We start from the raw sequence: 57,671 nt of genomic DNA, 5'->3' as shown, positions 1-57,671 counted from the left end.
TGCTCAGGAAGGTATCAGCCTGTTGAAAAACGATAATGCCTTGCTACCGCTTAATTCTAATATACATTCCGTGGCGGTAATTGGTCCGCTGGCGGCCAGTACTTACCTGGGCGGTTACGCCAATAACGATGGTAAAGGCGTAGCTATACTGGAAGCCCTGAAGCAGAAAGCCGGCAGTGATATGAAAATTGAGTATGAAGCTGGTTATTCTACCAAGGATACCTCAGCAGTAAAGCAAAGTGAAGAATTACAAAAGGCTGTCGACCTGGTGAACAACTCCAATGTAGCCGTGGTTGTATTGGGCGAAGATATTGGTGAAGTTGGCGAAGGAAAAGATAGATCAAATCTTGATCTTAACGCCAGGCAAACCCGCTTGATAGAGGCCCTTCAAAAAACCGGTAAACCTATTGCTGTGGTGCTTTTTAATGGGCGACCGTTGTGCATCAACTTTGTGGCTAAAAAAATACCGGCCATTGTAGAGTCATGGTTCCTGGGCGAAGCCGGGGGATCGGCCATTGCCGATGTACTGCTTGGAAAAATCAATCCATCAGGTAAATTACCAATGACCTTCCCGCGGTCGACCGGGCAGATACCTTATTATTATAACCATAAACCTACCTCAAGGCACGTATATGTAGATCAGGATACTTTGGCCTTGTTCTCCTTTGGGCATGGTTTGAGCTATACCACATTCGCGTATTCAGACTTAAATGTTAGCCAGAAAAGTATACCGGTTAATGGTTCGGTGAATATCAATGTCACTGTAAAGAATACCGGGAAGGTAGCGGGTACAGAAGTGGTGCAATTGTATATCCGGGATGTAATTTCAAGCGTTACCACGCCAGTAAAATCATTAAAAGGCTTCAGTCGCATCAGCCTGAAACCGGGCGAAAGCGGCAAGGTTCAGTTTAAATTAAGTACAGAAGAATTAAAAGTTTGGAACCGCCAGATGAAACATATTGTGGAGCCCGGCGAGTTTAAGATTATGATAGGCTCATCGTCCGAAGATATCAGGCTGCGGGACAGCTTTTGGGTAAAATAGGCTTATTGATGTGCAGATTTCAGATGTGTAGATCGGTTGAAAAATATTCTGGAGTAAGTTGTTAGATATGCGGATTTCAGATATGCAGATGATTTGAAAAATATTCTGGAGTAAGTTGTTAGATGTGCGGATGTGCAAATTTCAGATGTGCAGATGAGTTGAAAAGTATTCTGGAGTAAGTAAATATATCCGGGATTTAGTTGATGTTACCAGTATTATGGTGACGGGTATGCCCGGGGTGAGAGCCGGGCATATTTTGTTTGGATGTTGGGAGACGCAAATATGCGTCTCTACATGGTTGCTTTTGTAGAGACACATATTTGTGTCTCCCTTTATATACAACAAAGCCCAGCTGTATTAACAGCAGGGGCTCTTATTGAAAGGTTAATATGAGCTTAAGGCTTAGGTACAGTCGGCCTTACCGTGGTCAAAGCTATCTGTCCTTTGAACATTTTAGCGCCGTCACCGGTTAGTCTCAGGTAATAATCGGAAGAGCAGGGCGTGCCATCTTCATCCAATGATTTAAAACCTGATCCTGCGGGTACAAAAGCCTGGCTTTCGGCAGTCTTGGCAATTTGGTTACTTTCATTATATTCATCAAACATGGAAATGTAAATACCCTGTGCGCCGGCCCTTTTCATATTGTAAAACTGTCGCCACATGAAATCGCCGTGGGCCCGTTGTTGCGCGCTTAAATCGCCGGGTAAAACACAAGGCTGGTAATCAATGCCGTTAGTCTTGCAATAAGCCTCGTCAGGTACATTAATGGTATTGTAAAAATTGTCTGATTCAATAACATTGCTGATACGGCCCACCATCCAGGGAGACAACATATCAAATGCCTTGTAAGTAGCCAGGAAGCCAGGGCGGGAGTCGCTTTCCTCTTTACGCCAATGCGTTGGTACACCGCCAATAACATAGCAGCCTTTGCTCTTAAACCAGTTAATCACAGCCAGGCAGGATGCAGCTGAGAAATTATGATTATCATCATTAAAGCCAAAGCCCCAGATACACACCACGGGCTTGCCATTTTGTTTGGCATAAGCTGGCGAGGATGTATAGACCGACATTTTATTGGTCCAATCGGTCTCCATTTCTGTAGCCATATTTGTCCAGCCGCTTACATCGTACATAATGTAAAATTTAACGTCATTTTTTTCGGCAGCGGTTTTTACTTTGGCCGCCATGGCATCACGTACAGGGCCTTCTAAACCGCTGGGGTTAAAACGTTGCAAGGCTGCTCCGTCGATGCCGTAATCTTTCATCCATTTAAACTGTACATCCACAGTTTGATCGGTATAGGACGAAAATACACGCGCTTCGCTGCCATTGTTTAAATTAGCAAAGTCGGTTTTAAACGTGGTTGTGTAATCATGCACATCGGGCCAGGCATATATGGCCTTATTGGTTGGTGAAGGTGGTTTGGCCCAATCGTTCGACCAATGCCAGAACATGTTGATGGGCGATCCATCACCTATCGCGGCAAACCAGCCCTGGTAACCCACCACAACTTTACCCACCACATCACCAACAGGCGAGGGAGTAACGTCAACAGGGGTAGTTGGCGGAGGAATCACTACCGGAGGTGGCGGAGTGCTGTTATCGGTTGTTTTTTTAGAGCAGCTGCTCATGGAGCAAGTGCTGATTGCGGCCAATAAGACTATTAAACTTAAAGTGCCGGATTTATGCTTTCTCATCATTTGGGGTTTAATTGGGGTAGAATGATAGGGTTGGATTAACAGGTTACTTTTTTATGCCTTCGGTCGGGATCACTTTTTTTATAGTACCAACGGCGTTATAATAAAGCTTATCTACACAAACAGATCTTTCCCAGTCCTGGTGCGAGATAGCGCTGGTATGGTAAAACGAATACCACTGGCCTTTGTATTGAACAATGGAACCATGATTGGTATAACTATCGGTCGGGTCCATATAAATGCCCTGTGATTTCCATGGGCCGAGCGGACTGTTACTGGTGGCATAACGCATTTGGTTGTGCTTACCAGCTACGTCGTGGTTGTCTGAGTAGGACAGATAATAAATACCGTTGCGTTTATGTACCCAGCTGGCTTCATGAAAATCTTCCAGCCCTTCCATCGGTTTCATTTCGCCTTCTATCTCCATCATGTTGCTTTTTAGCTTACCCCCTTCGCATTTGCCGCCGCCGCCGTAGTAAAAGTACGCCTGGCCGTCATCGTCAACAAAAACGCAGGGATCTATCATAGATTTTAAACCCTTGATATAACCTTGCACGGTAAAGCCGCTTGCCGGACTTTTGCTGGTGGCTACACCAATTTTCCAGCTGTCGTTCCATTTAGAATCGCTGGGATGGGGGAAATAGAAGTAATAAGTTCCGTTTTTATAAGCACAATCCGGAGCCCACATAAATCCACCTTCGGGTCTGCCCCAGGATATCTGGCTGGCACGCAATATTTCGCCATGGTCTTTCCAGTGTACCATATCGTCGGTCGAAAAAACATGGTACTGATCCATCAGATCGCAGCCACGTGATGGCGAAATATCATGCGAAGCATAAACATACAAACGGCCATCTTTCCAGACATGGGCAGATGGATCAGCCGTATACATTGATCTGATGAAGGGGTTACCTAAAGCGGTATCGGCTTTGTTTTGGGCTAAAACCGGTGTTACGGATAACACACCTAAACCAATGGCCCACACCAATGATCGGAGTCTGCTTTTTCGCGTTGAGTTATTTATTATATTCTTTATAATCATGGTTATACAGGTTCTTTTTTTAGAAGACAGGAAGATTTTTTCTTCCTGTCTTACTTAGTTTAAAAATTAAGGTATAGGTTGTTTTAAGTTTATTTTTTTGCCTGGAACCGCAAGTAATCTATACCAGTAACCAATTCCGGGTGATCTTTACTGGTGGTAGAAAAGAAGATACGGAAGTGGTTGATGGCAGAATAATCGGCCCCACCATCGCCTGTTTTAATAGATTTATTAAAGTCGAGCACTACATCGTTCCAGCCGCTTTTTAAGGTAGCAGCTAATGGTGCTACATCCCAGGCCGACTCATGATCGTCAGATTTGCCTGAACTGGTAATCTCAATAGAGCCATCTTTGATAATAGTAGGATCTGATATAAAGAACCAAAATCTGAACTGGCCATTAGCCTCGGTCAGTTTGGTATCAACCGGTGTCGATGTATCCTTGATGAACTGCATGAAGTCTGAACCATTGGCAATGGAATTTTTGATATAGCCTGCACCCTCTTTTTGGCCCGTTGTTGTAATGTTAACGCTGCCTACAGTTTGCCATCCATCAGCTTTATCGGTATTGTCAAATACCACTAATGATGGGTCTGGAGGAGGTACTGTTGTTGTGTCAACGGGAGGCGGTTTAAGACCTGACGTATCCCGCGAGGTATATTTTTCTTTTTTACAACCGGCAATTAGGCCTATGATAAGGATGGAGCATACCATCGTTGTTTTTATGAATTTCATTTCCTGTTTGTTTAGGTTAAATTATTTAGGAACATCTATCTGCACTATTTCCGAAAAATTGGAGCTGTTGAAGCTGTCGCTCAGGCGAACCCCTACCCGTACAAAAAATGTACGACCAGGCAACATATTGGGTACGGTTAAGGTTATCGATTTTTCGGCATCGCTCAGATCAGTAAAGTTTTTGTTGATGGTTACTGCGTTTACATCTGAAAAGTCCCTGATAGAAGCCCCTGCACCCACCAGCTTGGTGGTGTTAACGTAAGGCTGCGTATCCTTAATAGTTGGCATACCCGCAGCAATAGGCGCGGTAATATCATACTTGATGGTTAAGGTTGTACCACTTAAGCTGGTAGTCAAGTTTTTGATAACGATATAAGGGGTAACCGTAAAATCATGCTTGGTGCCTTTATCAATATTTACCACTATAGTATCGGTTACCGGCCAGAAAGCGCCATTGGTGGGTACCACTTTATAGGCGCTTTTAAACAGCTTGGTGTCTTCAAACGTACCATCAAATTTACTGGGGATGGTTTGCGGGGTTGTCCAGCCGATCTGCTGCAGTTTGATCTGGGTACTGCCGCCCGATGTTTGTAGGTTACCGCCTGCGGATGAAAGTATATTGCCCTGAAATGAGGCGTTAGGCCCATCATAGTTATCTGTTTTTGTACAGGCAGAGATGGTAAGAATAGCCGCGACCACTAAAAAATTGCTGATTAGCTTTTTCATATTTAAATTTTTAATGCTTAATAGTTAGGATTATTAGGAAGCAGGTTGGGGTTTTTGCCAATCTCGCCGCCGGGGATCCCTTCATAATAAAATTGTTTCTGGAAGGTGTATTCGCGGTTAAACAGCTCGGGTTCGGCCAGGAAAATGTATTTGTTTTCGTTGAAAACATAATAGGGCATCAGGCCTTTAAAGTGCGTGCGGTCAAGCACCACATCGGCAGTACGCCATCTTTTCAGGTCCCAGTAGTATTGGTTTTCGAAAGCAAGTTCCATACGGCGCTCGTTACGCACCTTAGTCAGGTCGATTGATGAATAAAGTGTAGCGCCAGCGCGTGTCCGGAGTTGGTTTATGGAGCTTAGCGCATCAGAAGCATTGCCTAATTCTATGGCGGCTTCTGCGCGGTTCAACAATATTTCGCCATAGCGCAGGTCAATCCAGGGTTGTTCGCTTCTGTTAAGGTCAACCGCTGCTTGTGGTTTATTGTAATCCACATACTTACGCACATAAAAGCCGGTGCGGGTTAACTCATCACCGCCGGTCCAGGGGCCGGTAAAGCCAATTATCTGTCTGCCCTGGTAAAGGGTTTTAGTATCGCCTGCAAGTACGTATGAGCGAGAGTTGGGCTGCTTGGCCACTTCTGCCGCAGCTGTTCCGCTAAAAGATGGATATATACCTCTTTGCATATCAAAGGTAAGTCCTCTTAAGGTAGCACCCGGGAAATAAACAGTAGCTATTAAACGGGGTTCGAGCCCTTGCATCAGGTCGGCACGATTGGTGAAACGTTTGGGTGTACCATCGTCATTGGTTACCGGGAGGCCTCCCCAAAGTTGTACCAGATCAAGGGTTGGATATGAACGGGATAGCGCGTTTGCGGTCATATAACGGGGCGACATGGTTGCATCCCAGCTATGAGCGGTATGGTTGGCAATAGAGTACTGTTTGATGAAGATATTCTCCGGGCTCCCGCTTTTCAGGAAGAGGTCAACATAGTTCTGTACTTTGTCTGAATTGGCATTATAAAGCGAATAGTGACCTTCTAATGCTTTGGCGGCATCATAGGCAGCCTGAAAATATTTGTTTGCCTGATCCGCCGGTATCCCAACCAATCCAGCTGCACGGGCGGGGCCATCAACAAAATTTACAGAACCGTATTTGGCAATGCACGCAGCATAAAGCATCGCCCTTGATTTTAGGGCGATCGCCGCATATTTGTTAGCCCTGCCTGCATCGCTGGCTTCGGGCATCATCTGGAAGCCCAGATCAAGTTCCGACCCAATAAAATCCCAGGTTTCCTGTTCCTTATTACGATGTACCTGGAGGGTTGATAATGGCGCCGCGGGATCCTGTGGTTCCTTGATAAGCGGCACCCCTCCATAACGTTTAGCGAGGCCAAAATAATAGTAGGCCCTTAAAAAATGAGCCTCACCTAAAAGCGCGTTTACCGTTGGCTGAGTTAAGGTAGCAACGTGTTTGGGTAGTTCCGCTATCAGGATGTTTACATTCCGGATATCGCCATAGGGCCAGTACCCGAAACCGCCGGCAATGTCTACACCGCTCCAGGGTCCAACTTCTTCGCCTGTTACCCCTGCTGTGTTATAAAAATTCTCCCAATCATTACCTCCGGTTTTAAATCCCTGATCTGGCCGGTATTTGAAATCCTCGATAGGTAAATTTTGATATATGGTCGCTAAAAACGACTTAACACCTGCTTCACTGCTATATATTACATCGGGCGTAAATATATTGGTTGGCGGGATATTCAACTTCTGACAGGAAGTTACCGATGCCCCAACGGTGATAGAGAAGGCTATGATTAATTTGTTTATACTTTTCATGTGTCAATGGTTATTCGTTAATAATTTGCTTTTAAAGGCACTCATGAGGTGCTTCGCAGTTTAAAAGGAAACGTTAGCACCCAGATTAAAGGTCCTGTTCATGGGGTAGGTATATCCTCCCAGGGCTACACCAAAATCTCCATTGTCTCTTGGGTTTGGCCCCTGGTGCTCCGGATCGTAGTTCTTTAAGCCGGTAAAGGTTAACAGGTTATAGCTGTTTACGTATACCCTGAGTTTCTTAACACCAATACTCTTTAAAAGAGTTGGAGATAGCGAATACCCAAATTCCAATGATTTTACACGCAGGTAACTGGCGTTTTGTATCGCCTTTGTCCCCTGGGCATCTGGCGAGCCCATTGCCGGATAAAATCCCGGAACCCACACGGTATTGGGGTCAAAAACATTGGCGTATGGATCTGCCGTATGCCAGCTGTTGAGGAAACGGGTAAGGGCGCTTCGGCCATACATGAGTGGTGATGCAAATTGCTCACCGTATTGAACATAAACACCGGCAGCACCCTGTAAAAGCATATTCATATCAAAGCCTTTATAACTCAAGCCTATAGTAAGACCATAGTTATACAGCGGGATATCAGTGGTTGCAATCGGGTGACTGTCTTTATCATCTATCACCCCATCATTGTTCCAGTCTTTGTAATAATAATCACCCGGAACAACGTTATTATTGCCTCCGCCGGTGTTTACACCATAATTGTATATCTGGTTATAGTTGGTGAATTGTCCGGCATATTCAGGACCCCACCAAACATTCTGGTATCTGTTGGTTTGGTTTTCTTTCCAGTTTAAGTACTCGTTGCCCGATTTACCGCGAAGAACATTTAATGCTTTTAAACGGGTGGTGCCTATGTTACCGGCGAGGTTTAAACCAACCTGACCAAATGTGGTACGGTACGCCAGGTTAAAGTCGAGACCCTGTACCCGGTCGCTGTTATAATTGATCTGTGGCACAGCCGCGCCTACTGTCCCTGGTAAGGCTACAGAAGGTTGAGCTGGTAATCCGGTCCTGTCGTTTCTGAATACCTCAATGGTGCCATCTATCTTACCGCCAAACAGGCTGAAATCCATCGCGATGTTTTTGATGGTATTCACTGACCAGGTTAAGCCGGGGTTGCCTAATTTAGGTGCGGAGCCGTTTACAGCGCTGGGGCCGAAGATATAGGTGTTTACCGGGTAAGTGTATCCATTAATATAATTGAATGCAGGTGCATTAGCCTCGTCGCCGGTTTGGCCGTAAGAGGCTCTCAGCTTTAAATTGGTCAGGATATGTTCAGGAATCAGATTCCGGAAGAAGTTTTCCCTGGTTAAAACCCAGCCTACTGATCCGCCCGGGAAAAATCCCCATTGGTCTGACCCTGGCTGATACAGATTATTACCATCGCGGCGAAAGCTGAACTCGGCCAGGTACTTGCCTTTGTAATCATAATTAAAGCGGCCTATAATACTTTTATGTGCCCGGTCCTGCAACGCGCCGGCATCCATGCCGCCAGACATATTGGAGTTTTGCAAACCTCCAAACAAATAATCAACAGGGACCTCGATATCGCGGTAAGCATTAAAGTTATCGGCAGTTTCATGGCTTTGCTCATAAGTAGCCATAGCTGTTACATGGTGATCTGTAAAAAAGGTACGGGTATAGTTTAGTGTTACCTGGGCCAGGGTATTAAAGTGCGTATAATATGCCCGGGTTATACCCGCCGGTGAATTAACTACACTGGGTATATAGGTATCATTGGCAGCGCTGTAAGTATATAAAGAAAATGAACGTTTAATCTGGTTATTGTCGGCAGTGCCATAATCTATGTTGAATAGAGCTTTGGCGCTTAAGCCCTCTATGCCAGGTATATCATAAGTTAAATTTAACTGGCTGGTAATGTTTTTGTTCCTGAACCGTTTTGAACCCACTTTATCGGCATCGGTAATGATGGATGGGTTCATATTATCATCCATTACTGCGGGGTATAAGGGATTATCATTGGCATATATCTGGTGTGTGGGTATCTGGTTCCAGGTATATTTGTAAACAGTCCATTCATCGGTATAAGGCTGGTTTTTTTCATCCATCCAGGCCGATGTTAACACCTGGGCTTTTAATCCTTTGGTGATGCTGGCAGTAACGTTTGAGCGAAAGTTATACTTGTTATAATTCAGATCGCCCGTTTTAAAAACACCGTCTTGTTTTTGATACCCAAAATTGAAGAAGTAGCTTATTTTATCGCTTCCGCCATCAATATTTAAATTGTGCTGTATCTGGTTGGCCGTTTTCTTGAAAACCAGGCTTGACCAGTCGGCCGATTTGCGTGTACCGTTTAAATACGGCTGGATATCGGCATAAGAAAATTGCGGCGTAACATTGGATATAAAATTATTAGCAAAATCGCGCTTAACTTTTTCATTGGTCAGCATCATGTAATCCACCGCACCAACTCCTTCGGGCATGCCCAAGAATGTTTGTATCGCGTCGTTAACAGAATAGTTAATATTGATCTTTCCGTTTTTCGAACCTTTTTTAGTAGTGATTAAAATAGCGCCACCGGCCGCCCGCATACCATATATAGATGCTGCCGCATCTTTCAGCACAGAAATACTCTCAATTTCGTTAGGATCCATTCTGCCTATAGTTGATTGGTCGCCTCCAATGATACCATCAATTACAATTAATGGCACGGTTTGATAACCCCTGATATTTAAATTGTTGGCATATGAACCAGGCTCTGCGGTTTTTTGAACAATGCGTACACCGGGAATCTTACCGGTTAACATATTGATCACACTCTCGTTTTTAGTTGTGACGATCTCTTTGCTTTGCAGTGTAGCTATGGAGCCGGTTATGGTAGCCCTTTTCTGTACACCGTAGCCCACAACCACTACCTCATCAAGACTCTTACTGGTGGTTTTTAAAGCTATAGTGCCGCCTTTAATATCTTTAACCGCCAGTTCTTGTGTTACATAACCCAGAAATGATAGCTGTAAAATGGCATCGGTGCTGGAAACGTTAAGCTGGAATTTTCCGCCCACATCGGTAATAACGCCTATGGTTGTCCCTTTGATTTTTACACTCACCCCCGGAAGTGCCGACCCATCGGTTAAGTCAATTACTTTTCCGCTGATGGGAGTCTGCTGGGCTAACAAACTAAGCGGGAAAAGAAAAAATAGAATAAGTGAGTATTTAAGTTTTTTCATACTGTTTCTCGTTAATGATTAAGTTTAAATTATTGGGTTACCTGGTTAAGGTAGTAGGTATAATGCGGCGGCATACCTACGGCGGGTATGGTTGATAGTGATTCATGGCTATATTGGTTAATGAGGTACACTAACTCGTTGCCGGTGGGTAGGCTAAAGCAGTGTGCAACTGGTTTATAATTGCATACAAAACAATAGCCGGCGATTAATAAAAGATAAATAATTGATTAATATGATGCCCATTTTGAATTTTTCCGCAATCGATTGTAGTTTTTTAATGAGCGCTCAAGTTTTTATTACCTGCTGATTAATGAGTGTTACTGATATTAATAGGTGGGTGTTCAATTTAATTGATGAGATAATTATAACTGTAAATATTTGCCGGGGAAGCGTCAAAAAAGTTTGGCTAAAAGCTCCGCTGGGAGTAATCACCCATAAAAAGACTTTATTCAAAAGTGGGTTACATGTTAACCCACTTTTCTGGAGACTCCGAGGCGACAAGAGGTGAATTTGACAAAGTATTTCGGCAAAACATCGCTGAAGAGTATTTTATATTAACACAATGATTATCTTAAACTAATGTTCAATTGATGCTAACGGTGTTTTTTTGCGGGGAAGTTTTAACAAACATAAAACCCGCTATCTCCATTATGAAAAGCAACTCGCGCTATTTAAAAATCGGTGCATTATTAATTCCGGCCATTAGCATTGTGGCAATAAGCGCGGCCTTTATCAGCTGCAAAAATAAAAGCAATCCTGCTCCGGCTATCGACAAGGTAGGCCATGTGGTAGTTATTTATTTAGAGAATCATAGCTTTGATAACCTGTACGGCCAGTTTTCGGGCGCTAACGGATTATCGGCAGCAGCAACTGCTAATGTTACCCAGGTTGATGCCAACGGAAACGCTTACACTTATTTGCCGCCGATATCCGGCACCAGCGCTTTCCCTACTAACTTACCAAATACCTATTTTAATATCGATCAATATATTCCTTCTGATCAGGAAACACCGGATGTATTGCACCGTTATTACCAGGAGCAAATGCAGATAGATGGTGGTAAAATGGACAAATTTGCCTTGTACAATACAACTGCCGGTTTGGCCATGGGTTTTTACAAAACCAGTTTATTGCCTTTGGTAGGTATGGCTCAAAAATATACTTTATGCGATAACTTTTTTCACAGCGCTTTCGGAGGTTCATTTCTGAATCACCAGTGGCTTATTGCCGCGGCAAGCCCGGTATTTCCAAATGCACCGGCCAGCATGGTTGCTAAATTGGACGGCTCTGGTAATGTAATTACCGATGGTGCAGTTACACCTGATGGGTATGTGGTAAACACAAGCTATACAGTTAACGCGCCACACCCGGCAAGCGCTAAGCCCGAAACCCTGGTTCCTAATCAAACTATGCCAACCATTGGCGATAGGCTAAGTGACAAAAATATTTCATGGGCATGGTATTCAGGCGGCTGGGATAATGCTTTGGCAGGTAAACCTGACGCTACTTTCCAGTTCCATCATCAGCCATTTGCTTATTTTGCTAAGTATGCTGATGGTACACAAGCCAAAAAAGATCATCTGAAAGATGAAACAGCCTTTATTGACGCGGCCAAAAACGGCACCCTGCCAAGTGTTTCATTTGTAAAACCATTGGGTATCAATAATGAACATCCTGGTTATTCTGATGTGCAGAACGGCGAAAGCCATACTGTTGAACTGATCAACGATGTGCTAAACGGTCCCAATGGAAAAGACGCGGTAATTATTATTACCTATGACGAAAATGGTGGTTTCTGGGATCATGTGGCTCCGCCGGTAATTGATAAAAAGTGGGGACCAGGTACACGTGTGCCTACGTTGATCATTTCGCCTTTTGCTAAAAAAGGATATGTAGATCACACACAATATGAAACGGTAAGTATCTTATCATTCATCGAAAAAAGATGGAACTTACAGCCATTGACCGACCGTGACAAAAACGCAAACCCGATGCTTAACGCGTTTGAGTTTTAGCATCCGGTTAAGTACAGCGATCCATAGAATAATATTAATCAGGGACAGTTCGACGGAACTGCCCCTGTACTTTTTTATCAAAACCTGGTTTTGAAGGTAGTTTGCCATAGCCGTTATTATACATGAAGAAAGTTGTTTTTATAGGAGTGATACTCATGGCAATAATAGGTTATGCGCTTTTTTCAAAAGGCGAAGAGAAACCAACCCCGGCTAAAGTAATAGCACAGGTATTATTGACCCAGGTAGATGATCTTTCATCTTTTTTGAAAAATAAATTCCAGGCAGTCGCTGAAAGTGATTCGCCTAATGAAAAGCAATTACAGCAATTATTTTTACAGGCCCGGCTCCGGTATAAAAAAATAGAATGGGCAGCCGAGTATTTTGATGCTGCCACCACCAGATCGGTAAACGGAGCGCCTGTACCAGAAGTGGAAATGAGCAGCGGACAGGTGTTTCAACCTGCGGGATTGCAGGTAATTGAAAGCTACTTATTTCCCCGGTATAACGCCACTAAACAAAAGGAGTTGATAAAGCAACTTAAAACCTTGCAGTATGGCTGTAATAAATACAAAACTTATTTTAGTAATATTGATATTCTGGATGGGCAAGTGTTTGATGCTGCCCGATTGGAAGTGTTCCGGATATTAACATTGGGTATAGCCGGGTTTGATGATCCGCTAACCCAAAAAAGCATGGCCGAAAGCGCCGTAAGCCTGGAAAGCCTTAAAAACGTGCTGAATTATTATGCAGGTAATGATGAAGCTTCTAAAAAGCTGGCATCGCAAATTTCGACAGCTATTATATACCTGGAATCGCACACAGATTTTGATAGTTTTAACCGGGCCGAATTTATAACGCGATATGGTAATCCTATCAGCCGTAGTATTGCAAACGTTGAACGCCTCCTAAACATTCATGTGATCAGGTACAATCGCCTGTTGCGCCAGGATGCCCAAACCCTTTTTGACGTCAATGCTTTCGATGTAAACGCTTATGCCCCCAATGCCGATGCGGCATCAACCGCGCAAAAGATAATGTTGGGAAAAATGCTGTTTTCTGATCCGGTATTATCGGGTACCGGAACAAGAAGCTGCCGCTCATGCCATCAACCCGAAAAAGCTTTTACCGACGGACTGATCAGGAACACCATACTTGGTAGTAAACAGCCGTTGAAAAGGAACACACCCACCTTATTAAACGCGGGCCTGCAACCAGCGCAGTTTTATGATCTGCGTGCCACCACGCTGGAAGATCAGGTGAGCAATGTTGTGCATAACCCCGATGAAATGCATGGTTCAATGGTCATGGCTGCCAAGCGGTTGTGGCAAAATAAAACCTACAAACAGCTTTTTATCAAGGCCTATCCTATGCAGAAACGTACGGTAATAGATACCCTGGAGATGATGAATGCCATTGGGTCTTATGTACGCAGCCTTACGATGTTGAACAGTCGTTTTGATGCCTATATGCGCGGCGATAATACTGCTATGAGCAAAGACGAACTGCATGGCTTTAACTTGTTTATGGGTAAGGCCAAGTGTGGTACCTGCCATTATATGCCCTTGTTTAACGGCAATCTCCCACCACGATTCATAAAAATGGAAAGCGAGGTGATCGGCGTGCCACAGTCAGCAACTGCGCATGTGATTGATGCCGACCTGGGCAGGTTTAATATAATGCAAACACCGTCATTTAAACATGCTTTTAAGGTAACTACGGTACGCAATGCATCACGTACGGCACCATATATGCATAACGGTGTATTCAAAACTCTTAATCAGGTGATGGATTTTTATAACAAAGGCGGCGGTACCGGCCTGGGTATAAAAATTGATAATCAAACCCTGCCCTTTGATAAACTGAACCTCAGCGCTAAAGAGAGTAGGGATATTATTGCGTTTATCAAGAGTTTGGATAGCAGGTATTAGACTTGTTCTGCTGTTTGTTCGGTATCAGGAGCTATTATTTCCTGTTTTATTTTTATCCGTTTTTTTCTGGGCGGTTTTGGTGCTGCTATAAAAAAATACAAGATATAACCCATAATCAATCCTGATATTAATCCACCAATATGTGCCGCGTTATCTGCATTGCCAAGCAGGCCGAACAGTAAATTAATCCCAACAAAAAAGAGGAAGCTAAGCAGAACACCCTTTTTATTTCCTTCACCAGTTTTATTCGTAGTTAGCAAGGCGATAGCAACTCCATACAATCCAAATATAGCTCCTGACGCGCCAATACTTACAATAGCCGGATGCCACCATATGCTTGCGAGGCTTGCCAGTAGGCCACATATAAAATAAGCTACGCCCATTTTAAAATTGCCCAGCACCGACTTTAAAAAAGCAGCCACCAATATTAAGCCAAACATATTCATTAACAGGTGCATTAGTCCGTCATGTAAAAACATGCAGGTAATAAGCCGCCACCATTCACCACTTTTTACAGCCGGACCGTAGCTGGCCCCCCATTTATACAGATCGGCTGTATCAAAAGATATAACACCCAGACCGGCGAAAACCATGATAATAAAGATGAGGACATTTACCCCGATTAATATGGTAATAATGCCGGTATCGGCCCATTTCATGCCTGCAAATGGTCTGAAAAATGCAGTTATGTCCGCCTGCCAGCTACGGGGCGCATATTTCTTTAGTTCGGTGCGATTGAGCTTGGGAATAGCTATCATGATGAGCCAAATACCAGCCCCTATTCCAAATGAGTAAAATATCCATTGCAATTTATCTCCGTTCCGGTCTTCAAAAGATGTTGTTTTAGCCTCCATAATAACCGGAGTATCCCCATTGTACATATTTGAGGCCTTAATGCCAGCTATGAATCCTCGTTGTTTACTGGTATAGCCAACACGATCAAGGTAGGTGAAGTAATTAAGATTTTTATTTTTAAATTCCTCATTAGCATCCTGAGCAAACTCTTTAGAATAGTTTTTCTTCTCTTCGACATTTAAGTTATTGCTGATGGTTTTGCTGTATTCTGTACCGAGCCAGGCCACAGGTATGCTGTTTTTACTAATGGAATCACTTAATATAGGGCAGGCAACGTCAATGAAAAAAGTAAGATGCTCGCTGCTTCTTCCACTCACCTCGGTTCGGTAATGAACGGCGATATGTTGTTTATCTATAAAATGGTTTTTTAGATGATAGTACTTGGTTAGGTGTGCTGTGTTGAGCTGACTAATATTTTGTAATGACGTTAATTCACCTGTTGCTGTGAGTAAGTACTCCTGGGTAGTTATAGTTGATACGAAGATGGCGCCAGCCGCCACAAAATAATACAAAAATGGAAGATTATCCTTTTTGGTTTTCAGGGAAAGCAGTTTAACGCGAGGACGTAACCATATCGCCACGGATAAAATGCTGAATCCGATAGGTAACCAAAAATTAATAAGCTCCTGGTTAAGTGGTAGCTGCTCTTTTATGATCAACAGCCAGTTTAAAAACGAATAAATACTGATGACAAGCAGGGCGATAATTAAAAATGGCAGATAAATGAGTTTTAGTTTCGTTAAAAAATTAGCCATAGCTTAATTGTGAAAACTGGTTTTTGTTATTCTGAGGATTTGCTCGGCGCCTCCTATTTCAATTTCGCGATCATATCAAAATGATCAACCGTTTTTATGCCCGATGGCGACTCGTTGAATGCGGAGTATAATACATATTTTTTATCCTGATCAATGCCAGGTAAGGTTTGGCCGATCATTTTTTTGATATTCTCGTTCTCCTGCTTAATAGCCGTAGTATCCTTTAGTTTGATGGATGATACATAATAGATCATTGGGAAAACACCCTCGGGCGTGGTTTGGTTCATTATCCGGATAATGCGCGGGTGGGTGGATACCTGCTTAATAGCTACCGGGAATTTATACTGGCCATAAGCTTCTCTTAAAACCTTGTTGTAGAAATTGCTCATATCCTCTTCGCTATTATATTTCCACAAATCGCTGGGGCGAGAGCAGTCTATCGCGGATGAGGAGATATTTAAGGCATCTATCAAAAAGCCTTTGTTATAGCATTCCCTGGCCTGATCACACAGCTCGGGAGCCGTTTTGCTATTAACTTTATAGCGGCTCACATCCAGCTGGCTTAATTTCCAGCCATAGTTATACTTGCAATAAACAGCCGCTATCATATCCTGGTTGGGGATGGTTTTATCCTTTGGCACAAAAAAGGCAAAGTACATTTCGTGTGTTGCGCCCTGGTAAGTTAGTGAGTAGCCAGCAGGTCCTTTGACGCCCGAACTGATGGTATCGCCGCTTATATAACGGTTCACTACATAGTATTCGTCAAGCAGGATATAATCATTTACTTTTACGCGGTTGCTCACCAGTTCTATGTGCCTGTTTTTATATAATGTATTAATAAAATCATTCGACATAATGTTCTCCAGCTGCTTTTCGTCGTTCACTTTCAGCTGTTTAAGCAATTCATCGTTAAGCTTGTGAAATTTATCAGGATTGCTGATCTGTTCATTTTTCCAGCTGCCGGGTTGTGTGGGCTCACAGCTTTGCAGGGTAGCCAGGACCAGCAAAAAGCCAAGTACCCGCGATAAGGATGGTTTAGATTTCATCTTTAATGTTAAAATAATTAGGAGGTACTATTTTAATCATTTGCGGTCACATTGTCAAATACGCTGTGCGGATATCTCAAACGTTAAAAGTTCCTTCAAAACTTTTTAAACTGTAAATTTTAACATTTTTCTGCACGAAACGAGCTAAAACAGACTCAAAAACCGTTGAAAAAAACAAAGTTTAACACTTTTTAACAAATTTTAACACGGTTTTGAGCAGTTTTTGAAACTTTAAAAAGTAAATAATTAATTGTCAAATAATGCCTAAAAGAGGTTGTCATCCTGAACTCGGTGGAAGGGCAGAACTCGGGGTTTGGCCCACCATGTTTGGACAGCGCATGACTGCCTTTTTTAGAAATATCTACTCATAGGCTATTAGCCTTGAAAGAGATCATGATTTATCTATCCCCGGTAAATCCGCAAATATTTTATTCCTTTCATAAATAAAATAATATTTTCTTCGTAAAATCCTTGCAATGAGTAAGTTTTATGCTTAAATTTATACAACCAATAGTTCTAAAACCTTAATTTCAGGAGGATTCGTCATGAAGAAAAAAGCTACGATAGTTCCTCAGCCTGATAAGACTGAAGCTACTCACTCAGAATTGCTCACCAACCACCCCAACAACCCTAAAATGTACCGCGATCATAAAGTATGTGATCACTATACCCATGGCAGGGTTAACAAGTTTCCGTTTGGCAGCAGCCACGGGCCAGCCTGTTTTTAAAGGCCACCCTTTTATAAACTTACTATTGTGCAGGTACGGTCAGGTACCTGACTTGTTTCTTCTGCCTATATCTATGATATTTTTATTGTTAAGCTATGCTCCAGGAGGCAAAAGGCTGGTAGCATCTCTATTAACCTTTTATAGTCCGCTACCCACTGCCTGATACAAAAAGCCGAGATTTGTGGCAGAGTTACCACCACCAACATAAACGTAGCCGTTATTAATAAAAGCGTATCCTCTTTCTATACCCCAGCTACAAACATTACATCCTACATAGTCATTTAAATGTGCCCAGGTATCTGCTGTGGGGTCATATTTAAAGCAATCATGTGCCGGCGTACCTGCAAGCGGTTCGCCGGTAGCGATAAAACCCTTGTTACCAAAGGAAAAACCGGTTGTGTACGACCGGGCTTCCGGAAAATCATGTATTTGTGTCCAGGCGTTGTTAGCCGCCGAATAGGAAAAAAAGTTGTACATGCCGGTATTTGTAGCCCCGCATCCTACATAAGCTATATTATTTATAACAAAAGCGGATGCCAGGTTTCGCCAACCGTAATATTGTTTATCAGGATAGTCAGCAACCTTGCGCCAAGCATTTGTACTGCTGTTATATTCGTAAAAAGAGTTGTCGGCCCCATCTACTCCCGCAGTTTGAGATGTGCCCAAACCGGTATAAATTTTATTGTTTATAGCAAACATGGTACCGCCGTATCTTACAGGATACCGGATAATCGGCCTTTTGCGTCCATGTGTTTGAAGATGGGTCAAATTCATAAAAGTTATGAGTTGAAGATAAAATATACATATACGCTTTGCTGCCGGTTGCGGTAACCATGGCGTTTGTTACTTTGAACGGTATGCTGATTTGTTGCCACGAATAATCAGCCGTATTAAATTTCCAGAGATAAAGCTGGCCGTCTGAAAAAGCCAGGGTAGAGGCAATAACATATGATGAGTTATTAATTGTAAATGCACCAGGAACTGCATAGTCATTAAAAGGTATCTTCCCAACAATTATCCATCTATCTTTAACGGCTATATCAACAGTACTGGTAACCGTATAATCCAGCATTTTTAGCGTCACCTTAGCCTTTCGCCTTGGATATGGGCCATTAGGCATATCATAAGTTAACTGCGTAGTATTTCCGTTTTTTAATTCGGTTAAATTGCTTTCGCTATAAACAACATTGCTTGATACAAGCGGATGAAAATATTGTCCTTTGATAGTTACTTGATCATTTACATTCACTGCAGATGGGGTAACAGCTGTTATAACCGGTTCCCTGATCTGGAACTGGGTAGCAGATGTTATGGTTTGAGCTTGTGCTTTAATGGTAATATTATTAAAGCTATGCGGAACATTATCTGGCACCATAACCTTTAAACGTTTGCGGGTACTGCTCACAACTGTGGCCATTGCGGTACCTATGTTTACCTGGTTTAAAGAATTTTGATACCCGAAATGATCGCCAGTGATAATTAAAGAATCTCTGAAGGTGGCAAGTGAGGTGAAATTTGTGATCACCGGTGTATTCAATGAGAAACCGGTAGTAATAATATCTGCAGTGCCATTATATTTTAAAGCAATGGAAGACGTGGCCTGGCTGAGATTTATTGGTACAAGACATTTTAAAATAGTATCGTTTATGGATATGATACTGGTTGAAATATCACCGAAAGCAATGTTTAAATATTGACCTGAAAAGTATTTACCTTTTATGATGATTGTATCGCCCAGGTCGGCTTTTAAGGGTAAAACTGAACTGACCATTGGTTTTTTTGAGCCGGATGAATTAAAGTAAACCACGTTATAGCGGCTGTACCCGGTAGTACTGCTTGTTGCATAGGTGGCAACAAAATACTTGGTGTTTTTTTGGAGCCCAGTAGGTATATCAATTTTAAATGCGCCTTTAACAGCAGGTGCAGCTACTTTAAATCTTTGCGGATAGGTAAAAAGGCTATCGCCTGATAGTAAAAATCCATACTCTGTTATTCCCCCAGGTACTTCATTGATCTGTCCGTTTAATGTAACTCCTCCATCCGGGTAAACAGTAACTGTGTTCGTAACTATTTTAGGGTTATCAGGAGGAATGGTCGCATGATCTTTTTTGCAATTGCTCAATAAGGTTGCGAGTAAAATAATGATGCAGAATGAGAAATAGTAGGCTAATTTCATGATAAAGTTAAGTATCCAAATATATACTTATCCGGTGATATATCCATGACGCAGCCTGAACCAGGCCCTTAATAAAGAAGCACAAGCAACCATATCTTTGAGGCAGATAAATTTAAAATTCAAATTTTTTTAAAACATTTTTCAACTGCGCAAATACACGGCCATGAGCCTCCCAACCTTTGTATCAACAAACAAAAAAAAGAGGGAGGTTCCCAAAAGCCGTAAGTGGGTGTTACTTTCTTTGGCTAAAGCCGTGAAAGCGGTCTGGGTTTTAGTTCTTCCCTGCAACCTATTACTCTTTTTCTTTTATATATCTCTTCAAAGTAACGATACTGTTACCACTTCCATAAAAAACAATTACCTTGAATAACTAAATTTGAATGTATAGCCTTCAAAACCAAAACATATGGACCAGATCAATAAAGAAGATATCAAACAGGAAGTATTTGACCTGTATGACGATTACGCGCACAACCGCCTTAACCGCCGTGCATTTGTTGAAAAACTCTCCATTTATGCCGTGGGTGGCTTAACCGTACCTGCGCTGATGAGTTTCCTGATGCCCAACTATCAAACTACTGCGGAGATTAAGGTCGATGATCCACGCTTGAAATCAGAATACATCAACTATACATCTCCAAAGGGTGGCGGCACAATTAAGGCCCTGTTATCAATGCCGGCGGATGCAAAAGGCAAATTGGGAGGTATAGTGGTGGTGCATGAAAACCGCGGGCTGAACCCCTATATTGAAGATGTAGCCCAAAGGGCTGCCCTGGCCGGATTTATTACCCTTGCGCCCGATGCCCTGACACCGCTGGGCGGTTACCCGGGCAATGATGACGATGGCCGTGCCATGCAGAGCAAACGCGACAAAAGTGAAATGGAAGAAGATTTTATAGATGCGTTCCATTATCTCAAAAACCATAAAGATTGCAATGGCAAAGTAGGTGTTGTAGGCTTTTGCTACGGCGGCGGCATTGCCAATATGATGGCTGTGCGCATTCCGGAACTGGCAGCGGCTGTTCCATTTTATGGCAGCCAGCCCGCTATTGCCGATGTGCCTAAGATCAAAGCGCCATTGTTACTGCACTACGCTGCACTGGATACACGTATTACCGAAGGCTGGCCGCCATACGAAGCCGCCTTAAAAGAGCATGGCAAAAAGTACCAGGCTTTTATTTATGAAAATGCCAACCATGGCTTTCATAACAACACCACACCCCGTTATGACAAGACTGCGGCAGACCTCGCCTGGAAAAGAACCATTGATTTTTTTACTGAAAATTTGAAAAGCTAATAGTCGTGCATTGGAACAAGATTAAACGCGATGCCGACTCACCCCGACATCGCTGCGCTTGTCACCCCTCTCTCCGCTTCGCGCATAGAGGGGATTTTTAATTCTTTTTTTCTTTACCCTCTTTGCGGCAAAGCCGCAGAGAGGGTGGTCCAGCGAAGCGTAGACGGGGTGAGTTTGCTCTGCGATTTGGCTCATTGAGTCCTGTTGCCATGTTTTATTTCACCGTTCAATGCGCATCAGGTACCACTACTTTCACAGCTTTCGCTCCCTTCCTCTTTTTAATGGTGATGATCACCAATGGGATACAGCAGGCATTTAAGATAGCCAGCAATAAAAACGCATCCATATAACTGAGTAAAAAAGTTTGCCTTACCACGATGTTTTCCAGCGCGCCGATGGATTGCTGCAGAGCATGGAGGTAATTGGAGCCATGCGCCATAAAATTATGAATGAGGGATTGTTGCCGGTCAATGGTTTGCGGATCCGAGGCCGTTACATGCGTAATTAAGGCAGTGCGGTTTGCCGCCTCGCGGTGCGCTATATAGGTGTTAATTAAAGCAATGCCGAATGAACCGCCCATCTGTCGCATCATGTTGTTGAGCGCGGCACCCTGCGGGATCTCTGCCGGTTTCAATTCGGATACAGCCAGGGCTGTTAATGGCACAATCAACAATTCCGCACATCAGCAGAAGGCAAGTGCAGGTCAATCTCTACCATAGTAGCAGGCTCCCAAATACGCACTTCCAGCACCCGTCCGGTTTGGAGCAGTTGTGGTCCGAGGTATTTTTCCGCCTTGTTTTTTATTTGTTGTAAAATAGATGTTTCCATGTAACATATTTTTGATGATACAAAGAAACCTGCTTTTTAAGTATAAATAAATGGCGGCTTTGGTGTAATGATAGGACTATTTTCGGTATTGTTCGCGAAAGGCGATTGCCGATGTACCTGTTACTTTACGAAACAGGCGGGAGAAATAGGAATGATCGGTATAACCTAAACTATGAGCGATCTCCTTAACCGTGAGCTGGCTATAGTATAACAAACGCTTAGCCTCCATGGTTACTTCCTGCTGTATCCAGTAACTTACCGGGAAGCCGGTGATCTTCTTTAACGCTTCGCTCAGGTACGCTTCGGAAACGTTTAACATGGCTGCATAATCCGCCGGACTTTTATTGGATCGTAACCCGGTTACCAGCAGACTTTTGAACTGGCTGGTGAGTTGGGCCGGGCGGGATACTTTTAAATTGGTACCGGCATATCCGTTATAACAGCCAGCAGCAATAGTTAAAAAAGATTTGAGCAAGGCATGGATGGTTGTTGCGTAAAAGGGATCGGTATTATCCTCGATATATTTTTCATGAAGTAACAGCAACAGGTTTTGGTATTGCCTGAGCTGAGTGTTATTAAGCAGATAAGGTTGCTGAAGGAATAGCTGCCCCTCAAATACATTGCGGCATTGAGGCGGAATCAACGAGGTATCAACCCCAATAAACCAGCCATCTGTATGTTCGTTACGGATGCGTTGATGTACCTGGGTGGGCAGTATATAGTACAGCATACCACCGGATAACTGAACTTCGTTGAAATCGATCATCAAAGAACCGGAACCCTCCTCTATCAGAAAAAAAATATAATGATCATCCCGGTGCGCCTCCAGTACGCGTGGGTCCATCTCTATAGGATCACCTTTTTTAAAATGCTTCAGGTGCAAGCCAAAGTCGGTCCGGTCCTTTAATAAATGAATGGGGATGTTGCTCATTGTTCAAAAGTAATCATTTGAATTAGGGTTGTACGTTTTAGGTTATACGTTGTATGTTAAAAAAACGTATAACCTAAAACGTATTACGTATAACCCAAATCGGCTCCTGCCCTGTAACATTCCGCATTTCCCTTAGTCACAATCCTCAGATGTAACCTAACATATTTGTTATAATGTTTAGGATGCACGGATTAAAAAAGCGTCTATATTAGACTAATATTTAAAATATCAATTCACGAATAAAACAAACTGAGCGCCCGCAATATTATACGGGGGCGCAAGTTTTTAATAAAATACTTTTAACATGGCTATCAACTTACAAAAGGGACAAAAAATAGATCTCGGTTTATCAAAAATGACAGTTGGTTTGGGCTGGAACCCAAATGAAGGTACAGGTTACGACTTTGACCTGGATGTATCGGCAATTATGATAGATGAGAACCGCTTTGTTCCGCAGGATGAATTTTTTGTTTTTTATAATAATGTGGATTCTCCCGACTCAGCCGTTCACCATACCGGAGATGATCCATCTGGCGGTAACAGCGATGGCGGCGATGACGAATCCATCAACGTAGACTTAACCAAGGTAGATCCCAAGATACAGGAGATATTATTTGTAGTGACCATACATGAGGCGCAGCCCCGCAGGCAAAACTTTGGCCAGGTACGCGATTCCTATATCCGCATTATTGACGACCTTACCGGCAGCGAAGTATGTAAATATGAACTGGGTGAAGATTTTTCGATTGAAACGGCTATTGAATTTGGCAGGTTATACCGTCGTGGCGGTGCCTGGAAATTTGAAGCATCGGGCGTGGGCTATAAAGAAGATCTGGCCTTTTTTTTAAGTAAATATTTTAAAGGACAGATCATTAAATAAAAACCCCTCCCGTCCCCTAAAGGGGATGCTTTAAAAGTTAAATTTTTAGAACCCTCTCCTTTGGAGAGGGCAGGGTGAGGCTATTAAATTATACAACTATGGCAATTAATTTAGTAAAAGGTCAAACAATTGACCTGCGTAAAAATGATAAAGGCGAGAGTTTTGATCTGTCGGCGGTTACTATTGGCTTAGGCTGGGATGTAAAACAAAGCGGCAGTGGTGGCTTTTTGGGCAAGCTGTTTGGTGGCGGCGAAGAAGCCGAGTACGACCTGGATGCCATCGCTTTCCTGTTAGATAAAAATGGGTTAGTGGCCAACAGGGGCCGCACCTTTGAAAAGCCAAATGGCAACAAAGTAAGTTTGTACGAAGGAGACGTGATTTATTTCAATTCCATGCGTCACCCGTCGGGCCATATCTGGCTTACCGGCGATAACCGCACCGGCGCGGGCGATGGCGACGATGAGCAGATCATCGTTAAGCTGGATTCCCTCGACCCAAAGTTCGACCGGATCCTTTTTATAGTAGCCATTTACCAGGGACGCAAAAACAACCAGCATTTTGGCATGGTTGATAACGCTTTTATCCGTGCGGTGGATAATCACGGCAAGGAGATAGCCAAGTTTAGCCTGTCAGGTGATTCCACCTACAACGGTATGTGCTCCATGACCTTTGCCGAAGTTTACCGCAAAGATGGCACCTGGAAATTCCGTGCCATCGGCGAACCTCACACTACCGATAATTTTTTAGAAATACTTAAACAATATTAGAGAAGAGAATCAAGATATAAGAATCAAGAAACAAGAATTAAAACCCCATTTGTCATGCTGAACGCAGTGAAGCATCTATTAGCCGATAGGTATAGTTTACTAACAGATCCTTCGCTATCGCTCAGGATGACAAATTATTTTTTATTTTTCCCATCTTGATTCTTGACTCTAATCTCTTGCATCTTTCCCCCAAAAACCTATGCCTTATTACCAGCACTATTCCTTTGATCTTTGGCTTACATTGATCCGTTCCAATCCTGATTATAAAATTGAGCGTACTAAAATATACCACCGTGATTATAACCCATCCGGCAAAAGCATCGATGAGGTGGCTAAGGCTTTCCGCACGGTCGACCTGATGTGTAATGCCGTTAATGAATGCACCGGTAAAAATATTGATGCTGAGGAGATGTTCCTGATGGTGATCAGCCTGATCAATGATAACCGGTTGAATTTGAATGATATTGATACCCCAAAGCTTTATGCCGATATGGAAGCATTGGTGTTTAAGCACCTGCCAACGGTTTATGAGCCTGTAACAATTGATGTGCTGGACAATCTAAAACAAAAAAGCGGTGCCTCGTTTAGCTTGCTAAGCAACACCGGTTTCATAAAAGGAGCAACATTAAAAAAGGTACTGGCCGGGTTAAAGCTGGATAAATACTTTGATTTTCAGCTGTACTCAGATGAGGTGGGAATGTCGAAACCAAATCTGGAATTTTTTAACCTGATGTTGCAAAATATTAAACAGATCAATAAAGAAAAAAATATAACTTTAGCAGGCATCATTCACATCGGCGATAACCCTAAGGCCGATATTGAAGGTGCTACAGCGGCCGGTATAAAAAGTTTGCTGGTCAATTCAAACAACACATCCATTTCTTCATTATTAACTTATTATAGATAAAAGATTTTTGGAACAAGGAACAAAGATTTTTGGAGTAAGGATTTTTGGACTTATAGCGTAAAAAATCACTAATTCACTAAATCATTAATTCAATAATTATTTAATGAACACTACCTATTCATTACATCATATTAGCAATGCGCAGGCATTTGGGTTTAACCCCGATGATTACAGCCGTTTTAAGTTTGGCGATGATGCGGTGGCCAAATATTTTGGCGCTCACCTGGCCGATGGCTTTGTCAGTGATTACCTGGCCGAAAATCCCATCAAACAGCAAATTGTGGTGATATCGAGTCCATATTCGTTTATTCCAACGGCTACCTTCGCCATGAAAAACTGGTTTGTGGCCCGGCTTAACCGCTGGCTGGCCAGGCATGGCTACCCTGTAGTACAGGAAACCAAAGTACACCGTACCATCACCTATAAAGAGGATTACGGCGAACTGGATGCCGAGCAAAGAATGAACCTGATCGGTAACGATTCGTTCCATATCGATAAGGATTTTTTGGAGGGTAAAACACTGATATTTTTAGATGATATCAAGATAACCGGCAGCCATGAGCGCATGATCATGAAAATGGTTGGCGAGTATGGCCTCCGCAATGATATATTTATGCTGTATTTTGCCGAGCTGGTGAACAAAAACATCCACCCCAATATCGAAAACCATTTAAACTATCACCAGGTAAAAACCATTTTTGATCTGGATGGCATCGTCAAAAGCAATAATTTTTGCATCAACACGCGGATTGTAAAGTATATTTTAAATTACGATTTTGAGAGTTTTTGTATTTTTATCCGGGATCAAACCTATGATTTTATAAACTTGCTTTATGATATGGCGCTGGGCAATGGCTACCATACCATCGAAGCTTATACACTTAACCTGAACTTTATAAAAGAAAACCTATTTTTAAACAATCATAACTTAATTCAACATGGCAATTAACTTGCAAAAAGGTCAGCGGGAAAGCATTAATGCCCCCCAGTTTACCATTGGCCTGGGATGGGATACCAATAGTTCTTCAACAGGAAGCGCGTTTGATTTGGACGCCTCTGTTTTTATATTGGGCGATAACAAAAAAATTATAGCCGACGAATATTTTGTTTTTTATAACAACCTGAAATCGCCTGATGGCTCGGTAGAGCATACCGGCGATAACCTTACCGGTGCCGGCGATGGCGATGATGAGCAGATTAAAGTTGACCTGTCAAAAGCGGATTCCAAAGTATCAGAAATATGCATCGTGGTAACTATTCACGAAGCCGAGGCCCGCAAACAGAATTTTGGCCAGGTACGTAACTCTTTCATCCGCATATTTGATCCGGGTACAGGCGCTGATATTTTAAAATATGAGCTGGAAGAAGATTTTTCGATAGAAACGGCTGTTGAATTTGGCCGGATCTACAAAAAAGATAATAACTGGAAGTTTGAAGCTGTAGGCGTTGGCATGAAAGGTGGTTTACAGGATTATTTAACCAAATACCAATAATATATTATGGCTATCAATCTTCAAAAAGGACAAAGGATAAGTCTGGAGAAAAGTAACGGCAGTAAACTACAAACGGTTTGTGTAGGCATTAACTGGGGCGCTATCGAAAAGAAAGGCCTGTTTGGTTTTGGTACCACAAAAGAAGCGGTTGATTTGGACGCCAGCTGCGCTTTATATGACGATAATAAACAACTGATAGATGTGGTTTACTTCGGTCACCTGAAATCAAAGGATGGCGCGGTAAGGCATAGCGGTGACGATTTAACCGGCGATTTATCCGGCAACGACGGCCTGGACAATGAGGTGATCACTGTTGATTTGTCTGGCCTCAGTGCGTCTGTAAGCTATGTGGGTTTTATCCTCAATAGCTTCCGCGGGCAGGATTTTGGTACCATTCCGTTTGCGTCTATCCGCATATACGAGGGTACCCCAACCCGGGTAAACGAAGTATTTGCCACTTATGATATAGCGCATAGTAAAGATTTTGCTGGTCACGTATCCATGGCGATGGGCGTATTTTACAAAAAGAACGGCGAATGGAAATTTAACGCCATTGGTGAACCAACCCGGGACAGGAAACTGGAGGAGTCGGTGAAAACCATGGCACAAAATTATTTATAGGATAGTTCATGGATCATGGTTCATAGATCATAGTAATTGGTAGTTTGTACAAATTTTGCCATGAACCATGATCTATGAACCATGAACAAAAAAACATTAAAACTCAATAAAATCATGGAAGGCACACCAGGAAATAACGAACTAAATATAACACCGGTTAATTTAGATATTAATCCGGCTCCGGCTACTAATACCAATACGCCGGCAAAATTGTTGGATAAGGAAGGTAATGTTGATTTAGCCAATATCAGCCAGGCCGAGGTTCAAAAATATGGCGAAGTAGCCAAGGCACTTGATCCTAAGGATGTAAACTCCATCCTGAATTATGGTACAGAGGTGCAAAATTCAATGGAAAAGTATAGCAATACTTTCCTTACTTCGGTACGTACCTATAACTCGGGCGAGGTTGGTGGTTTGATCAATGAACTGCTTACCGAACTGAATTATATTGATGTGGATGAGTTGAACCAAAACGCGTTCACTTCCTTTATATCGCATATCCCCTTTATGAAAAAGTTGGTGGTTGATGCCAAAAAGCTTTTCCAGAAGTATGATACGGTGATTAATAACATCGATAAGATCACCAACAAGATCAAGGCAGGTCGCGTTAATTCATTAAAGGATAACAGCTCGTTGCAAACCATGTTCGATAGCAATGTGGGCTACATTCACCAGATGGAAGAACTGATCATTTCGGGCCAGTTAAAATACAACGAGCTGAGCGAGCAGCTGGCACAAATGGACGCCAATCCATCGGCCTATAATGATTATGAAATTGCCGATCTGCGCGATTTTGTGAATCGTTTAGACAAGCGTCTGGCCGATTTGAAAGTGGTACGTTTTATTATGCTGCAATCGCTGGCGCAAATACGCGTGGTGCAAAGCAACAATACCACCATTGCCGAAAAAGCACAGTCTATCGTATCAACCACTATTCCGGTTTGGAAAAACCAGCTCACTATTGCCGTGGCTTTGAATCGTCAGAAGGAAAACGTGGAGATGCAGAAAAAGATCTCGGACACCACCAACACCATTTTGCAAAAGAACGCAGAGCTGCTGAAACAAAACAGTATCGACGTGGCCAAGGAAAATGAAAAGACCGTAGTATCGCTGGATACGCTGAAAAAAACAACCGCGTCGCTTATTGAAACGCTTACCGAGGTTAAACGCATTCACGAAGAAGGTACCGCCAATCGCAAAACCCTCAACACCGAACTGCAAAACCTGGAAGTGGAACTGAAAAAAACGGTTACCAACGCGTAGTTAAAAATATAAAACACGCGTCATTGCGAGGTACGAAGCAATCTCTACATAAACAGGTCAAATCTGCTCTGTACAGCATAGAGATTGCTTCGTACCAATGACGTATTTCTTATTATCCCCATCGTCTGTGTCCTCACAGACGATTTGCATTCCAGGGGTATTAGTTACCAGTGAGGACACAGGCACCGGGTGCAGGTTTTTTGTGAATTCTACTCCATCGTCTGTGTCCTCACAGACGATTTGAATTCCGGTAGTATTAGTTGCCTGTGAGGACACAGGCAACGGGTGCGGACTAAAAAGTATTTCTAAAGCCCTCTCCTTTGGAGAGGGTTGGGTGAGGCTGTTTATTTTCGTAAATTTGCATTTAATCAAAATTTGAGGTCGCCATTTGATGGATGAAAGCAGGTTAAATATTTTAAATCAGTCAAACCGGATGCTCAGTAAGCTGCAATTGCTTTCTGTTTTTTTCGGCGATGATATCATTTATAAAATATACCTGCGCAGCCAGGTGATCCACAAGCTTTTTGAAACCAATCCCGAGCTGGATATCAACAAGCTCGATCTGTTTCACCTGCAATTTACCCAAAGTCTCATCGATCTGCTCCGCAAGATCAAAAAGAACAACGAAACCAACGTAAGCCTGCTTTTTGACGAGATCCAGATCAATAAGGAAATGATCGACAGGTTGAACGATCCTTATTATACGCTGGCTAATTTCAACCTCGAAAAACAACGGCAGGCGCTAAAGGTCAATCTGTCGTTGCGGAAGTTGTTCCAGGTACTATCTGATAACTCGACCGATAATCCGCTTTCAAAAAACATTAACGCGTTCAGCTCCCGGTTCGCGGCCGACTTTTTTTATCCCATTGCACCCGAACTATTGCAGGAGATAACAGCCTATAACGATAAGGACGTTTACACCGATGAGTATGCCACCATTCAGCGCAAGTTGATGGGCGTTTTGTGCAAGTATGAATTTAAAACCGAGTTTTACTGCGGCTTAAAGGCCGGTACACAAGTGGCCGAAGTATACAAGTTTGTGAACGACGACCGGTACTTTATCTATTCCCTATCCGACAATCTGTTCGTGTTCCTGGATATTGCGAAGATCGCCGGCATCGACATGACTAATAATATGTCGAAAAAGGAAAAACTGGTACACGAGTTGCGGGATAAAAACGATAAGCTGGAGGGTAATGCCGCCGCCATGAAAGCGTTTATGCCTGCCGAGATCAAAAATCTATTGGCTGATAATTATAAAAAGATATCGGACATAAGCTTTATGGAAAACATCAGCAATATTGATGTGCAGGCCAATATTTTAAAAAGCATGCTGAATACCGATTTAATTTAGTTTATTTAACCCGAAAATTTATTCCTTACCTGTTATATGGATTTCTTACACACCATTCTGGGCCCCGATATTAAAGCCGGTTTGCTCATCATTTTAAACCTGATCGTGATCGAGAGCTTGCTCTCTGTTGATAATGCCGCGGTGCTGGCTACTATGGTTTTGGATCTGCCACCCAGTCAACGTAAAAAAGCCCTGCGCTATGGTATCATAGGCGCTTATGTATTGCGTGGGGTATGTTTGTTTTTAGCGGCCTGGCTGGTAAAAATATGGTGGCTAAAACCTATCGGCGGCTTATATCTGCTGTACCTGAGCTTTAACTACTTTAAGGGGAAAATACAAGCAGCCAATAACGATGGCGGAGAAGAAGAGGTGGATAAAAGCAAGAACTGGCTGTACCGCTCAACCGTGGGCGTGTTTGGCGTGTTTTGGGCTACCGTAGCTTTAGTAGAGCTGATGGACCTGGCCTTTTCTATCGATAACGTATTTGCGGCCGTGGCCTTTACAGACCACGTGGTGTTGATATACATTGGGGTATTCATCGGCATACTGGCCATGCGTTTTGTTGCTCAGGCCTTTGTAAAGCTAATGGAGAAATTTACCTTTTTAGAGACCGTTGCCTTTATCGTGATCGGCGTGTTGGGGATTAAACTATCCGCATCATTGTATGTACACTTTAATGAAACATCATCTTTCTCCAAATTCATGGAGAGTGAAAAGGCCGATATCTTCACCTCGGTATTTACCGTGGGGATATTTATTATCCCGGTGCTCACATCGCTCTTATTCAACTTTCCCAAAAGGCACACCATCGAACCGGAAGTAGCCGAAGCAGCCGAAGATGTGCTGGATAAGCAATAGAGATGTTCATTGGTTTATTAGCTCATTGGTTCATTAGTATTAAATCGGCAACAATGCTGGCTTATACCGTTAAAACCAATGAACCAATGAACCAGTGAACTAATGAACCAATAAAAGATGAACATCAATAAAATAATCGCCTCCATATTTGGTATCGGCTTTTTAAAAGGTGGCGGTACCTATGCAGCTATAGTAACCTGTGGATTTATCTGGTTGTTATGGCAAAGCCCGGTATTACAAAACCCCTGGTACCTGCTTGTGATCACCATTGTAGTAACCCTGCTGGGTGTTTACGTAAGCAACAAAGTGGAACCTGAATGGGGCGAAGACAGTTCGCGGGTGGTAATTGATGAGGTTGCCGGTATGCTGATAGCCGTTGTGTTTGTACCCATGAATCTGTATACCCTGATCGGCGGACTTGTCCTGTTCCGCTTTTTTGATATCGTAAAACCCCTGGGCATTCGCAAAATGGAAGCCCTGCCCAGTGGCACCGGCGTTATGATGGATGATGTGCTGGCCGGTGTTTACTCCAATATACTGGTATGGGTAGGCTACCTGGCTTGGCTTGCGTTTGTAAAATAATGTTTTTAATTCCCTCCCCACGGGCTACTGTGTGTACACAATGCACTAATAGTTAAAAAAAGCTGCTCCAGAGGAGCAAAATGTCGGTAGAAATAATAAAATTCAATCCTCTTTTAGTGCTGTAGGTACTCAACTAACCTGGTTTACGTCTCTTAATGCGCCATTATTTGACCTGCAAAGTTCAATAGTGACGTACCTACGGCACGTAAACTTCTTTTGATTCTATTTCTACCGACATTAAACCCCTCTGGGGTTTATCAAAAAGATGTGTACACACAGTAGCCCCACAGGAGAGGCGCGCCGGATTGTGTTTTGGCAGAGAGGGGTTTATACGTGCGATAGAAACCCTGTCATGCTTACGAAACCCCTACCCCCCCTTCCCGCAATGTCATTAAGTTAAGGATACTCCATAGGAGTAAAAGCTTTGTAGAAAACAAACAACAATCATTTAGCATGCCGTAGGTATGCAACCTGGGTATAGTACCTACGGCACTGATTTGATAACCTACATTTTTTCTACAAAGCTTTAACCCCGATAGGGTTTGCAAAAATTTCTTAACTTAATGACATTGCCCCTTCCCGAGGGAAGGAATCGCACACACCCTTGCTTTTAATCTTTAATTCGATCTGATGTTAGCTACAAATTCCCTTTCCTGATCTCTTCCACCGCATAGTTAGCCGCCCGTGCTGTTAAAGCCATATACAGTATCGACGGGCTTTGGTTGCCGGTGCTGGTCATACAGGCGCCATCGGTTACAAATACATTTTTGCACTGGTGTAATTGGTTCCATTGATTAAGCAGCGAGGTTTTGGGATCCTTACCCATGCGCACACCGCCCATTTCATGAATGTCGAGTCCGGGTGCTTGTTTGTTTTCATGTTTTTCGATGTTTTTGCAGCCTGATTTCTCCAGCATTTCGGCGCTTTGGGTTAAAAAATCCTGGATCATGCGTTCATCATTATCATCATACTCCACAGAGGTGATCAACAGTGGGATACCCCATTGATCTTTCTGGTCTTTACTTAGGCGCACATGGTTATTTTCTTTGGGGATAGTTTCACCCTGCAGGTACATGTATACCTGCCAACCTCCAGGTTCGGTTAAGGAATCTTTATAGTCGCCGCCAATTTCACCTGCAGGTTTTTCGGTTGGGTGTTGGTTACGATACGCACCCATAAAAGTAGTAAAGCCTCCTTTGTAATCGGTTTCCTGCCGGTGCAGATTACGGTAATTAGCCAGGATCAGTTCTGTTGGGTTGCGGCCAAAATAATACCGGTCCAGAAAGCCATCCATACTGGCCGTTACTGATGCCCGGTAGTTTTGGAAGGCCACGTATTTGCCTAATAGTCCGTTATCATTGCCCAGGCCATTAGGGAAACGTGCTGAGGTTGAATTCAGCAGGATGAGATTGGTGTTCAGCGCGGAGGCATTCATGAAAATGATCTTTGCCTTGTATTCTATCACCTCTTTGGTGTTGGTATCTATCACTTTAACACCTGTAGCCTTGCCCAGCTTTTCATCATAAATAACAGAATGTACCACAGAAAATGGCCTGATTGTGAGGTTACCCGTACGCTTAGCCCAGGGTAGTGTAGAACTTACCGAACTAAAATAACCGCCGAACGGACAGCCACGCATACATAGATTACGGGCCTGGCATTTACCACGCCCCTGATCCAGGTGGAGTTGATCGGGTTTAGTTAAGTGAGCCCAGCGCGCGTGTACCAGGTGGCGGTCGGGATAGTTTTCACTAATCTTTTTGCTGATCACCTCCTGCACGCAATTCATATCAAACGGTGGCAGAAACTCCCCATCGGGCATGGCCTCAATACCATCTTTATTACCGCAAACTCCAATGAATTTTTCCACATGCGAGTACCAGGGCGCCACATCATCATAGCCAATAGGCCAGGCTATACCATAGCCAAAACGTTCGGGATTAGTGAACTCATATTTGCTCCAGCGCTGGCAGGCACGCCCCCAGGTAAGTGATTTACCGCCAACCTGATAACCCCGGATCCAATCGAAGGGTTTTTCCTGGATGTAAGGATGGTCCTTATCTTTGACAAAAAAATGCGCGGTGTCTTCACCAAAACCTGCCGCCTTGCTGATGAGCGGATTCTCTTCCAGAAACTCCCTGGCCATTTGTCCGCGGTGCTTAAACTGCCAGGGATCCATGGTAGCGGTTGGATAGTCTTTGTTGTGCTCTACATTACGGCCGCGTTCCAGTACCAGCGTTTTTAAACCCTGCTCGCATAATTCCTTGGCAGCCCAGCCACCACTAATGCCCGAACCTATAACAATGGCATCATAAGCTAAATGATCTGCTGTTTGCTGTGATTTTTCTGGTGGCTTTGACATGGGCTTTATGAGTTATAATTAAAAACTATTATTTGATTTTTATACTATAGATTTTATATATATTGCTGTGTGGTCTATCTACATCTTACTCCTTATTTAACTTTTCTGCTGCCTCATGATCTAAAAAGATTTGCGCATTGGGCAGGGTTTGAAAGATAGAAGCAGGCACATCAATCGTTACCGGGCCGTTCAGGGCCTGAGCTATAATGCCTGCCTTTTTCGCGCCAGCGGCAATCAGTAACGGTGTCCGCGCTTCGGCTAAATGACGCAGGCCTAAGGTGATCCCTTCTGTTAATTGCGGTTGTTGTGTGAAATATTTTTTGGCTACATCGATAGTTACAGGCGCTAATGCAGAATGATGCGCATAGATATTAAAATCTGTGCCGGGCTCATTGAGTCCGATATGCCCGTTCATACCAATGCCCACGATCATCATATCCAACCCACCGAGATCCTTGATGTGCTTATTCATTTTCTCACATTCTCTATCAAGATCGGCAGCCTTTGCATCAAAAAACCTCACCTGCGCTGGCGTTATCTTTAATTTTGAAAAGAAATGTTGATGCAGGTAATGGCTGCAACTGCCTTCATCATTTTTATCCATACCCACCCATTCATCCAAACCCACAAAATGAGTCTGACTAAAATCTATTTTTCCGGCTTTAGCATATTGCACCAGGAACTTAAACATCCCGGTAGGTGATTCGCCCGAAGGGAAACAGATCAATGAACCGGGTTTCTGTTTTATCTGCCGCCAAACCCAATAAGCCGCCGCGGATGATAACGAATCGTAATCTTTATATCGCTGTATATTCATGGCGCTTATTGATGGTTTAGCCAAAGGTCGATAGGTTTGGCCACTTGAGCCGAGAATGGCAGGTGTATCTTTTTGCCCTGTCCCGCCGAGGCATAGGCCGCGTAAATGATCTCCAGTACAGCCCGGCCATCTTCGCCGGTTACCAGCGGAGTTTTATCATGGCGAACACAATCAATAAAATGCTTGAGCTCATGCGGGTAGCCCTGGTTAAAGGCCTCCTCAAAAATGGTAAAGCTCCAGCCCTTGGAAGTATCTGCCTTCTCCATAGCATAGCCATACCCTTCGCGGCTGTAGGTTACTGCGGCATTGCCCATAAACAGGTCGGCATAAATTACGCCCCCGGTGCCGTAAATCTCACAACGGTCATCCATGCCGCCATGTTTGGCCCAGCTGTTTTCGGCTACAGCTGTCACGCCGTTCTCAAACTCCACAATAATTACGGAGTTATCCTCGCCTTTGGTACGGCCTTTATGAAATACGGTGCTCATGGTGGCGTATACATTACTCACTTTGGCATGATTAAGCATCCACCTAAACCAACCCAAAGCATGGCAGCCCATATCCATAATAACGCCGCCGCCGGCCAGGTTAATATCATAAAACCAATCGCTGTGCGGGCCCGAATGTTTCTCGCCCTGTTTCAGCATAAAAACTTCGCCCACGGCGCCATCCTTTACCAATTGCCGGGCCCGCTCATATTTTGGGGCAAAGCAGAGCTCTTCGGCGTACATCAGCTTTACGTTATTGGCTTTGCAAACGGCTATCATCTCGTCGGCCTCTTCCAGTGTTACGGCCAGCGGTTTTTCAATAATGATATGCTTACCGGCATTGGCCGCTTTGATGGTAGCCTGCGCATGCAGGTAATTGGGCAGGCAGATATCCACCACTTCACAGTCTGATTCGGCAATGAGCTTATCAATATCATCAAACCACTGGGGTATCTGGTATTTTTCGGCAAAGGCTTTGGCTTTATCCGGGTTGCGGGCGTACACGGCAACCACTTCGGCTTCGGGTATAAAGCGATGGTATGATTCCATGTGGATATCGGTAATAAAACCGGCGCCAAGTATGGCTACTTTGGTTCTGTTCATAAGCATCATTATATTAATTGGTCAGGGAAGACGCATGTAATGCGCCGTTATAAAAAACATCATATAGAGACGTAGCACATGCGTCTTCTATTTAAAGTTCATTTATAAGCGGGGCGCACTTAGGTCTATTCAAGATTAAGGAATTAAATACTAAATCAAAAATAAATTAAAGTTTAAAAAAGGATTTAGCATGATACAGAACAGTCATTTATAGGCCACGGCCTGGTATCGTAATTTATTTACAGGCCGCAACATTTGGTTTTATAAAAGTTAATACATAGTATTGTGTATTATTGACACAATGATTGTTATCTGCTGTTAATAAGACATTTATAACCAATAAGTACTCCAAACCTTTTTAAATTTTATGAGGACAAGCTATAAATTAAGCCTTGCACTGATGCTGTCATGCGCTGCAGGCAATTTCCACACTATTGTGCAGGCGCAAAGCAAACAAGTGCCGCAACTGCGTGCCAATAACGTAAAGCAGATCATAGCTGCTATGACGCTGGAAGAAAAATCGAAACTGGTAGTAGGCATGGGCTTTAAAATGCCCGGTATGCCGCCGCCATCAAAAGATAAGATGAATGAGCCGATCGATATCGGCGGGTTCAAACTGCCCCCATCTGATCCGGATGCTTACAATATACCCGAGAAAGTGCCCGGCGCTGCTGGTCGTACCCATGGCATTCCCCGTTTAGGGATCCCATCTATGACCGTGTCTGATGGGCCTGCCGGTTTAAGGATAGAACCGATACGCAATGGCGACAAATCAAAAACATACTATGCTACCGCCTTCCCGGTGGCAACCCTGCTGGCATCAAGCTGGGATACCGAACTGGTGAACAGAGTAGGTATAGCCTTTGGCAACGAAGTGCGCGAGTACGGAGTGGATATCCTATTGGCCCCCGGCTTAAACATCCACCGGAACCCGCTGGGTGGCCGTAATTTTGAGTATTACTCAGAAGACCCGCTGATTGCCGGCAGCATGACGGCTGCCATTGTAAACGGTGTGGAATCAAACGGCGTGGGCACATCCATCAAGCATTACGCGGCCAATAACCAGGAAACTAACCGTAACAGCATCAACACTATTGTAAGTGAAAGGGCCATGCGCGAACTGTATTTGCGCGGATTTGAGATAGCGGTGAAAAAAGCGCAACCCTGGACAGTGATGTCGTCCTATAACAAGATCAACGGGACTTTTACTTCGCAAAGGCACGATCTTTTAACCACTATCCTTAAAAAGGAATGGGGCTTTAAAGGATTTGTGATGACCGATTGGTTTGGCGGTGCCGACCCTGTAGCGCAAATGAAAGCAGGTAATGACCTGATCATGCCGGGCAGCCCGAGCCAATCAGCCGCCATTGTGACCGCGGTTAAAAATGGTACGCTGGATATTAATCAGTTGAATGCCAATGTGGAGCGCATCCTGAACATCATTATCAAATCGCCATCATTCACCAAATACAAATATTCTGATAAGCCCGATCTGGCAGGCCATGCCAAAGTAGCTCGCGAGGCCGCGGCACAGGGTATGGTATTGCTAAAAAATGACGACCATGCTTTGCCTTTAAAAGGAGCCAAAAGGATAGCCGTGTTTGGTAATACTTCCTACGATATTATTGCAGGCGGTACCGGGAGCGGCGATGTTAATAAAGCGTACACCATATCACTGATGCAGGGTTTGGCTAATGCCGGTTATAAGTTGCAGGAAAAACTATCAAAAAGCTATACCACTTACCTGGCCGAAATGAAGCTAAAACAGCCTAAGCCTAAAAACTTTTTTGATCACCCGGCACCTATCCCAGAAATGGATGTGACCGGTATTGTAGCCGATGAAGCCAATGGCGCTGATGCCGCCCTGATTACGATAGGCAGAAATGCCGGTGAGGGCGCTGACCGTAAACTGGAGAATGATTTTTACTTATCCGACGCGGAAAAAGCGATGATAAAAACCATTGCAAGCGCTTTTCATGCCAAAGGTAAAAAAGTGACCGTGGTGTTAAACATCGGCGGCGTAATTGAAGTAGCCAGCTGGCGCGACGAGGTTGACGGTATTTTACTGGCCTGGCAACCTGGTCTGGAAGCGGGTAATGCCATTGCCGATGTGCTGAGCGGTAAAGTAAATCCGTCGGGCAAATTAGCTACCACTTTCCCGGTTGATTATAAGGATGTGCCATCGGCCAATAATTTCCCCGGAACACCTGCCGATAAACCCGAGCAAGTGGTTTATGAAGAGGGGATCTACGTAGGTTATCGCTATTACGACGCGGCCAAAGTTAAACCCGCTTATGAGTTTGGCTATGGCTTGTCATACACTAATTTTAAGTTTAGCGGTCTGAAACTGAGCTCGGCCAATTTTACCAATAGTATTACTGCTACCGTAACCGTAAAAAACACGGGCAATGTGGCGGGGAAAGAGGTAGTGGAGCTATACCTTGCCGCTCCTAAAAAAGATCTGGACAAACCCGAGGATGAACTGAAAGCTTTTGGTAAAACCCGCTTGCTGGCCCCTGGTCAGTCGCAAACGTTGAGTTTTGTGATCAAGGCTGCCGACCTGGCTTCTTTTTATACCGACAGGCAAGCCTGGATAGCAGATGAAGGTAAATACGAAGTGAAAGTAGGTTCGTCATCAAGAATGATCGAAGAAAAGGCTTCCTTTAAACTGGCCAAGGATATTACGGTAGAGAAAGTGAACAAAGCCCTGATGCCGGAACAAACTATCAAGGAACTGAAACTGTGAGTAAGTTTATAGAGTCAAGAAGTAAGAATCAAGAGATAAGATGAACTCATATTATTTCGCTGTTCGAAGTCCCAGCGCTGTTCGAAGTCTCTGACTTCGCACGATTATGCCTGTAGTCTTTAGACTACAGGAGATATAAGAGGGGAATCATACGGTAGTTGCAAACTACCTTCATAGACATCCGAAGTCAGAGACTTCGGACAGCGCTGTAAGTTTTATAGAGTCAAGAAGTTAGAATCAAGAGATAAGAAACCGCCATTGCAACACTGCACTATCCGAAGTCAGAGGATCGGATAGCGCAGTATTTTTAAATTAATCTCCTATAAACTATTTAACTCCATGATGAATCAATTTAAATTCATAGCCTTATTGGGTCTGCTGCCTGCAACCGTAGCGATTGGTCAAACCAAATGGACAGAAAAGAAATCGGGCGACGTTGTTTGGGTAACTAATACGGGCGGGCAGAACCTGGGCTATTCCACCACATCGGGCGTAAAAATATTAACAGTGGACGGCCTGGCCTTTAAAGATCTGAATAAGAACGGTAAGCTGGATAAATATGAAGACTGGCGCCTGCCGGTTGATGTACGGGCGAATGATCTGGCGTCAAAAATGAGCGTTGAGCAAATTGCCGGTTTAATGTTATACAGTAAACATCAGCCCATACCTGCCGCTCCTGCCGGGCCTTTCGCAGGAACCTATGGCGGTAAGGTATTTGCCGAAAGCGGCGCCAAGCCTTATGATCTGTCTGATCAGCAAAAGCAATTCCTGGAAAAAGATAATGTACGGCATGTGCTCATTACTTCGGTACAAAGCCCGGAGGTGGCCGCGCAATGGAATAATAACGCACAGGCCTTTGTGGAGGGTTTAGGATTGGGTATTCCCAACAATAACAGCTCCGACCCGCGACATGGTACTGTGGCTACTGCCGAGTTTAACGCAGGTGCTGGTGGATCGATCTCGATGTGGCCGGGTTCATTAGGATTCGCTGCTACATTTGATCCCAAAGTGGTGGAAGATTTTGGTCATATCGCTGCCCTGGAATACCGGGCTTTGGGCATTGCTACAGCGCTGTCGCCGCAGGTAGATATCGCTACCGATCCGCGCTGGTGGCGGGTGAGCGGTACTTTTGGTGAAGATCCGCAGCTCTCGGCGGATATGGCGCGTGCGTATATAGATGGCTTTCAAACTTCCATTGGCGATAAGGAAATTACTGGCGGTTGGGGATACGGCAGCGTAAATGCCATGGTAAAACACTGGCCTGGTGGTGGTGCCGGTGAAGGCGGTCGCGACGCGCATTATGGCTATGGCAAGTATGCGGTTTATCCGGGCAACAATTTTAAGCAACACCTGATCCCCTTTACCGAAGGTGCTTTTAAGCTGAAGGGTAAAACCGGTATGGCCGCATCGGTAATGCCTTACTATACCATATCCTTTAACCAGGATGTAAAGAATAAAGAGAATGTTGCCAATAACTATAACTCCTATATTATTAACGACCTGCTCCGCAAGAAATATCATTTTGATGGCGTGGTATGTACCGATTGGCTGGTGACCGGCGATGAAACCGCGGTCGATCAGTTTTTGTCGGGCAAATCATGGGGTGTGGAAGGACTTTCGGTGGCGCAGCGGCATTATAAAGTATTGATGGCCGGTGTGGACCAGTTTGGTGGTAACAACGAAGTGGCGCCAGTGGTAGCCGCATACCAGATGGGTGTAAAAGAGCATGGCGAAACCTTTATGCGGGCAAGGTTTGAGCAGTCGGCAGTACGCTTACTGCGTAACCTGTTCAGGACGGGACTTTTTGAAAATCCATACCTCGATCCGCAGGCATCAAAAAGTATCGTCGGTAATCCCGATTTTATGAATGCCGGTTACCAGGCGCAATTGAAATCTGTTGTACTGCTGAAAAACAAGGGGAATGTGTTACCGCTTACCAAAAACAAAACGGTATATGTGCCCAAACAATTTACCCCGGCAGGCAAAAATTTCCTGGGTATGCAAACCCCAGAAAAGCTGGAATACCCGATAAATATAGAAACGGTAAAAAAATATTTTAAGGTGACCGAAAACCCGGATGAAGCCGATTACGCCCTGGTGTTTATCAATAGCCCTAATAGTGGCGGTGGTTATAATAGCGACGATGCCAAAAATGGCGGCAACGGCTATGTGCCGGTAAGCTTGCAATATCAAAAATATACTGCGACCGATGCCCGCGCGACCAGTATAGCCGGCGGCGATCCGCTGGAAAAATTTACCAATCGTACCTATAAAGATAAATCGGCAACAGCTATCAATGTGACTGATCTGGCTATGGTAAATGACACTTATACCAAAATGAAAGGCAAGCCGGTGATTGTTTCGGTTAATATGGCTAACCCTATGGTGTTTTCGGAGTTCGAAAAAAATGCCAATGCCATTGTGGTTGATTTTGGCGTACAGGGACAAGCGACATTAGACATACTAACGGGTAGCAGCGAGCCATCAGCGTTGTTACCGCTGCAAATGCCCGCTGATATGCACACCGTTGAAAAACAGTTTGAAGATGTACCTCATGATATGAAGTGCTATGTGGACGAACAGGGTAACACCTACGATTTTGGTTTTGGTTTGAACTGGAAAGGCGTTATCAATGACGCCCGTACGGCGAAGTATAAAAAAGGGGGTGTAAAGCCTTAGTTAGAATGCTCCATGTCATTTCGATAAACAGCGATGGAAAAAAGTGGTGGGTGAGGAGAAATCTTCTGCGTAGTGCAGGGTTTCAATTGCAAATTGCAAAAGATTTCTCCTCGTGCCCCGTTCGAAATGACGATCCTTTTATTTCTTTCAAACAAAGGTGCCTTTGCAGGAAACTTTATTTTATCCCCAAAATTCTTCGGTAGATGCAACCGGGGAAAGCAGCTCGAGCACTGGTTCAACTTCAAGGCCGCTGGCCCAAAGCCCGGCATCAAATTTTTTGAACGATGCTAAAGATGTCAGCAGCTCATGAGCAGCTTCGTTTTCAAATTGGTCAAAGTGCATAAATGTTTTTCCATCGGGCAGCAACCAGCAGCCGTATTTAATTCCTGGGTGGTTAAGTTCTTTTAATTCCTTTACAATACCGGCAATGTTTGCCTGGTTAATCGGTGCAAATTCAGGCGTGGTGGTGTATTGTACTCTTACTACTTTCATAATGATTAGTTTGGATGAGTAAAAATAAAGGCTAAATGTCAACCGTAAAACGGGCAAAAAAGACTTTTTACAGGGTAGTTTGCGACAAGTTTATAAAATGAATATTTATAATGCTTGTACGGATAAATATAAAAAGACCGGGTGTAAAACCATAAATTAGCTAATGGTAACCCTTAAAATATGATTATGAAAAACTGCTTGTTATTATCTGTAATGTTGTTGTACTGCACTTTAGTCAAGGCTCAAAAAGCCGATCTGGCCATAGTTAAAACCGATGCAGGGCTCTTTTCGGGCAGTACCAATGTTGCAGGAGATGTGCATGTATTTAAAGGGATCCCCTTCGCTGCCCCGCCGGTTGGCGATTTGCGGTGGAAAGCACCACAGCCGGCAAAATCATGGGAAGGTGTGAAACAATGTACTGCCTTTTCGGCCAGCCCCATGCAGCCTAAGCCTCGCGAGTTTGGTGTTTACACGCATGAGTTTTTGATCCCGGATGAGCCCATCAGCGAGGATTGCCTGTACTTAAATATATGGACAGGAGCCGGGTCATCTGCAGAAAAACGACCAGTATTGGTTTATATCTATGGTGGCGGCTTTTCGACGGGAGGTGCAGCCGTACCCATTTATGACGGCGAGGCCACTGCGAAAAAAGGGGTGGTGTTTGTGGTGATCAATTACCGTGTTGGCATATTTGGGTTTTTGGCCCATCCGGAACTGAGTAAAGAATCTGGTCATAATGCATCCGGAAATTATGGCTTGATGGATCAGCTGGCGGCCTTAAAATGGATCAAACAGAACATCAAAGCGTTTGGCGGTGATCCGGATAATGTTACCATTGCCGGACAATCTGCCGGTTCCATAAGTGTCAATTACCTGGTGGCCTCCCCCTTAGGAAAAGGCCTTTTTCAAAAAGCTATTGCCGAGAGCGGCGCTGGTTTTATCGGTCAGGAAGACTCTGAACTGGCTGGAGCTGAAGCTAATGGTGTAAAAACAGCGCAGGCATTGGGTGCTAATTCCATTGCCGAATTAAGGGCAAAACCGGCAGCCGAACTGGTGGGTAAAGGTCAGCAAAATCATCCCATTGTTGATGGTTATGTATTACCTCAAAGTATAGCGCGGATTTTTGCCGAAAGTAAGCAGAACGACGTACCGCTGCTCACCGGTTGGAACGAGGACGATGCATTTGTAGGCAAACTCAAAAACGCAGCAGATTACAGGGCAGAAGTATTGGAACAATACGGAATCCGGTCAAATGCTTTTATACAGCTTTACCCTGCGAATACTGACGCCGATGCGACAACCTCGCAGATCAGGATAAACCGCGACCGGCTGTTTGGAACACAAAATTATACCTGGGCCAATGTGCAAAGTGAAAAGGGCAAGGCAAAAGTATATGTTTATCGCTTTACCCGCCGCCTGCCCGCCACAGCCGATTTTGTAAAGTATAGAGCTTTCCATTCCGGTGAAGTGGCCTACGCCTATGATAACCTTCAATTTTTAAACCGCCCATGGCAACCCGTTGATCATCAGCTGGCCTCTATCATATCAAATTACTGGGTGAACTTCGCCAAAACGGGCAACCCAAATGGTAAGGGCCTGCCCGCGTGGCCCACCTATAATACACATAGTAACCAGATCATGATACTGAGCGAAAAGCCAGCGGCAACTACGCTGCCCGATAAGGCGGCTTTGGATTTTATGCTGAAAGAAGTGAGCGGAAAATAAAGTTATAACTTTTGCTGTTTAATCAGGTTTTCCAGCGCCTGCAAGTGTTTTTTAAAGGCGGTACGGCCTTTTTCGGTAACGGAGTAGCGGGTGTTAGGTTTACGGCCAATAAAGCTTTTTTGTACCTCCATATAGGCTTCCTTTTCCAGCGCTTTCAGGTGCGAGGCCAGGTTACCATCGGTAAGGTCCAACAACTCCTTAAGCGAATTAAAGTCGTAGCTTTCATTAGCAACCAATACACTCATGATCTGCAGGCGTATGCGGTTTTCAAATGCTTTATCAAACTGATCTAACGAAATTTTCACGAATCGTATTTAAAGTGCATTACAGTGCCGTAAATAATATGCAGCACGCCAAAACCAATAGTCCAAAGCAGCAGGCCATACCCCGGTATCAGCGCGGCGAGCAAACCTAATAAAATCTCAATGATCCCCAAACTCTTTACACCCGAATAGGTATAATGACTGCCGGCAACCAAAGCCAGGCCATAAAATATGAGCGTGGCCGGAGCAACAATACCATAATGACCATGATAAATGAGAATAAAAGTAAACAGGCCACCACTTATCAATGGAATAGCCATATTGATTAACAATCTTTTACTGCCTGTACCCCAGAACGGCTGATTGGTTTTGCGGGCTTTTCTGTAGGATAGCCAAATACCTGTGCCAATAGAAAGAATCAAAACAGCGAAAGCCACCAAAAATAACTCGGCGATAGATACGATATTATCGCGTTCGTAATCACCGGTTTTAAGCAGGTTGTAACCAATTCCCGCGCCAATAAGGGCATAAATACCTGCCATAATGCCCGACAGGCCGCTAAGCGAAATGAACTTGGCCGAACGCTCCATCAGGTCGCGGATGGAGCTGAGCTCGGCGTGAACGTCTTTTTCTTCCATTGAAAGTGCTTTGATTTTCAAAGTTAATAAGATTGTTTGGAATTGCAAGAGGAGGGGAATAAAAACACTGTAAGTGCGAAGTTTAGATTTGTCATCCTGAGCGGAGCGAAGGACCTATTCTTCAACAAGCTTTCCCGTTGGTTGTATACTCAAAAACAACTTATTCCGGTGCCCATGCAGAGAGTATACCCGCTCTTGGCCGCGGGAGGGCCAGTTACTTTGTAGCCACAAAGTAACCAGACCGAACGTAGTGAGATAATGAGCACTAATAAAATAGATAACTGCGAATAACGACTTTCAGCAGAGAGGCTTCTTTACCGCACAAGACCTTTGCCCTGCAAAGCGGACAGAACCAGGGTTGCAATTATTTTGCCCCACTTTGTTCGCACATTTCCCTATGCTTCAGCAAAAACTTGCTATGCCCCGCATTCGCACGGTCCATCATTGTTCTGCCCGCTTTCGGCCGAAGCTTATGCTGACGGGGAAAATAAATCATGGTAATCCTTTAATCCGAAAATCAAGGTTCAGAAATCACTAATTTATTAACTCACTAATTCAATAATTAACCCGCGTTAGCGATAGCAGCGATACCGGCCTGTGGCTAATGCCTTGTGGCGCGTATGAGTGGATAGCGCGAGCCGGAGGCAACGCCATTATTAGCATCAAGAAAATCAACTCAATAATTAATAAGGCCGTTCTGCTGACGGAAAAGAAATCCTTATAATGTCAACTCTGTAATTCACTAACCCAGTAATTAAATCGTGGTAATTCTGAAATTCCTTTAATTGAGGTTCTGAAAAAATCACTAAATCAATAATTCATTAATTAGGTCCCTCCACCCCGCGTTTTCCTGTTAACAAACGAAGAGCCTTAATAAGACATAACCAAGATGAGGATACAGCGTGAGGAAGGAAGAGAAATTGAAGAAATGATTATTTTAATTATATTTTCAATAATTATTGAAAATTCAAAATAAATAGTAATTTTGTGTTATTGAATCGTCTCTGAACATAAAATTATAGCAGTATGAAAACGCTAAATGATCATGTGGTACTTTTTGATGCCGAATGCCCCATGTGCAGTATATATACCCAGGCTTTTGTTAAAACCGGTATGCTGGCCGGTGATGGCCGGCAGGCCTACCAGCATGTAGCCGAAAATAGCTGCCCGGTGTACGACCATCAGCGTGCTGCCGATGAAATTGCCCTCGTCAACCTTAAAACCGGCGAAGTTACTTATGGTATCAAAAGCCTGTTTAAAATTATAGGCAATACCTGGCCGGTATTCGCGCCGCTGTTTACATTTAAGCCGTTTGTATGGCTCATGAGTAAGCTTTACGCTTTTGTATCATATAACCGCCGGGTTATTATCCCACCGGCTAAAAGTAGCGACGGCTTTGCATATCAGCCGACGTTTAAACTGCACTACCGGATAGCTTATTTGCTGTTCACCTGGTTTATTGTGGGCTACACGCTTACCGCCTACGCGCATTTACTGAGCCCGATGATACCCCTGGGTAATGCTTACCGCGAGTATATGATATGCGGCGGACAGATCATTTTTCAGGGAGCGGTGATGAGCTTTTGGGATCGCCGGCAAACCTGGACCTATTTGGGCAACATGATGACGATATCTTTGGCAGGCGGTTTGCTGCTTTTAATTCCGATGGCAATAAACCATTGGCTTCAATTTGGGTCTGAGGTGTATGCCTTGTATTTTATGGGGGTGGCCGGATTAATGTTTCTGGAGCACATCCGCAGAACTAAGTTATTAAACCTGGGTTGGACATTGACCATTACCTGGGTTGCATACCGTATTATTTTGTTGGCACTGATCTTAAACCTGAACTAATGAAAACCTATAAAAAAATTGTACTCGCCGGTGGTAACGGTTATTTGGGTACCGTATTGGCGAATTATTATAAAGACAAGGCAAATGAAGTGATCATACTGGCCCGTAAACAGGCTAAAACGATCGATAACATCCGTACGGTAGTTTGGGATGGTAAGGCCGAAAACGGCTGGACGGTACAACTTTCCGGTGCCGATATGCTGATAAACCTTTGTGGTAAAAATGTAAACTGCCGTTATACCGAAAAAAACAAAGCCGAGATCATCACCTCCAGAGTTTTGCCTACCGAATTGCTTGGTCATGCCATACATAAAATGAGCAATCCACCAAAATTGTGGATCAACGTAACCTCTGCTACGATATACCGTTATGCAGAAGACCATCCGCAGGATGAGGAAACCGGTGAAGTGGGCTATGGTTTTTCTATAGATGTATGTAAAATATGGGAGGAGGTTTTTCTGAAAAGCGAAACACCGCATACCCGTAAGGTGGCTTTGCGCATGGGTATTGTGTTGGGTCGCAGCGATAGTGTTTTCCCGCGTTTACTTAACCTGGTCAGGTTCGGGCTTGGGGGCAAACAAGGTACCGGTAAACAATATATTGCCTGGGTGCATGAACAGGATGTGGCGCGCAGCACACAATGGTTGCTTGATCATCCCGAAATTGAAGGAGTGGTTAACTGCACCGCGCCTGCCGCCATAAAAAATGCGGATATGATGCAAACCATACGCAAAAGCTATGGCATGCCATTTGGTCTGCCTGCACCCGAATGGCTGTTGGATATCGGAGCCATAGTGATTGGCACCGAACCCGAGCTGATATTAAAAAGCCGCTGGGTAAAACCCAAACGCCTGCTCGATTCCGGCTTTACCTTTCAATATGAAAAAGCGGAATACGCGGTGCATGATATTTTGAGTATAAAGGGGTGAGAGAGTGACAACAGCAATAGCGTAGAGGCCATCCCGCGCTGTCCGAAGTCTCAGACTTCGGACGACTATGCCCGTAGTCTTCAGACTACCGGTCATTCTTCCGCTTTTTTCCCCGCTGCCACGGGCTTTCAGCCCTTGGTAATCGCGCGGGAGGGGATTTTAGGGATTCATAAATAGTGAATCAAATAGTCTATTCTTTAGGCCCGTACCCTGACTTCTTTAGAAGATCTATCATTTGAGGGCTCAATTCCATTTTCATTTTTTTTACCAAATCATCGTCACCGCTCGCTTCTTTATAAATCTCTAAACTCATTATAAGGTCTTCAAAACTTTTTGCTACTAAAAATAAATCGTTACCCGGTGGGCTTTCGTGGTGGAGGTAATAAATATATTCATAATCTGCCTTTCGAAGGCTTATACATATAATGTCTCCAAGTTCACCATCGCAAATTGGTAACAGTCCAGCGGGTAATTGTTCTTGAAAAGTTGACAGAGCTTTATCTGTTGACGATTTACCATTTCCGATAATACAATAAAAATCACCAACGTTTACTTTATTTCCCTTCACCATAACTCGATTTGCATCAATACATTTTGCACAAACAAGTTCTAAAAAAGAAAATGCACCTACTTTTATATAAAAATCTTTATAAGATTGCGGCAAGGGCGAATTAAATATTGTTTCTATATTTAGAAATGAATCCTCCCTCTGTTGTCTACCGTAGGAACAAAAGAGATTCCTTTCAATTCCTCCAACCGACTCAAGCTTTTTAACTACGCGATTATTCATATAAATTTTAATTACTTATCCTCACGCTGTCCGAAGTCTCAGACTTCGGACGACTATGTCCGTAGTCTTCAGACTACCAATCATTCTTCCGCTTTTTTCTTCACCTCCTTGGTCATCTTCAAGGTTAAAAACAGCAGTAAACCTGCTGCTACCACAATAGCTATCCAAATGAACACCGTATAATCACGACCGGCTTTGGCAGGTTGTTTGGTTTGATAGGCAGCGTTTTGGCTAACCGTTTCATGGTTGATTTGCGGAGTATTGTCACGGATGCTGTCTGCAAAAAATTTAAGGTCGTATTCTGGCGCCTGTACCGATTGATCGCCGGTCAGCAAACGGTAGCTTTGTTTATCATCCAGGTAGCTGATCAGCGACTCGGCCGATTGGTAAGCATCTATGCTGCTAATGGTTAAAGGCAGATTATCGCCATTGTTTATTTGTATGATCAACTGATTAGACTTAGCGGCAATCAGCAGGTCGGTGCCTTTGGCGGAGTTTAGTTCGGCCTCGCTAAGGAGTTGCTTATCGCGGCCGATAACCTGGTAAACAGATACATCACGCTTAAAATATTTCGGAGCGGTTATGTTTAAATGCAGTTTGTTAACCTGGTAATTGTCGTTTAGCTTTAGGGTAATGTAGCTGGTTTTATTGCTATCCACACGGGTTAACTGAACCGGCGAAATTGGCGCATAGTTTAAGGTAGCTGCATACTCCGTATATATGCCAGCTTGTAAAAATTTGATGGGTGCTTTGTTCTTATCGTTTACCAGCAATTTAAAGTACCTGTAATTGCTTGCCGGGAACGAGAGCGATTGCATATAAGTGCCCTCGCTGTTTACCACCGCTTCCTGCAAAGGGATCTCTTCCTGAATAGCGAACCATTGTTTCAGATCGTCGCTGCCAACTAAATTTACTTTGCGCTGTACGGCTGTGTTTTGCAGCTTTATCCATAGACGGTCGAGCGCCAGGCCTGTTTTATTTTCTACAATAAAAGTGGTGCCGGTATCGGTACTCAACCTCGCGTCAATCTGGTTAAATAGCACAAAGCTCTTCTGATTCCGCTGGGGCAGGCTGCCCGCCTGTATATAAGGTATAAAATTACCTTTGGCATCAACTATCCGGACATCTGACAGATCGGCTTTGGCTTTGGCTACAAAAGCGGGCTGTAAAGTGATCCGGTAAAAACCGGTACTATCAACTTTTGGAAGGGCAGCCTGGTATTTGAAGTTTTGTTGTGCGGATGCCGATAGCACCAGTCCGCAAAATAGCGCTGTGACGGTTAATATTTTATTCATCCTTAGGTTTGGCTTCATCATCAACAATAATTTTTTTAACCTTTTGGTACATGAACGATATTATCAGCAGTATGATGCCCAGGCAAAAGAACGCCGCTATTTTGCCGGCCACCGGTATGTTATTAATATCGAACAAGAATAATTTAAGCAACGTTAACGAAAACAGGCTTAATGATACTATCCTCATCACCCTTAACTTATGGCGCATCCCCAGCCACATGAGGGCAAAGGATAACAGTCCCCACAAAATAGGCAACCCGGTTTTAATGTAAACTGTTTCGATACGATTGATAGAATGGTTATTGCCATAAAACAACAAATTACTGAGCAGACTTATCTCCAAACTTAAAAACAATACTACTGCCGCGCTGATAAGCCAGGTGAAGAACACTTTCATACCCGAATCCAGATTTTTCTGACTGAGGCGAATGATGCGGTAAAATAGCAAGCCAACAAAAATGGCCGCTATCCAATGCGCCATGAAATGTCCGGCAGGTATCTTTTGCTGTTCCAGTATGAGGCGTTGCAAGGCGAAAAATTCGGGAGTTAAGACCAGGTAAACCGTAACACATATCATGAGTATGGCCAGCCTTATTTTTTCATTAAAATGGAGGGCTTTTACTTTTAACGATACCAGGTAATACGTATACACAAACACGGGCGTGTACAGCATCATGTATAATATATTAAGTGAGGTATAGGGGAAATGATTTACAAACTGATGGTTAACCTCAAATAAGCCACTTAAAAATAAAAGCGCAAGGGCCGTTATGCTGAAAACATGGCGGTCGACAGTTAGCCCTTTTACTGCCGGCGATTCTTCCTTGCCTACCAGTACCGATAGCAGGTACGAGCTTATGGCCGCAACCAGGGTAGTTATAAAACCCTTATTGGCAATAATGGTAAGGTTTAAGTTATTGTCTACGTATATCTGGTACCAGTCCATCAGCAGACTTAGCAGCATGGCCACCCAAAGCAGTAAAGAGGTAAGCTTCATTAACTGGATAGATGAACGCTGATACAGCCAGTATAGCAACACGGTTTCAGACGCCCAGAAAATAGTAATGCTGTGGCCATGCAGTTGTATAGGTGCAGCCAGCGAAATAGAGGTAAGCGTGATGCCAATAAGCAGGTACAATATATTGGTATCAACCTTGCGGTTACGGAACAGCAGATAGGATAATACCAGGTTCACCACACCCAGGCTTATACAAAACAAGCCCCGGAATTGCTCTTCTTTCATCACCGTAAGCAGGTATAAGCCGGCCGCGAAATACAGAGCGGTATTACTGAGCAGGATAGTGAAATCAGAAGCGATGAATTTTTTATTTTCCTTAACGTTATGCGCCACATTGATGATAAAGTACAGCACATAAAAAATGCTGGCGTAAATAAAGCCGATATGATAGCTTGGCGCAGTAAGCGTGTACAACACGGATGCAAAAACAATAACCGTAAATACAAAGCTGATGATATTAAGCACCCGCCAGGCTTTAAAGTACGAGATGATGAGCAAGCCGGTATTCAGTATCAGCAGGTATATAAATAAGGCATCGTAATTGGCATGGCCGGTGCTTACCATAAACGGACTGGCAAAGCCGCCTACCAGGGCAATCACGGCCAGCTCCTGCTTATCATACAACAAGGATAGCAGTACAGCGAAAATGGTGATCACGATCAAAATAATGAAGGCAACCGTTTGGCTAAACAGATTGAACTGATGAAAAGCCAATGTTATAGTAAAATAAAACACGGCTAAACCGCCGCCTACCAGTACCGAACTAAACGCTTTATAACTATTACGCAAGCGATGGGCAATGCCTATTAAAATAGCCCCGCATACAACGCCGATACCCACACGGCCTATCGGGCCTACCCAATCATTATCAATGGCGTATTTTACAAAAAAGCCAATGGCTAAAACCAGTATGGCAATACCAATTTTGTTGATGAGGTTTTCGCCGATGAATTTTTCCAGATCAGGGTGGCTTTCAAAAAAGGACGGTTTCGGTTCTTTAGATTTTGGCGGAGAAAAATCTCCGGTTTTAACCGGTCGGCGAATGGCGGATAGACTATCAGATATTACCTCAGACTGCCGCTCAACATGATCGGGTTTAATAAATTCTGGTTTGGGCTGTACAATGGGCTCCGGCTGGGGGATATTTACCGGTTCATCAACCTTAACAACCGGTGGTGTTTCGGTAGTAGAGGGTTTAGTTTCCTCCGCTTTTTTGCCGGGCTCTTCAAACGACTTATAAAGCTTAATTACCTCTGTTAAACGTTTTAATTCAGCTAATTTATTATCAATATCGCTCAACTTACGGTTAGTATCCGTTTTGTTGCTTACTATTAAAAATATAATCAGGAGTAGTATACATATGGTTAAAATGTCCATTGGCAGAGGTTTAGTAAAAGGTTAAAGATAGATGATTTATGAAAAAAATCACATTTCATATAAATAATGTATATGCTAAATCAATTAACTATTTTAGCTTGCAATACAAGTAATAACGTCTCCCTGGTTGGTAAACACCATATTAAAACCTTATAATGAAGCTATTTTTAAAGCACTTCCTGTTACTCTGTTGGCTGTTGATCACGGCGAAAGCCTGGTCCCAAACCATTTCTCCATCGCTGTTGCATGGCGGCCATTGGAAAGCCGTGTGGATCACCGCGCCCGATGAACCTGCAAAAGATTACGGTGTTTATCATTTCCGGAAAAACATCAACCTGAGCGCCAAACCCGCCTCATTTATTATACATGTATCGGCCGATAACCGGTACAAGCTCTATGTAAACCAAACGCTGGTATCCCTCGGCCCAGCCCGTTGTGATACCTATTACTGGAATTACGAAACCGTCGACCTGGCTCCGTACCTTAAGGCGGGCAACAACAGTATAGCCGCCCTGGTCTGGAACGAGGGCGATTACCGCCCTGAGGCACAGATCTCTCTCCGCACGGGTTTCATCATGCAGGGAAATACCGCTGCCGAAGAAAGAGTGAACACCGATAAAACCTGGAAATGCGTCCGCGATAAAGCTTACCGGCCACTTACCGGTATAGGCTATCATCCTTATTACGTTGCTGGTCCGGGCGAATGGGTAGATATGAACGCCGCCATCAAAAACTGGAACGCTGTTGGCTTTGACGACAGCTCCTGGAAAAATGCCATTAAAATCGACTTTGGTAACCCTAAAGGTACTGTGAATGCCTTTGGCTGGATGCTGGTCCCCTCGTCCCTGCCGCAAATGGAACTCAAATACCAGCGTATTCCTGTGCTTCGCAAAGCAGAGGGAATAAGTGTTCCAAAAACTTTTCCATCAGCAAAAACAACAGTCACCATACCCGCCAATGTTTCGGCTACTTTACTGCTCGATCAAACTTATTTAACCAACGCCTTTGTTACGCTTAATTTTAGCAAAGGGAAAAATACGGCTATCAAACTAACCTATGCCGAATCTATGTTCAACAGTTTAGATCATGGTATAGTTAAAGGTAACCGGAATGATGTGGAGGGCAAAGTTTTTGCAGGTCGGCGGGATAGTATCATCTCTGATGGCTCTGCCAGTCAAACATTTACTACCCTGGCCTGGCGCACTTACCGCTACGTCCAGCTGCAGGTTAAAACCGGTGATGAGCCTTTGGTTATTGATGATATTTACGGAACATTCACCGGTTATCCATTCCAGTTGAACGCTAAACTGGAAACCGGCAAGCCCGAAATGCAAAAGATACTGGACATTGGCTGGCGCACCGCCCGCCTTTGTGCCGGCGAAACCTATACCGATTGCCCCTACTACGAGCAGCTGCAATACGTTGGTGATACACGTATACAAGCCCTGGTATCCTACTATAACAGTGGCGACGACCGCCTGGCCCGCAATGCCATCAACCAGATGGATCAGTCGCGAGTGGCCGAGGGGGTAACGCTGAGCCGCCATCCGTCATTTTCGCCGCAGATCATTTCAACCTTTTCGTTATGGTACATCGGTATGCTGCATGATTACTGGATGTACCGGCCCGACAGCGCCTTTGTAAAAGATAAGCTGGAGGGGGTAAGGTCTGTACTGGCTTTCTTTAACAAATATCAACAAGCCGATGGTTCGCTGAAAGATACGCCTTACTGGACTTTTGTTGACTGGGTAAGCGATAAAGGCTGGAACTTTGGCGAGGCCCCGCAAAGCAAGGAAGGGCATTCGGCGGTATTGGATCTGCAGCTGATGTGGGCTTATAACCAGGCCGCCGAAATGGAATCTAAAATGGGCATGGCTGCTTTTGCCGAAATGTATAAAGCGAAAGCCGCACAGTTAAAAATTACTATTCAAAATAAATACTGGGATGCCGGCAGGCAATTATATGCCGATACGGAGGACAAGCAACTGTTTTCGCAACATACCAATACGCTGGCGGTATTAACCGGTATGCTGGCCAATGCCGATGCAACGGCAGTATGCAAAAAGATGCTTACCGATACCTCCATCACCAAATGCACTATCTATTTTAAATATTACCTGCACCAGGCTTTAATAAAAGGAGGTTTTGGAAACGATTACCTGCAATGGCTGGATATATGGCGCAAGAACATCGATATGGGCCTTACCACCTGGGCCGAAATATCCGACCTGGAACATAACCGCTCCGATTGCCACGCCTGGGGTGCCAGTCCGAATATTGAGTTTTACCGCACAATATTAGGGGTGGATAGCTATGCACCGGGCTTTAACCAGGTAAAAATAGAGCCCCATTTAGGCGACCTGAAAAGCGTAAGCGGTGAAATTCCGCACCCCAACGGTAAGTTATCGGTAAAATACAAGTTGGAGAAAAGTAAGTGGTTGGTATGGATCAGCCTGCCTCCAAACACATCGGGAGTGTTTGTATGGAAAGGTAAAAGTTACCCGGTTAAAGCAGGGGAGAATAAACTAAGCATTTAAAAAAGCTGATCTTTCAGAAAAAATCCAAAACCGAAAAGCTGAAAATATGTTTAAGATGATACAAAACTTAAACCGATGATGTCTCCTAAATCACTTACTAAAACACGATGGATCATAGATGCAAATCGTGTAGTTGTATATCCCCATCGAGTATCTTACATACTCGCGGCAGTTGTAGCCCTTGTTTTTGCGGGAATTATGGTGCTTTATATAATAAACGTACACGGCGACACAGCTGTTTCCATTCCCTTTTTTATTTTCCTTGTCATAATACCCGTGTTATTTTTCGCTTTCGGAAATACCTATGTGGAGTTTGATGGTTCCAGGGGTACTATGCAAAAAAAACTCTTTGGATTTATCCCCGTTAAAACCATGCCCATGAGCGCGCTTTTTGGCATTAATGTAGTTACTACAACAGGGGGCTATAATTACAGGCTGTTTTCAAAAAAAAACAGGTATGGTAAAGGTATCCTCGTTTCATCGGGTTACACTAAAAAAACCGATACCAATGCGCAGGCTTTTGCAGAGCAGGTAATACCGGTTGTACACGGCTATCTGGATCAGTATGGTTCTGTAGTTGATAGCGCGCCGCAACCTATTACCTCCTATAAATATTATACCCATACAGGTGGCTCCTTCACCATAAAAAAAAGAAAAACAGGGCTCATTATTTTTGGCATCTTATTTTTGGCTTTTGGTATTCATGAATTGGTCAATCCCTGGATGAAAGATGCAAGCATCCTGCAAAAAGTACTGGTTACTGTGGTTTGTGCGGGCATAGGCCTGGGATTTATGCACGCCGCTTTTTCCTCCATAGTTTTTGATACAGGAGCCGGGGTTATTAAAAGAACAGGCCCTTTAGGGTGGGGTAACAAAACGATCTCATTTAATGATTTTGCCGGTTTCCAAACCATACGTAAAAGTACCAATTCGGTGTATACAGGTACAGAAATACATCTGTATTATCGCATACCTGATACTCAGCAACAGGCGAGCATGATGTTGCAAGTGCTAAAATCAAGCGAGCAGATAGAGCGCTTTTTGGAAGAGACAAAGAGCATCATGAATATTTGACGATGGTTAAGGTCTCCCGATGCCGTAAGCGCTTGTGGTTATCCTAATTCGCTATAATGCTTTTTAAAGGTGATATTGGCATAATGTGTTTATTATCAAATATTTGTAGATTTGATAGAGCCAATTAAACCCAAACCTATGAAAAAAGTACTTATAGTAAGCTTGCTAAGCTTAGTAGTCATTATGATGTATTCATTTACCCGGGCCGAAAAGAAAAGCCCGGAGGGTATCCTGATCCCGGAAGGTTATCGTAATTGGACGCATGTGAAAACGGCGGTCAATAATCCCGCTTTCGCGTCACATTCTGGGTTTCATCATATCTACGCCAATTCAAAAGCGCTGGATGGTTATAAAACAGGCCGGTTTGCCGATGGAGCTATCATTGTATTTGACGTACTGGAATCCATCCCTCAAAAAAATGGGGATATTTACGAAGGCAAAAGAAAGCTGATAGACATCATGGTTAAAAACAGCTCGCGGTTTAGCGAAACAGGCGGCTGGGGATACGAAGAGTTTACGTACAGCGATAGTGTAACCACAAAGGCCCTGTATCCCACAAAAGAACAATGCTTTAACTGCCATAACACCCGAAAAGCAAGTAGCTTTATTTTCAGCAGTTATCGGAGTTAAGAGGTCAAGGCCTGTCAGTCTGAGCTTGTCGAAGACTCGTGCGTAGAGGCCTGCCCACTATGGTTCGACAAGGTATAGAAGTCACAAGTCAGCCTTTGGCCACAAAGTCGCTATACATGACTTGCGCCAAAAAAGGGTACTGAGATTAGCAATAACCAATTTGCCACAAGCAGGACGCTGCTGTTAACAGCGGAATTGTGACATCACCATTATTTCCTAATTAGCGTACTTATTTATATTTGAGGATGGAATTAAGTCAAACTAAACCACAAATCAGGAAGTCGATTTTTATATATCTCCTACTAACTTTATTGCTCAGTGCTATTGTTTGGATATTGACCCTGCACCAGGGTACAGGCCGGATCGGCGGGCGTATATATGGATACGGTATTATGTGGTGCCCTGCCCTGGCAACTTACCTAACGTGTAAAATACTCAAACTCGACTTTACAAGATTGGCGTGGCAATGGGGAAAACCAAAATATCAGGTATGGGCTTATTTTGTGCCGCTAATCTATGCGGCAATCAGCTATGGCATTATCTGGATGATGGGATGGGGCGGATTCTATAATAAACAGTTCATCAAAGAAGCCGCGCAGTCACTGGGGTGGAGTGATCTTTCCGTCAGTGTTTTTATTCCGTTGTTTTTCGTGGTTAACGGTGTCGTGGGCTTTTTTGCAAGCATGTCTACGGCACTTGGCGAAGAGATAGGATGGCGGGGCTTTCTGGTGCCTCAACTCAGTAAAATTAGCGGCTTCACTTCTACCTCTTTGATCAGTGGATTTATCTGGGCTGTATGGCATTATCCTTTAATTATATGGGGAAGCTATAACGGCGGCACACCCTTCTGGTACAGCTTAACTTGCTTTACGGTAGCGGTAGTAAGTATGAGTTTTATTTGCGCCTGGTTTAGACTAAAGTCAAATAGTTTGTGGACCGGAGTCATGCTGCATGCCAGCCATAATCTTTTTATTCAAAGTTTTTTTACCCCGATAACAGTTGCTAACGCGCAAACCAAGTATTTTGCCGACGAATTTGGGGCGGTTATAGCCGCTGTATCTGCTTGCTTCGCAATTTACTTTTGGACCAGGCGAAAGGAAGTAAGCGTAACAGGGTAAAAAAGCAGTTTCCGCACGGCTGCATATTATCGCAAGATAGGAAGGAAAAAATTTCATCCAGAGCACAGCGAAGGATCTTCTTCGGATGATAAGCCGGAGATATATACATGGTGAAGAAGATCCTTCAAGCGTTCAGGATGACAAGGGTAGGTTGCTTCTATTCAATCTTTGCGCTTGTTGCAAACGAGAGCAAGGTAAACAACATCATACGCTTGATGCGCCTTTACAATTGAAGATATATGGCTTCCTGGTCAAAAAAACCCATGATTTGTGTGTTTAATGTCAGGAAAAACGATAAAATCGTTTGATAAATTGCTAAAAAAAGCTAATCAAAGTCATCTTTTATTGAAAAACTCTTAATGGAAGCGGGTTTTATGTCGTTTTTGCAATTTTTGAGTAAAAATACTTTGATTTTCTGTTTGAAAAGTAAAAAGCAACGCTAACTTTACCCTTGTAATGTTGATTGCTTATTGTATTACTTACACTTGCGTTAATTGCATATTTAACAATCAGATATTATTAAAAATGTGATATTTACGTGCCCGGGGGAAACCAGGTGGTCAAATTGATTGTCAGGTGCACCTAAAATCCGGTTAAATCTATATAATGAAAAACAATATGCCAACCAAGCTAAAAGTCCTCTCAATCGATATCGGTGGATCACATATCAAAGCCACCATC

General features: G+C 43.7%; 47 protein-coding genes (2 of these 47 running past the window's edge). 25 read left to right on the top strand and 22 right to left on the bottom strand.

Annotation, left to right across the window (positions count from 1 at the left end):
* Positions 1-1,042, top strand: the end of a protein-coding gene (locus AB6735_RS06300) for a glycoside hydrolase family 3 N-terminal domain-containing protein (protein ID WP_370995010.1). The gene continues 1,223 nt to the left of window position 1, outside the view; 1,042 of the gene's 2,265 nt are visible here — the last part of the coding sequence; the start codon falls outside the window, past its left edge; the stop codon is at positions 1,040-1,042.
* A gap of 395 nt (positions 1,043-1,437) precedes the next feature.
* Here AB6735_RS06300 and AB6735_RS06295 read toward each other — a convergent pair whose 3' ends face one another.
* The 6 genes from AB6735_RS06295 to AB6735_RS06270 all read right to left on the bottom strand — a co-directional run bounded on the left by AB6735_RS06295 (position 1,438) and on the right by AB6735_RS06270 (position 10,274).
* Positions 1,438-2,739: a glycoside hydrolase family 71/99-like protein gene (locus AB6735_RS06295; RefSeq protein ID WP_370995009.1), complete on the bottom strand. Its 1,302-nt coding sequence runs from the start codon at positions 2,737-2,739 to the stop codon at positions 1,438-1,440.
* A 46-nt stretch (positions 2,740-2,785) separates the two neighbouring features.
* Positions 2,786-3,781, bottom strand: coding sequence for a family 43 glycosylhydrolase (locus AB6735_RS06290; protein WP_370995008.1), 996 nt, complete (start codon positions 3,779-3,781; stop codon positions 2,786-2,788).
* A gap of 89 nt (positions 3,782-3,870) precedes the next feature.
* Positions 3,871-4,512 carry a hypothetical protein gene (locus tag AB6735_RS06285; protein ID WP_370995007.1) on the bottom strand — a complete coding sequence of 214 codons (642 nt, stop codon included), beginning with the start codon at positions 4,510-4,512 and terminating at the stop codon, positions 3,871-3,873.
* A gap of 21 nt (positions 4,513-4,533) precedes the next feature.
* Positions 4,534-5,238 (bottom strand): DUF3823 domain-containing protein, encoded by a 705-nt coding sequence (locus tag AB6735_RS06280; RefSeq protein WP_370995006.1) that lies wholly within the window; start codon positions 5,236-5,238, stop codon positions 4,534-4,536.
* Between the two features lie 17 nt (positions 5,239-5,255).
* On the bottom strand, positions 5,256-7,073 hold the full coding sequence (locus AB6735_RS06275; RefSeq protein ID WP_370995004.1) for a RagB/SusD family nutrient uptake outer membrane protein: 1,818 nt from the start codon (positions 7,071-7,073) through the stop codon (positions 5,256-5,258).
* Positions 7,074-7,133: 60 nt separating this feature from the next.
* Positions 7,134-10,274 (bottom strand): SusC/RagA family TonB-linked outer membrane protein, encoded by a 3,141-nt coding sequence (locus tag AB6735_RS06270; RefSeq protein WP_370995003.1) that lies wholly within the window; start codon positions 10,272-10,274, stop codon positions 7,134-7,136.
* Positions 10,275-10,924: 650 nt separating this feature from the next.
* Here AB6735_RS06270 and AB6735_RS06265 point away from each other — a divergent pair.
* Entirely contained in the window at positions 10,925-12,289 is a 1,365-nt protein-coding gene (locus tag AB6735_RS06265; RefSeq protein ID WP_370995002.1) for an alkaline phosphatase family protein, read from the top strand.
* A 122-nt stretch (positions 12,290-12,411) separates the two neighbouring features.
* Positions 12,412-14,217: a cytochrome-c peroxidase gene (locus AB6735_RS06260; RefSeq protein ID WP_370995001.1), complete on the top strand. Its 1,806-nt coding sequence runs from the start codon at positions 12,412-12,414 to the stop codon at positions 14,215-14,217.
* Here the strand turns inward: AB6735_RS06260 and AB6735_RS06255 are convergent.
* Both AB6735_RS06255 and AB6735_RS06250 read right to left on the bottom strand, forming a co-directional pair.
* The gene (locus AB6735_RS06255) at positions 14,214-15,827 is read right to left on the bottom strand and encodes a rhomboid family intramembrane serine protease (RefSeq protein WP_370995000.1); all 1,614 of its coding nucleotides are present in this window, start codon (positions 15,825-15,827) and stop codon (positions 14,214-14,216) included. The two genes, AB6735_RS06260 and AB6735_RS06255, sit on opposite strands and share 4 nt — an antisense overlap.
* 53 nt (positions 15,828-15,880) lie before the next feature.
* Complete coding sequence (locus tag AB6735_RS06250; protein WP_370994999.1) at positions 15,881-16,873, bottom strand: hypothetical protein; 993 nt, start codon at positions 16,871-16,873, stop codon at positions 15,881-15,883.
* A 545-nt stretch (positions 16,874-17,418) separates the two neighbouring features.
* On the opposite strand from AB6735_RS06250, the gene AB6735_RS06245 reads away from it, so the two are divergent.
* The gene (locus tag AB6735_RS06245; RefSeq protein ID WP_370994998.1) at positions 17,419-17,601 is read left to right on the top strand and encodes a hypothetical protein; all 183 of its coding nucleotides are present in this window, start codon (positions 17,419-17,421) and stop codon (positions 17,599-17,601) included.
* Between the two features lie 138 nt (positions 17,602-17,739).
* Here the strand turns inward: AB6735_RS06245 and AB6735_RS06240 are convergent, their stop codons facing one another.
* Positions 17,740-18,300 (bottom strand): hypothetical protein, encoded by a 561-nt coding sequence (locus AB6735_RS06240; RefSeq protein WP_370994997.1) that lies wholly within the window; start codon positions 18,298-18,300, stop codon positions 17,740-17,742.
* Positions 18,281-19,777, bottom strand: a complete 1,497-nt coding sequence (locus tag AB6735_RS06235; RefSeq protein WP_370994996.1) for an IPT/TIG domain-containing protein — start codon at positions 19,775-19,777, stop codon at positions 18,281-18,283. The genes AB6735_RS06240 and AB6735_RS06235 overlap by 20 nt, the downstream gene beginning before the upstream one ends.
* Positions 19,778-20,183: 406 nt before the next feature.
* Here AB6735_RS06235 and AB6735_RS06230 point away from each other — a divergent pair, with 406 nt between their 5' ends.
* A complete protein-coding gene (locus tag AB6735_RS06230) occupies positions 20,184-21,074 on the top strand; it encodes a dienelactone hydrolase family protein (RefSeq protein ID WP_370994995.1) in 891 nt (296 codons plus the stop codon).
* Between the two features lie 226 nt (positions 21,075-21,300).
* On the opposite strand, the gene AB6735_RS06225 is transcribed toward AB6735_RS06230, so the two are convergent.
* The 3 genes from AB6735_RS06225 to AB6735_RS06215 form a co-directional block, all read right to left on the bottom strand.
* A complete protein-coding gene (locus AB6735_RS06225; protein WP_370994994.1) occupies positions 21,301-21,738 on the bottom strand; it encodes a hypothetical protein in 438 nt (145 codons plus the stop codon).
* Positions 21,739-21,740: 2 nt separating this feature from the next.
* On the bottom strand, positions 21,741-21,902 hold the full coding sequence (locus tag AB6735_RS06220) for a hypothetical protein (RefSeq protein WP_370994993.1): 162 nt from the start codon (positions 21,900-21,902) through the stop codon (positions 21,741-21,743).
* Between the two features lie 76 nt (positions 21,903-21,978).
* Positions 21,979-22,833 carry a helix-turn-helix domain-containing protein gene (locus AB6735_RS06215; RefSeq protein WP_370994992.1) on the bottom strand — a complete coding sequence of 285 codons (855 nt, stop codon included), beginning with the start codon at positions 22,831-22,833 and terminating at the stop codon, positions 21,979-21,981.
* 304 nt (positions 22,834-23,137) lie between these two features.
* Between AB6735_RS06215 and AB6735_RS06210 the strand changes: the two genes are divergently transcribed.
* The 10 genes from AB6735_RS06210 (at position 23,138) to AB6735_RS06165 (ending at position 31,558) form a co-directional block, all read left to right on the top strand.
* Positions 23,138-23,713, top strand: a complete 576-nt coding sequence (locus AB6735_RS06210; protein WP_090470126.1) for a TerD family protein — start codon at positions 23,138-23,140, stop codon at positions 23,711-23,713.
* 98 nt (positions 23,714-23,811) lie between these two features.
* A complete protein-coding gene (locus tag AB6735_RS06205) occupies positions 23,812-24,480 on the top strand; it encodes a TerD family protein (RefSeq protein ID WP_370994991.1) in 669 nt (222 codons plus the stop codon).
* Positions 24,481-24,679: 199 nt separating this feature from the next.
* Positions 24,680-25,387: an HAD family hydrolase gene (locus AB6735_RS06200; RefSeq protein WP_370994990.1), complete on the top strand. Its 708-nt coding sequence runs from the start codon at positions 24,680-24,682 to the stop codon at positions 25,385-25,387.
* 103 nt (positions 25,388-25,490) lie between these two features.
* Positions 25,491-26,336 carry a phosphoribosyltransferase family protein gene (locus AB6735_RS06195; protein ID WP_370994989.1) on the top strand — a complete coding sequence of 282 codons (846 nt, stop codon included), beginning with the start codon at positions 25,491-25,493 and terminating at the stop codon, positions 26,334-26,336.
* Positions 26,326-26,880, top strand: a complete 555-nt coding sequence (locus AB6735_RS06190; RefSeq protein WP_370994988.1) for a TerD family protein — start codon at positions 26,326-26,328, stop codon at positions 26,878-26,880. Before AB6735_RS06195 ends, AB6735_RS06190 begins: the two co-directional genes overlap by 11 nt.
* Positions 26,881-26,886: 6 nt before the next feature.
* Positions 26,887-27,501, top strand: coding sequence for a TerD family protein (locus tag AB6735_RS06185; protein ID WP_370994987.1), 615 nt, complete (start codon positions 26,887-26,889; stop codon positions 27,499-27,501).
* Between the two features lie 81 nt (positions 27,502-27,582).
* Complete coding sequence (locus AB6735_RS06180; protein ID WP_370994986.1) at positions 27,583-28,764, top strand: toxic anion resistance protein; 1,182 nt, start codon at positions 27,583-27,585, stop codon at positions 28,762-28,764.
* Positions 28,765-29,155: 391 nt separating this feature from the next.
* A complete protein-coding gene (locus AB6735_RS06175; RefSeq protein ID WP_370994985.1) occupies positions 29,156-30,118 on the top strand; it encodes a hypothetical protein in 963 nt (320 codons plus the stop codon).
* Positions 30,119-30,154: 36 nt separating this feature from the next.
* Positions 30,155-30,976: a TerC family protein gene (locus AB6735_RS06170; RefSeq protein WP_370994984.1), complete on the top strand. Its 822-nt coding sequence runs from the start codon at positions 30,155-30,157 to the stop codon at positions 30,974-30,976.
* Positions 30,977-31,093: 117 nt separating this feature from the next.
* Complete coding sequence (locus AB6735_RS06165) at positions 31,094-31,558, top strand: phosphatidylglycerophosphatase A (RefSeq protein ID WP_370994983.1); 465 nt, start codon at positions 31,094-31,096, stop codon at positions 31,556-31,558.
* 637 nt (positions 31,559-32,195) lie between these two features.
* On the opposite strand, the gene AB6735_RS06160 is transcribed toward AB6735_RS06165, so the two are convergent.
* The 3 genes from AB6735_RS06160 to AB6735_RS06150 form a co-directional block, all read right to left on the bottom strand.
* A complete protein-coding gene (locus tag AB6735_RS06160; protein ID WP_370994982.1) occupies positions 32,196-33,920 on the bottom strand; it encodes a GMC oxidoreductase in 1,725 nt (574 codons plus the stop codon).
* 85 nt (positions 33,921-34,005) lie between these two features.
* Entirely contained in the window at positions 34,006-34,737 is a 732-nt protein-coding gene (locus tag AB6735_RS06155; protein ID WP_370994981.1) for a 6-phosphogluconolactonase, read from the bottom strand.
* A 5-nt stretch (positions 34,738-34,742) separates the two neighbouring features.
* The gene (locus AB6735_RS06150; RefSeq protein WP_370994980.1) at positions 34,743-35,828 is read right to left on the bottom strand and encodes a Gfo/Idh/MocA family protein; all 1,086 of its coding nucleotides are present in this window, start codon (positions 35,826-35,828) and stop codon (positions 34,743-34,745) included.
* Positions 35,829-36,195: 367 nt separating this feature from the next.
* Here AB6735_RS06150 and AB6735_RS06145 point away from each other — a divergent pair, with 367 nt between their 5' ends.
* Positions 36,196-38,574 carry a glycoside hydrolase family 3 C-terminal domain-containing protein gene (locus AB6735_RS06145; protein ID WP_370994979.1) on the top strand — a complete coding sequence of 793 codons (2,379 nt, stop codon included), beginning with the start codon at positions 36,196-36,198 and terminating at the stop codon, positions 38,572-38,574.
* Positions 38,575-38,913: 339 nt separating this feature from the next.
* Positions 38,914-41,253, top strand: coding sequence for a glycoside hydrolase family 3 N-terminal domain-containing protein (locus tag AB6735_RS06140; RefSeq protein WP_370994978.1), 2,340 nt, complete (start codon positions 38,914-38,916; stop codon positions 41,251-41,253).
* 180 nt (positions 41,254-41,433) lie between these two features.
* Here the strand turns inward: AB6735_RS06140 and AB6735_RS06135 are convergent, their stop codons facing one another.
* Positions 41,434-41,745, bottom strand: coding sequence for a hypothetical protein (locus tag AB6735_RS06135; protein WP_370994977.1), 312 nt, complete (start codon positions 41,743-41,745; stop codon positions 41,434-41,436).
* A gap of 186 nt (positions 41,746-41,931) precedes the next feature.
* Here AB6735_RS06135 and AB6735_RS06130 point away from each other — a divergent pair, with 186 nt between their 5' ends.
* The gene (locus tag AB6735_RS06130; protein ID WP_370994976.1) at positions 41,932-43,470 is read left to right on the top strand and encodes a carboxylesterase/lipase family protein; all 1,539 of its coding nucleotides are present in this window, start codon (positions 41,932-41,934) and stop codon (positions 43,468-43,470) included.
* Between the two features lie 2 nt (positions 43,471-43,472).
* Here the strand turns inward: AB6735_RS06130 and AB6735_RS06125 are convergent, their stop codons facing one another.
* Positions 43,473-43,775, bottom strand: coding sequence for a winged helix-turn-helix domain-containing protein (locus AB6735_RS06125; protein WP_370994975.1), 303 nt, complete (start codon positions 43,773-43,775; stop codon positions 43,473-43,475).
* Entirely contained in the window at positions 43,772-44,392 is a 621-nt protein-coding gene (locus AB6735_RS06120; protein WP_370994974.1) for a hypothetical protein, read from the bottom strand. The genes AB6735_RS06125 and AB6735_RS06120 overlap by 4 nt, the downstream gene beginning before the upstream one ends.
* 1,005 nt (positions 44,393-45,397) lie before the next feature.
* Between AB6735_RS06120 and AB6735_RS06115 the strand changes: the two genes are divergently transcribed.
* Positions 45,398-46,222, top strand: a complete 825-nt coding sequence (locus AB6735_RS06115; RefSeq protein WP_370994973.1) for a DUF393 domain-containing protein — start codon at positions 45,398-45,400, stop codon at positions 46,220-46,222.
* Positions 46,222-47,151 (top strand): TIGR01777 family oxidoreductase, encoded by a 930-nt coding sequence (locus tag AB6735_RS06110; RefSeq protein ID WP_370994972.1) that lies wholly within the window; start codon positions 46,222-46,224, stop codon positions 47,149-47,151. Before AB6735_RS06115 ends, AB6735_RS06110 begins: the two co-directional genes overlap by 1 nt.
* A 190-nt stretch (positions 47,152-47,341) precedes the next feature.
* Here the strand turns inward: AB6735_RS06110 and AB6735_RS06105 are convergent, their stop codons facing one another.
* The 3 genes from AB6735_RS06105 to AB6735_RS06095 form a co-directional block, all read right to left on the bottom strand.
* The gene (locus AB6735_RS06105; protein ID WP_370994971.1) at positions 47,342-47,941 is read right to left on the bottom strand and encodes an SMI1/KNR4 family protein; all 600 of its coding nucleotides are present in this window, start codon (positions 47,939-47,941) and stop codon (positions 47,342-47,344) included.
* A gap of 80 nt (positions 47,942-48,021) precedes the next feature.
* A complete protein-coding gene (locus tag AB6735_RS06100) occupies positions 48,022-49,236 on the bottom strand; it encodes a hypothetical protein (RefSeq protein WP_370994970.1) in 1,215 nt (404 codons plus the stop codon).
* Complete coding sequence (locus tag AB6735_RS06095) at positions 49,229-51,631, bottom strand: DUF2339 domain-containing protein (RefSeq protein ID WP_370994969.1); 2,403 nt, start codon at positions 51,629-51,631, stop codon at positions 49,229-49,231. Before AB6735_RS06095 ends, AB6735_RS06100 begins: the two co-directional genes overlap by 8 nt.
* Before the next feature lie 155 nt (positions 51,632-51,786).
* Between AB6735_RS06095 and AB6735_RS06090 the strand changes: the two genes are divergently transcribed.
* The 5 genes from AB6735_RS06090 to AB6735_RS06070 all read left to right on the top strand — a co-directional run.
* Positions 51,787-54,168: an alpha-L-rhamnosidase C-terminal domain-containing protein gene (locus tag AB6735_RS06090; RefSeq protein ID WP_370994968.1), complete on the top strand. Its 2,382-nt coding sequence runs from the start codon at positions 51,787-51,789 to the stop codon at positions 54,166-54,168.
* A 75-nt stretch (positions 54,169-54,243) separates the two neighbouring features.
* Positions 54,244-55,242, top strand: coding sequence for a hypothetical protein (locus tag AB6735_RS06085; protein ID WP_370994967.1), 999 nt, complete (start codon positions 54,244-54,246; stop codon positions 55,240-55,242).
* Positions 55,243-55,380: 138 nt separating this feature from the next.
* Positions 55,381-55,872: a cytochrome P460 family protein gene (locus AB6735_RS06080; protein ID WP_370994966.1), complete on the top strand. Its 492-nt coding sequence runs from the start codon at positions 55,381-55,383 to the stop codon at positions 55,870-55,872.
* 311 nt (positions 55,873-56,183) lie between these two features.
* The gene (locus AB6735_RS06075; RefSeq protein WP_370994965.1) at positions 56,184-56,990 is read left to right on the top strand and encodes a lysostaphin resistance A-like protein; all 807 of its coding nucleotides are present in this window, start codon (positions 56,184-56,186) and stop codon (positions 56,988-56,990) included.
* 606 nt (positions 56,991-57,596) lie between these two features.
* Positions 57,597-57,671: the beginning of an ROK family protein gene (locus AB6735_RS06070; RefSeq protein WP_370994964.1), read on the top strand. 678 nt of this gene lie beyond the right edge of the window; the window shows 75 of its 753 coding nt (coding positions 1-75); the start codon lies at positions 57,597-57,599; its stop codon lies off the right edge, out of view.

Origin of the sequence: Mucilaginibacter sp. RCC_168, from assembly GCF_041355315.1 — a bacterium.
Classification (GTDB): Bacteria; Bacteroidota; Bacteroidia; order Sphingobacteriales; family Sphingobacteriaceae; genus Mucilaginibacter.
Note: the sequence above shows the minus strand (reverse complement) of the source record. Positions and strands in the feature narration are given on the sequence as shown.

What these genes read in the sequence shown, in the direction of transcription:
- AB6735_RS06295 (WP_370995009.1), bottom strand. Translation starts at nt 2,739, where the DNA reads ATGAGAAAGCATAAATCCGGCACTTTAAGTTTAATAGTCTTATTGGCC.
- AB6735_RS06290 (WP_370995008.1), bottom strand. Translation starts at nt 3,781, where the DNA reads ATGATTATAAAGAATATAATAAATAACTCAACGCGAAAAAGCAGACTC.
- AB6735_RS06285 (WP_370995007.1), bottom strand. Translation starts at nt 4,512, where the DNA reads ATGAAATTCATAAAAACAACGATGGTATGCTCCATCCTTATCATAGGC.
- AB6735_RS06280 (WP_370995006.1), bottom strand. Translation starts at nt 5,238, where the DNA reads ATGAAAAAGCTAATCAGCAATTTTTTAGTGGTCGCGGCTATTCTTACC.
- AB6735_RS06275 (WP_370995004.1), bottom strand. Translation starts at nt 7,073, where the DNA reads ATGAAAAGTATAAACAAATTAATCATAGCCTTCTCTATCACCGTTGGG.
- AB6735_RS06270 (WP_370995003.1), bottom strand. Translation starts at nt 10,274, where the DNA reads ATGAAAAAACTTAAATACTCACTTATTCTATTTTTTCTTTTCCCGCTT.
- AB6735_RS06265 (WP_370995002.1), top strand. Translation starts at nt 10,925, where the DNA reads ATGAAAAGCAACTCGCGCTATTTAAAAATCGGTGCATTATTAATTCCG.
- AB6735_RS06260 (WP_370995001.1), top strand. Translation starts at nt 12,412, where the DNA reads ATGAAGAAAGTTGTTTTTATAGGAGTGATACTCATGGCAATAATAGGT.
- AB6735_RS06255 (WP_370995000.1), bottom strand. Translation starts at nt 15,827, where the DNA reads ATGGCTAATTTTTTAACGAAACTAAAACTCATTTATCTGCCATTTTTA.
- AB6735_RS06250 (WP_370994999.1), bottom strand. Translation starts at nt 16,873, where the DNA reads ATGAAATCTAAACCATCCTTATCGCGGGTACTTGGCTTTTTGCTGGTC.
- AB6735_RS06245 (WP_370994998.1), top strand. Translation starts at nt 17,419, where the DNA reads ATGAAGAAAAAAGCTACGATAGTTCCTCAGCCTGATAAGACTGAAGCT.
- AB6735_RS06240 (WP_370994997.1), bottom strand. Translation starts at nt 18,300, where the DNA reads ATGTTTGCTATAAACAATAAAATTTATACCGGTTTGGGCACATCTCAA.
- AB6735_RS06235 (WP_370994996.1), bottom strand. Translation starts at nt 19,777, where the DNA reads ATGAAATTAGCCTACTATTTCTCATTCTGCATCATTATTTTACTCGCA.
- AB6735_RS06230 (WP_370994995.1), top strand. Translation starts at nt 20,184, where the DNA reads ATGGACCAGATCAATAAAGAAGATATCAAACAGGAAGTATTTGACCTG.
- AB6735_RS06220 (WP_370994993.1), bottom strand. Translation starts at nt 21,902, where the DNA reads ATGGAAACATCTATTTTACAACAAATAAAAAACAAGGCGGAAAAATAC.
- AB6735_RS06215 (WP_370994992.1), bottom strand. Translation starts at nt 22,833, where the DNA reads ATGAGCAACATCCCCATTCATTTATTAAAGGACCGGACCGACTTTGGC.
- AB6735_RS06210 (WP_090470126.1), top strand. Translation starts at nt 23,138, where the DNA reads ATGGCTATCAACTTACAAAAGGGACAAAAAATAGATCTCGGTTTATCA.
- AB6735_RS06205 (WP_370994991.1), top strand. Translation starts at nt 23,812, where the DNA reads ATGGCAATTAATTTAGTAAAAGGTCAAACAATTGACCTGCGTAAAAAT.
- AB6735_RS06200 (WP_370994990.1), top strand. Translation starts at nt 24,680, where the DNA reads ATGCCTTATTACCAGCACTATTCCTTTGATCTTTGGCTTACATTGATC.
- AB6735_RS06195 (WP_370994989.1), top strand. Translation starts at nt 25,491, where the DNA reads ATGAACACTACCTATTCATTACATCATATTAGCAATGCGCAGGCATTT.
- AB6735_RS06190 (WP_370994988.1), top strand. Translation starts at nt 26,326, where the DNA reads ATGGCAATTAACTTGCAAAAAGGTCAGCGGGAAAGCATTAATGCCCCC.
- AB6735_RS06185 (WP_370994987.1), top strand. Translation starts at nt 26,887, where the DNA reads ATGGCTATCAATCTTCAAAAAGGACAAAGGATAAGTCTGGAGAAAAGT.
- AB6735_RS06180 (WP_370994986.1), top strand. Translation starts at nt 27,583, where the DNA reads ATGAACAAAAAAACATTAAAACTCAATAAAATCATGGAAGGCACACCA.
- AB6735_RS06175 (WP_370994985.1), top strand. Translation starts at nt 29,156, where the DNA reads ATGGATGAAAGCAGGTTAAATATTTTAAATCAGTCAAACCGGATGCTC.
- AB6735_RS06170 (WP_370994984.1), top strand. Translation starts at nt 30,155, where the DNA reads ATGGATTTCTTACACACCATTCTGGGCCCCGATATTAAAGCCGGTTTG.
- AB6735_RS06165 (WP_370994983.1), top strand. Translation starts at nt 31,094, where the DNA reads ATGAACATCAATAAAATAATCGCCTCCATATTTGGTATCGGCTTTTTA.
- AB6735_RS06160 (WP_370994982.1), bottom strand. Translation starts at nt 33,920, where the DNA reads ATGTCAAAGCCACCAGAAAAATCACAGCAAACAGCAGATCATTTAGCT.
- AB6735_RS06155 (WP_370994981.1), bottom strand. Translation starts at nt 34,737, where the DNA reads ATGAATATACAGCGATATAAAGATTACGATTCGTTATCATCCGCGGCG.
- AB6735_RS06150 (WP_370994980.1), bottom strand. Translation starts at nt 35,828, where the DNA reads ATGAACAGAACCAAAGTAGCCATACTTGGCGCCGGTTTTATTACCGAT.
- AB6735_RS06145 (WP_370994979.1), top strand. Translation starts at nt 36,196, where the DNA reads ATGAGGACAAGCTATAAATTAAGCCTTGCACTGATGCTGTCATGCGCT.
- AB6735_RS06140 (WP_370994978.1), top strand. Translation starts at nt 38,914, where the DNA reads ATGATGAATCAATTTAAATTCATAGCCTTATTGGGTCTGCTGCCTGCA.
- AB6735_RS06135 (WP_370994977.1), bottom strand. Translation starts at nt 41,745, where the DNA reads ATGAAAGTAGTAAGAGTACAATACACCACCACGCCTGAATTTGCACCG.
- AB6735_RS06130 (WP_370994976.1), top strand. Translation starts at nt 41,932, where the DNA reads ATGAAAAACTGCTTGTTATTATCTGTAATGTTGTTGTACTGCACTTTA.
- AB6735_RS06115 (WP_370994973.1), top strand. Translation starts at nt 45,398, where the DNA reads ATGAAAACGCTAAATGATCATGTGGTACTTTTTGATGCCGAATGCCCC.
- AB6735_RS06110 (WP_370994972.1), top strand. Translation starts at nt 46,222, where the DNA reads ATGAAAACCTATAAAAAAATTGTACTCGCCGGTGGTAACGGTTATTTG.
- AB6735_RS06105 (WP_370994971.1), bottom strand. Translation starts at nt 47,941, where the DNA reads ATGAATAATCGCGTAGTTAAAAAGCTTGAGTCGGTTGGAGGAATTGAA.
- AB6735_RS06100 (WP_370994970.1), bottom strand. Translation starts at nt 49,236, where the DNA reads ATGAATAAAATATTAACCGTCACAGCGCTATTTTGCGGACTGGTGCTA.
- AB6735_RS06095 (WP_370994969.1), bottom strand. Translation starts at nt 51,631, where the DNA reads ATGGACATTTTAACCATATGTATACTACTCCTGATTATATTTTTAATA.
- AB6735_RS06090 (WP_370994968.1), top strand. Translation starts at nt 51,787, where the DNA reads ATGAAGCTATTTTTAAAGCACTTCCTGTTACTCTGTTGGCTGTTGATC.
- AB6735_RS06085 (WP_370994967.1), top strand. Translation starts at nt 54,244, where the DNA reads ATGATGTCTCCTAAATCACTTACTAAAACACGATGGATCATAGATGCA.
- AB6735_RS06080 (WP_370994966.1), top strand. Translation starts at nt 55,381, where the DNA reads ATGAAAAAAGTACTTATAGTAAGCTTGCTAAGCTTAGTAGTCATTATG.